This is a genomic window from Pseudomonas sp. FA117, from assembly GCF_057370475.1.
Genome location: NZ_CM170675.1, coordinates 791,233 through 847,464, shown reverse-complemented (window position 1 = coordinate 847,464; position 56,232 = coordinate 791,233). Strand labels below are relative to the sequence as shown.

At 63.3% G+C, this 56,232-nt stretch carries 51 protein-coding genes and 1 other RNA gene; 26 read left to right on the top strand and 26 right to left on the bottom strand.

The window, feature by feature from the left end:
- Positions 1–120 precede the first annotated feature (120 nt).
- The 3 genes from AC1TXO_RS04000 to AC1TXO_RS03990 all read left to right on the top strand — a co-directional run bounded on the left by AC1TXO_RS04000 (position 121) and on the right by AC1TXO_RS03990 (position 1,998).
- Positions 121–1,089, top strand: coding sequence for a polyprenyl synthetase family protein (locus tag AC1TXO_RS04000; RefSeq protein WP_486405133.1), 969 nt, complete (start codon positions 121–123; stop codon positions 1,087–1,089).
- A gap of 173 nt (positions 1,090–1,262) precedes the next feature.
- Complete coding sequence (locus tag AC1TXO_RS03995; RefSeq protein WP_065864076.1) at positions 1,263–1,604, top strand: zinc ribbon domain-containing protein YjdM; 342 nt, start codon at positions 1,263–1,265, stop codon at positions 1,602–1,604.
- Between the two features lie 148 nt (positions 1,605–1,752).
- Entirely contained in the window at positions 1,753–1,998 is a 246-nt protein-coding gene (locus AC1TXO_RS03990) for a PA4570 family protein (protein ID WP_054894068.1), read from the top strand.
- A 99-nt stretch (positions 1,999–2,097) separates the two neighbouring features.
- Here AC1TXO_RS03990 and bamJ read toward each other — a convergent pair whose 3' ends face one another.
- The 5 genes from bamJ to AC1TXO_RS03965 all read right to left on the bottom strand — a co-directional run bounded on the left by bamJ (position 2,098) and on the right by AC1TXO_RS03965 (position 6,763).
- Positions 2,098–2,715 (bottom strand): BamJ family beta-barrel-assembly machinery protein, encoded by a 618-nt coding sequence (gene bamJ, locus AC1TXO_RS03985; RefSeq protein WP_486405132.1) that lies wholly within the window; start codon positions 2,713–2,715, stop codon positions 2,098–2,100.
- Between the two features lie 86 nt (positions 2,716–2,801).
- A complete protein-coding gene (locus AC1TXO_RS03980) occupies positions 2,802–3,107 on the bottom strand; it encodes a DUF6482 family protein (RefSeq protein WP_486405131.1) in 306 nt (101 codons plus the stop codon).
- Positions 3,108–3,236: 129 nt separating this feature from the next.
- The gene (locus AC1TXO_RS03975) at positions 3,237–3,725 is read right to left on the bottom strand and encodes a TIGR00645 family protein (RefSeq protein ID WP_003247486.1); all 489 of its coding nucleotides are present in this window, start codon (positions 3,723–3,725) and stop codon (positions 3,237–3,239) included.
- A gap of 99 nt (positions 3,726–3,824) precedes the next feature.
- Positions 3,825–4,163: a PA4575 family protein gene (locus AC1TXO_RS03970; RefSeq protein ID WP_486405130.1), complete on the bottom strand. Its 339-nt coding sequence runs from the start codon at positions 4,161–4,163 to the stop codon at positions 3,825–3,827.
- A gap of 161 nt (positions 4,164–4,324) precedes the next feature.
- Entirely contained in the window at positions 4,325–6,763 is a 2,439-nt protein-coding gene (locus tag AC1TXO_RS03965; protein WP_486405129.1) for a Lon protease family protein, read from the bottom strand.
- Between the two features lie 253 nt (positions 6,764–7,016).
- On the opposite strand from AC1TXO_RS03965, the gene AC1TXO_RS03960 reads away from it, so the two are divergent.
- The 4 genes from AC1TXO_RS03960 to AC1TXO_RS03945 all read left to right on the top strand — a co-directional run bounded on the left by AC1TXO_RS03960 (position 7,017) and on the right by AC1TXO_RS03945 (position 10,480).
- Positions 7,017–7,505 (top strand): DUF3015 domain-containing protein, encoded by a 489-nt coding sequence (locus AC1TXO_RS03960; protein WP_486405128.1) that lies wholly within the window; start codon positions 7,017–7,019, stop codon positions 7,503–7,505.
- Positions 7,506–7,583: 78 nt separating this feature from the next.
- Positions 7,584–9,437, top strand: coding sequence for an Lnb N-terminal periplasmic domain-containing protein (locus AC1TXO_RS03955; RefSeq protein ID WP_486405127.1), 1,854 nt, complete (start codon positions 7,584–7,586; stop codon positions 9,435–9,437).
- A gap of 120 nt (positions 9,438–9,557) precedes the next feature.
- Positions 9,558–9,914, top strand: coding sequence for a hypothetical protein (locus AC1TXO_RS03950; RefSeq protein WP_486405126.1), 357 nt, complete (start codon positions 9,558–9,560; stop codon positions 9,912–9,914).
- A gap of 68 nt (positions 9,915–9,982) precedes the next feature.
- The gene (locus AC1TXO_RS03945) at positions 9,983–10,480 is read left to right on the top strand and encodes a GreA/GreB family elongation factor (protein ID WP_486405125.1); all 498 of its coding nucleotides are present in this window, start codon (positions 9,983–9,985) and stop codon (positions 10,478–10,480) included.
- A gap of 31 nt (positions 10,481–10,511) precedes the next feature.
- Here the strand turns inward: AC1TXO_RS03945 and gdhA are convergent, their stop codons facing one another.
- From gdhA to AC1TXO_RS03930, 3 genes are all read right to left on the bottom strand, one after another.
- Complete coding sequence (gdhA, locus tag AC1TXO_RS03940; RefSeq protein ID WP_486405124.1) at positions 10,512–11,852, bottom strand: NADP-specific glutamate dehydrogenase; 1,341 nt, start codon at positions 11,850–11,852, stop codon at positions 10,512–10,514.
- A 299-nt stretch (positions 11,853–12,151) separates the two neighbouring features.
- Complete coding sequence (gene ettA, locus AC1TXO_RS03935; protein WP_486405123.1) at positions 12,152–13,819, bottom strand: energy-dependent translational throttle protein EttA; 1,668 nt, start codon at positions 13,817–13,819, stop codon at positions 12,152–12,154.
- Positions 13,820–14,098: 279 nt separating this feature from the next.
- Complete coding sequence (locus tag AC1TXO_RS03930) at positions 14,099–14,503, bottom strand: hypothetical protein (RefSeq protein WP_486405122.1); 405 nt, start codon at positions 14,501–14,503, stop codon at positions 14,099–14,101.
- Positions 14,504–14,731: 228 nt separating this feature from the next.
- On the opposite strand from AC1TXO_RS03930, the gene AC1TXO_RS03925 reads away from it, so the two are divergent.
- The 3 genes from AC1TXO_RS03925 (at position 14,732) to AC1TXO_RS03915 (ending at position 20,869) form a co-directional block, all read left to right on the top strand.
- A complete protein-coding gene (locus AC1TXO_RS03925) occupies positions 14,732–18,553 on the top strand; it encodes an EAL domain-containing protein (protein ID WP_486405121.1) in 3,822 nt (1,273 codons plus the stop codon).
- A 344-nt stretch (positions 18,554–18,897) separates the two neighbouring features.
- Positions 18,898–20,151 carry a serine hydroxymethyltransferase gene (glyA, locus tag AC1TXO_RS03920; RefSeq protein WP_486405120.1) on the top strand — a complete coding sequence of 418 codons (1,254 nt, stop codon included), beginning with the start codon at positions 18,898–18,900 and terminating at the stop codon, positions 20,149–20,151.
- Positions 20,152–20,281: 130 nt separating this feature from the next.
- A complete protein-coding gene (locus AC1TXO_RS03915) occupies positions 20,282–20,869 on the top strand; it encodes a hypothetical protein (protein WP_486405119.1) in 588 nt (195 codons plus the stop codon).
- Between the two features lie 47 nt (positions 20,870–20,916).
- Here the strand turns inward: AC1TXO_RS03915 and yjiA are convergent, their stop codons facing one another.
- From yjiA to AC1TXO_RS03900, 3 genes are all read right to left on the bottom strand, one after another.
- Complete coding sequence (gene yjiA / locus AC1TXO_RS03910; protein ID WP_486405118.1) at positions 20,917–21,891, bottom strand: GTPase; 975 nt, start codon at positions 21,889–21,891, stop codon at positions 20,917–20,919.
- 80 nt (positions 21,892–21,971) lie between these two features.
- On the bottom strand, positions 21,972–22,169 hold the full coding sequence (locus AC1TXO_RS03905; RefSeq protein WP_486405117.1) for a YbdD/YjiX family protein: 198 nt from the start codon (positions 22,167–22,169) through the stop codon (positions 21,972–21,974).
- 13 nt (positions 22,170–22,182) lie between these two features.
- A complete protein-coding gene (locus tag AC1TXO_RS03900) occupies positions 22,183–24,249 on the bottom strand; it encodes a carbon starvation CstA family protein (RefSeq protein WP_486405116.1) in 2,067 nt (688 codons plus the stop codon).
- Positions 24,250–24,457: 208 nt separating this feature from the next.
- On the opposite strand from AC1TXO_RS03900, the gene AC1TXO_RS03895 reads away from it, so the two are divergent.
- The 3 genes from AC1TXO_RS03895 to AC1TXO_RS03885 all read left to right on the top strand — a co-directional run bounded on the left by AC1TXO_RS03895 (position 24,458) and on the right by AC1TXO_RS03885 (position 27,538).
- Positions 24,458–25,318: a lytic polysaccharide monooxygenase gene (locus AC1TXO_RS03895; protein WP_486405115.1), complete on the top strand. Its 861-nt coding sequence runs from the start codon at positions 24,458–24,460 to the stop codon at positions 25,316–25,318.
- A 72-nt stretch (positions 25,319–25,390) separates the two neighbouring features.
- The gene (locus AC1TXO_RS03890; RefSeq protein WP_486405114.1) at positions 25,391–25,759 is read left to right on the top strand and encodes a PilZ domain-containing protein; all 369 of its coding nucleotides are present in this window, start codon (positions 25,391–25,393) and stop codon (positions 25,757–25,759) included.
- A gap of 261 nt (positions 25,760–26,020) precedes the next feature.
- On the top strand, positions 26,021–27,538 hold the full coding sequence (locus tag AC1TXO_RS03885; RefSeq protein ID WP_486405113.1) for a nucleobase:cation symporter-2 family protein: 1,518 nt from the start codon (positions 26,021–26,023) through the stop codon (positions 27,536–27,538).
- 63 nt (positions 27,539–27,601) lie between these two features.
- On the opposite strand, the gene AC1TXO_RS03880 is transcribed toward AC1TXO_RS03885, so the two are convergent.
- The 8 genes from AC1TXO_RS03880 to radA form a co-directional block, all read right to left on the bottom strand.
- Positions 27,602–28,930 carry a TolC family outer membrane protein gene (locus tag AC1TXO_RS03880; RefSeq protein ID WP_486405112.1) on the bottom strand — a complete coding sequence of 443 codons (1,329 nt, stop codon included), beginning with the start codon at positions 28,928–28,930 and terminating at the stop codon, positions 27,602–27,604.
- Between the two features lie 4 nt (positions 28,931–28,934).
- Entirely contained in the window at positions 28,935–30,281 is a 1,347-nt protein-coding gene (locus tag AC1TXO_RS03875) for an HlyD family type I secretion periplasmic adaptor subunit (RefSeq protein ID WP_486405111.1), read from the bottom strand.
- A 2-nt stretch (positions 30,282–30,283) separates the two neighbouring features.
- Complete coding sequence (locus tag AC1TXO_RS03870; RefSeq protein WP_486405110.1) at positions 30,284–32,047, bottom strand: type I secretion system permease/ATPase; 1,764 nt, start codon at positions 32,045–32,047, stop codon at positions 30,284–30,286.
- A 162-nt stretch (positions 32,048–32,209) separates the two neighbouring features.
- Positions 32,210–32,827, bottom strand: coding sequence for a heme acquisition protein HasA (locus AC1TXO_RS03865; RefSeq protein ID WP_486405109.1), 618 nt, complete (start codon positions 32,825–32,827; stop codon positions 32,210–32,212).
- Positions 32,828–32,905: 78 nt separating this feature from the next.
- Positions 32,906–35,569: a TonB-dependent receptor gene (locus AC1TXO_RS03860; protein WP_486406784.1), complete on the bottom strand. Its 2,664-nt coding sequence runs from the start codon at positions 35,567–35,569 to the stop codon at positions 32,906–32,908.
- A 412-nt stretch (positions 35,570–35,981) separates the two neighbouring features.
- Positions 35,982–36,971: a FecR family protein gene (locus AC1TXO_RS03855; RefSeq protein WP_486405108.1), complete on the bottom strand. Its 990-nt coding sequence runs from the start codon at positions 36,969–36,971 to the stop codon at positions 35,982–35,984.
- A 68-nt stretch (positions 36,972–37,039) separates the two neighbouring features.
- On the bottom strand, positions 37,040–37,546 hold the full coding sequence (locus AC1TXO_RS03850) for an RNA polymerase sigma factor (RefSeq protein WP_486405107.1): 507 nt from the start codon (positions 37,544–37,546) through the stop codon (positions 37,040–37,042).
- A gap of 72 nt (positions 37,547–37,618) precedes the next feature.
- Positions 37,619–38,986 (bottom strand): DNA repair protein RadA, encoded by a 1,368-nt coding sequence (gene radA, locus AC1TXO_RS03845; RefSeq protein WP_486405106.1) that lies wholly within the window; start codon positions 38,984–38,986, stop codon positions 37,619–37,621.
- A 178-nt stretch (positions 38,987–39,164) separates the two neighbouring features.
- Between radA and mscL the strand changes: the two genes are divergently transcribed.
- Positions 39,165–39,578, top strand: coding sequence for a large-conductance mechanosensitive channel protein MscL (gene mscL, locus AC1TXO_RS03840; protein WP_054894040.1), 414 nt, complete (start codon positions 39,165–39,167; stop codon positions 39,576–39,578).
- A 57-nt stretch (positions 39,579–39,635) separates the two neighbouring features.
- Here mscL and AC1TXO_RS03835 read toward each other — a convergent pair whose 3' ends face one another.
- Entirely contained in the window at positions 39,636–40,412 is a 777-nt protein-coding gene (locus AC1TXO_RS03835; RefSeq protein ID WP_486405105.1) for a ferredoxin--NADP reductase, read from the bottom strand.
- A 200-nt stretch (positions 40,413–40,612) separates the two neighbouring features.
- Between AC1TXO_RS03835 and AC1TXO_RS03830 the strand changes: the two genes are divergently transcribed.
- The 3 genes from AC1TXO_RS03830 to AC1TXO_RS03820 all read left to right on the top strand — a co-directional run bounded on the left by AC1TXO_RS03830 (position 40,613) and on the right by AC1TXO_RS03820 (position 43,230).
- A complete protein-coding gene (locus tag AC1TXO_RS03830) occupies positions 40,613–41,326 on the top strand; it encodes a LuxR family transcriptional regulator (RefSeq protein WP_486405104.1) in 714 nt (237 codons plus the stop codon).
- 91 nt (positions 41,327–41,417) lie between these two features.
- A complete protein-coding gene (locus tag AC1TXO_RS03825; protein ID WP_486405103.1) occupies positions 41,418–42,542 on the top strand; it encodes a methyltransferase in 1,125 nt (374 codons plus the stop codon).
- Between the two features lie 442 nt (positions 42,543–42,984).
- A complete protein-coding gene (locus AC1TXO_RS03820) occupies positions 42,985–43,230 on the top strand; it encodes a DUF3077 domain-containing protein (protein WP_486405102.1) in 246 nt (81 codons plus the stop codon).
- Between the two features lie 124 nt (positions 43,231–43,354).
- Here the strand turns inward: AC1TXO_RS03820 and AC1TXO_RS03815 are convergent, their stop codons facing one another.
- Genes AC1TXO_RS03815 through AC1TXO_RS03805 form a run of 3 tightly spaced genes read right to left on the bottom strand, consistent with a single transcriptional unit; the run spans position 43,355 to position 45,955 of the window.
- Entirely contained in the window at positions 43,355–43,495 is a 141-nt protein-coding gene (locus AC1TXO_RS03815; RefSeq protein WP_486405101.1) for a DUF2474 domain-containing protein, read from the bottom strand.
- Between the two features lie 12 nt (positions 43,496–43,507).
- The gene (gene cydB, locus AC1TXO_RS03810) at positions 43,508–44,515 is read right to left on the bottom strand and encodes a cytochrome d ubiquinol oxidase subunit II (RefSeq protein ID WP_486405100.1); all 1,008 of its coding nucleotides are present in this window, start codon (positions 44,513–44,515) and stop codon (positions 43,508–43,510) included.
- Positions 44,516–44,518: 3 nt separating this feature from the next.
- Positions 44,519–45,955 (bottom strand): cytochrome ubiquinol oxidase subunit I, encoded by a 1,437-nt coding sequence (locus AC1TXO_RS03805; RefSeq protein ID WP_486405099.1) that lies wholly within the window; start codon positions 45,953–45,955, stop codon positions 44,519–44,521.
- Positions 45,956–46,307: 352 nt separating this feature from the next.
- Between AC1TXO_RS03805 and AC1TXO_RS03800 the strand changes: the two genes are divergently transcribed.
- From AC1TXO_RS03800 to AC1TXO_RS03790, 3 genes are all read left to right on the top strand, one after another.
- Positions 46,308–46,601, top strand: a complete 294-nt coding sequence (locus AC1TXO_RS03800) for a hypothetical protein (protein ID WP_486405098.1) — start codon at positions 46,308–46,310, stop codon at positions 46,599–46,601.
- Positions 46,602–46,706: 105 nt separating this feature from the next.
- Positions 46,707–47,098, top strand: a transfer-messenger RNA (tmRNA) gene (gene ssrA, locus AC1TXO_RS03795).
- A gap of 184 nt (positions 47,099–47,282) precedes the next feature.
- A complete protein-coding gene (locus AC1TXO_RS03790; RefSeq protein WP_486405097.1) occupies positions 47,283–48,539 on the top strand; it encodes an integrase domain-containing protein in 1,257 nt (418 codons plus the stop codon).
- Positions 48,540–48,677: 138 nt separating this feature from the next.
- Here AC1TXO_RS03790 and AC1TXO_RS03785 read toward each other — a convergent pair whose 3' ends face one another.
- From AC1TXO_RS03785 to AC1TXO_RS03775, 3 genes are read right to left on the bottom strand one after another with little or no spacing between them, the layout of a single operon-like run.
- On the bottom strand, positions 48,678–49,358 hold the full coding sequence (locus AC1TXO_RS03785; RefSeq protein ID WP_085633568.1) for a hypothetical protein: 681 nt from the start codon (positions 49,356–49,358) through the stop codon (positions 48,678–48,680).
- Positions 49,355–50,482, bottom strand: a complete 1,128-nt coding sequence (locus AC1TXO_RS03780) for a hypothetical protein (RefSeq protein ID WP_085633570.1) — start codon at positions 50,480–50,482, stop codon at positions 49,355–49,357. Before AC1TXO_RS03780 ends, AC1TXO_RS03785 begins: the two co-directional genes overlap by 4 nt.
- Entirely contained in the window at positions 50,479–51,456 is a 978-nt protein-coding gene (locus AC1TXO_RS03775; RefSeq protein WP_486405096.1) for a PD-(D/E)XK nuclease domain-containing protein, read from the bottom strand. The genes AC1TXO_RS03780 and AC1TXO_RS03775 overlap by 4 nt, the downstream gene beginning before the upstream one ends.
- A gap of 415 nt (positions 51,457–51,871) precedes the next feature.
- On the opposite strand from AC1TXO_RS03775, the gene AC1TXO_RS03770 reads away from it, so the two are divergent.
- From AC1TXO_RS03770 to AC1TXO_RS03745, 6 genes are all read left to right on the top strand, one after another.
- Positions 51,872–52,201, top strand: a complete 330-nt coding sequence (locus AC1TXO_RS03770) for a hypothetical protein (protein WP_085633574.1) — start codon at positions 51,872–51,874, stop codon at positions 52,199–52,201.
- 93 nt (positions 52,202–52,294) lie between these two features.
- On the top strand, positions 52,295–53,263 hold the full coding sequence (locus tag AC1TXO_RS03765) for a DUF932 domain-containing protein (protein WP_085633576.1): 969 nt from the start codon (positions 52,295–52,297) through the stop codon (positions 53,261–53,263).
- A 75-nt stretch (positions 53,264–53,338) separates the two neighbouring features.
- Positions 53,339–54,343, top strand: coding sequence for a YqaJ viral recombinase family nuclease (locus tag AC1TXO_RS03760; RefSeq protein WP_085633578.1), 1,005 nt, complete (start codon positions 53,339–53,341; stop codon positions 54,341–54,343).
- 90 nt (positions 54,344–54,433) lie between these two features.
- Positions 54,434–55,384, top strand: a complete 951-nt coding sequence (locus tag AC1TXO_RS03755) for a recombination directionality factor (protein ID WP_085633580.1) — start codon at positions 54,434–54,436, stop codon at positions 55,382–55,384.
- Positions 55,356–55,853 (top strand): RadC family protein, encoded by a 498-nt coding sequence (gene radC, locus AC1TXO_RS03750; protein ID WP_486405095.1) that lies wholly within the window; start codon positions 55,356–55,358, stop codon positions 55,851–55,853. The genes AC1TXO_RS03755 and radC overlap by 29 nt, the downstream gene beginning before the upstream one ends.
- A gap of 13 nt (positions 55,854–55,866) precedes the next feature.
- The gene (locus tag AC1TXO_RS03745; protein ID WP_486405094.1) at positions 55,867–56,076 is read left to right on the top strand and encodes a hypothetical protein; all 210 of its coding nucleotides are present in this window, start codon (positions 55,867–55,869) and stop codon (positions 56,074–56,076) included.
- Positions 56,077–56,232 lie beyond the last annotated feature (156 nt).

Below are 56,232 nucleotides of genomic sequence, written 5' to 3'. Positions count from 1 at the left end.
TGCGCGATTGTACGCAACCCGACAAAGCCTTGCAAGTACCGGCCTGAGGGCGCAGGCAGCGCGCCTTGACACACCGGGACCCGCGACCTAGCATGCCGCGCAACCTCAATGGAGCAGCCGATGCAACCCCAATCCTTCTACCGCGCGGTAGCTGACGATTTCAGCGCCGTCGACGAGATCATCAAGAAGCAGCTGACCTCGCGCGTGCCGCTGGTATCGAAGATCGGCGACTATATCACATCCGCCGGTGGCAAGCGCCTGCGCCCGCTGCTGGTGCTGCTCTGCGGCAAGGCCTTGGGCCGTGAAGGCGACGACCTGCGCCTGCTGGCCGCGACCATCGAATTCCTGCATACCGCCACCCTGCTGCACGACGACGTGGTCGACATGTCCGGCATGCGCCGCGGCCGCTCCACCGCCAACGCCCTGTGGGGCAACGCCCCGAGCGTGCTGGTCGGCGACTTCCTCTATTCGCGCTCGTTCGAGATGATGGTCGAGCTGGGCTCGATGCCGGTCATGCAGATCCTCTCCAAGGCCACCCGGGTGATCGCCGAGGGCGAAGTGCTGCAGCTGTCGCGGGTGCGCGATGCCAGCACCACCGAAGAGGTGTACATGGAGGTCATCCGCGGCAAGACCGCCATGCTCTTCGAAGCCTCCACCCACAGCGCCGCGGCCCTGGCCGGTGCCAGCGACGAACAGCGCGAGGCCCTGCGTACCTTCGGCGACCACCTGGGCGTGGCTTTCCAGCTGGTCGACGACCTGCTCGACTACAAGGGCGATTCCGAAACCCTGGGCAAGAACGTCGGCGACGACCTGGCCGAAGGCAAGCCCACCCTGCCGCTGATCTACACCATGCGCGAAGGCACGCCCGAGCAGGCCGCGCTGGTGCGCCAGGCCATCCAGAAGGGCGGCCTGGAAGACCTCGAGCAGATCCGCATCGCCGTCGAAACCTCCGGCGCGCTGGCCTACACCGCACAGATGGCCCGCGACTACGTCGCCCGCGCCATCGCCTGCCTGGAAGTGCTGCCGGCGAGCGAGTATCGCGATGCGCTGGTCGAGCTGAGCGAGTTCGCGGTCGCGCGTACGCACTGATAGATCGCGTCGTCTTCATTCGCGGGCAAGCCCGCTCCCACAAAAGACCTGATGTACTCGGGTCCTGTGGGAGCGGGCTTGCCCGCGAATGCTTTTGTGCAGGCAAAAAACACTTCCCAGGCAAAACCTTATACAATGTGCGCCTTTAACCCTCTGTACACCAAGGAACCGAAGTGAGCACTCTGCCGCCCTGCCCCGCCTGCAACTCCGAATACACCTACGAGGATGGCACCCAACTGATCTGCCCCGAATGCGCCCACGAGTGGTCGGCCAGCGGCGACGCCGAGGCGGCCAGCGATGACGTGGTGAAAAAGGATTCGGTCGGCAACGTCCTGCAGGACGGCGACACCGTCACCGTGATCAAGGACCTCAAGGTCAAGGGCTCGTCGCTGGTGGTCAAGGTCGGCACCAAGGTCAAGAACATCCGCCTGTGCGACGGCGATCACGACATCGACTGCAAGATCGACGGTATCGGTGCGATGAAGCTCAAGTCCGAGTTCGTGCGCAAGGTCTGATGCCATTTGCAGGGCTGCCCTGCGGGTGGCCCTGACAGATCCTGCAACAGGATCACCTGCACCATCTGGCAGAATTCATCCAATAGACACTTGCTATTCTGATAATAAGAATTATTCTCATTGGAACCGCTATCCAAGGAGAATAGCCATGACCTACCTGATCGACGCCTGGCTCGACCGCCCCCACCCTTACCTGCGCATCCTGCATCGCGAGACCGGCGAAGTCTGTGCCGTGCTCGAGGAAGAAGCACTCGACGAACTGCGTGACCAGGGCGACCTGGACCTCAACGGCCTGAACTCGAGCGAGCCTGGGGTGCTGAAGGAACTGGTGAGGAATCTGTTTCTGTTCTGCTATGCACGGGCGTTGCGCCCAGGGGGAACGGATTGGAATTGACACCGGCATTACCGGCCTGTTCGCGGGCAAGCCCGCTCCTACAAAGGCTGTGGAGCACCTGTGGGAGCGGGCTGGTCCCGCGATGAAAACGACGCAGTCTTACAGAACGTCGAGCAGCTCGACGTCGAACACCAGCACGCTGTGCGGCGGGATGCTGCCGACGCCCTGGGCGCCATAGGCCAGCTCGCTCGGCACGTACAGGCGCCATTTGGAGCCCGCGTTCATCAGTTGCAGCGCCTCGGTCCAGCCAGCGATCACGCCACCTACCGGGAATTCGGCAGGCTGGCCGCGCTCGTAGGAGCTGTCGAACACGGTGCCGTCGATCAGGGTGCCGTGGTAGTGGGTACGCACGTTGTCTTCGCGGCTCGGCTTGGCGCCGCTGCCAGCGGTCAGCACTTCGAACTGCAGGCCCGAGGCCAGGGTGGTGATACCGTCGCGCTTGGCGTTCTCGACCAGGAACTCCTTGCCGGCGGCGGCAGCGGCTTCGGCCTTGGCGGCAGCTTCGGCCTGCATCACTTCACGGATCACCTTGAAGCTGGCAGACAGGTCGGCTTCGCTGACGCGGCTGTCGGCACCGTTGAAGGCGTCGGTCAGGCCAGCGAGGATGGCTTCCAGGTTCACGCCCGGTGGCGGGTTGTCACGCAGCTGGCCGCCCAGCTGGCGGCCGATGCCGTAGCTGACGCGGGATTCGTCGGTGGACAGGTTGAGTTCGGACATTGGCTTGCTCCGCTTGAGGGCGCACTGCATCCGCGCCCTTGGTCAAAAGGGCGAGCAGCCTAGCACACTGGGGCTGCGCGAAGCAGCTACCAGGCCGAACGCTGGGACAACGGGACCTTGAGGTCTTCTTCCGGGTGGCTGCCCATGCCGCACATCTCGTCCTGCACGGACCAGTGCACCAGGTTCATCGACAGCAACGGCAGGGCTTGCAGAAGCAGGCGCGCATCCTCGACCGAGTGCACCCGCAGGCGCTCGCCACGGGGATCGTTCAGCGGATGGGCATGGCCCTTGATCCGGGCCTCGAGCAGGTAGTCGCCACCTTCGATGGCGATCAGGTTGAGTTCATCGACGTGGCCGGCCCTGGCCTCGGTGTTGAGCTGATGCAGGTTCATGGATGCACCTCGCTGTGGGAACCCCACATGAGTGCTCATTTTCTGAACAGAAAAAGGGATTAGACAAGGGGCCGCTCGTCAGTCGGGGCCGATGCGCCCCGACTTGCCGGCGAAGAGGCCCGCACCGGCTCAATGCTTGGTCAGCTTGTCCAGGTAGCCCATGCAGAAGGCCGAGACGACGAAGGTCATGTGGATGATCACGTACCACATCAGGTAGTCGGTGGAGATGTTCTGCGCATCCATGAACACGCGCAGCAGGTGAATCGAGGAAATCGCCACGATCGACGCGGCTACCTTCATCTTCAGCGAAGAAGAGTCCATCTTGCCCAGCCAGTTGAGCTTTTCCTTGCTCTCGTCGATGTCCAGTTGCGAGACGAAGTTCTCGTAACCGGAGATCATCACCATCACCAGCAGGCCGCCGACCAGCGACATGTCGATCAGCGACAGGATCACCAGGATCAGGTCCGCTTCGCTCAGGGCGAACACATTAGGCAGGACGTGGACCACCTCCTGGAAGAACTTCAGCGCCAGCGCCAGCAAGCCCAGGGACAGGCCGAAATAGATCGGTGCGAGCAGCCAGCGCGAGGCATACATCGCATTTTCGAGAATACGTTCCATGGAGGATAGGGACTCATCAGGTGACTGGAAAAACGTGCGCGAGTATAGCCAGCCATCAATGACAGCAAAAGGCTGCGGCGCGATGCCGCAGCGTCGCGTTCAGCTATCCGGGCGGAACTGATAGTCCCCGAGGTTGCGGCAGCGCTCGCCATTGATGCGGCGTAACTGCGCCTGCAGGTGCAGGCACCAGATCTGCGGATCCTCGGCCACCTGGTAGCCGTGCAGGGTGAGGCTGTCGACCACGGCGTTCATCACCGACTCGGCCACCATCGGACCATGGAACGGCCCTTGCGCCTTGATCGCCGAGGGTTGTTCACCGGCCATGCCGGCGGCGAACAGCAAGGTCCACATGCCATTGTCGCCGGCCAACGGACGAATGCTGCACTCGATGCGGGTCACCAGGCCAAGGCACTGGCGGGTGAGGCTGAGGTTGCGCATGGCGGCGTCCCCTCTGAGATGCGCTGTTCAGCCTGAAGCGACAGGCTGTTTCCATCCTGAACCCTGACAACTCCCTAAGTTCCAGCATAGATGATGGATGGGAATTGCTGGAAAACCGGCGCTGAACGGTAGCACATGGCCGCCAGCGCCGGTTTATTGACTCAGGCAGGCTTGGCCTGGGCCACCATCTCCTCGAGGCGCTCCTTCTCGGCGTCCTTGATGTCTTCCTCGCTGATCATTTCGGCGATGACCCGCAGGCGCTCGACCACGCGCGCATTGACGCTGCCTTCGGGGAACTCGCCTTTCTCGTCCGGCGCACCGGCCTCCTCGCCGACCAGCAGGCTCAGTGCCTCATCGGCCTGGCTCACCGCATAGACGTGGAAGCGCCCGGCCTCCACCGCCTGCAGCACACGCTCGTCGAGCATCAGCGTGGCGACGTTGGCACGCGGGATGATCACCCCCTGCTCGCCCGTCAGGCCGCGCGCTTCGCACAGGCGGAAGAAGCCTTCGATCTTCTCGTTGACCCCACCGACAGCCTGTACTTCACCGAACTGGTTGATCGAGCCGGTGATGGCGAAGCACTGCTTGAGCGGAGTGCGCGACAACGCCGAGATCAGCGTGCAGGCCTCGCCCAGCGAGGCACTGTCGCCATCCACATAGCCGTAGGACTGCTCCAGGGCGATGCTCGCCGAGATCGCCAGGGGGAATTCCTGGGCGTAGCGGCTGCCCAGGTAACCGGTGAGGATCATCACGCCCTTGGAGTGGATCGGCTGGCCGAGGTTGACCTCGCGTTCGATGTCGACGATGCCGCTGCCGCCCGGGTAGACCGTGGCCGAGATGCGCGCAGGCATGCCGAACGCCGAGTCGCCCACTTCCAGCACGGTCAGGCCGTTGCACTTGCCGATGGCCGCGCCTTCGCTGTCGATCAGGATGATGCCGGCGAGCATGTCATCGAGCACCCGCTGCGACACCCGCCCGGTCCGCGTGGCCTTGGCCTTGAGCGCACGCTCGATGTGCCCGGCGTCGGTCATCTCGTCGTTGGCCAGCTGGCGGATGAAATCGGCCTCGCTGACCAGCTGGAACAGATCACCGATACGCGCCGACAGCCGCGACTGGTTCTCGGCCAGGCGCGCGCTGAAGGTGGCCAGGCGCGCCACCGCATCGCTGGTCAGCGGCGCCATGCCTTCCTCGTTGGTGCGGGTACGCAGCAACTGGGCGAACTGTTCGAGGTTCTCGTCGACCATCGGCATGTCTTCGTCGAAGTCGACCAGTACGCGGAACATCTCCTGGAAGTCCGAGTCGTGGTCCTGCAGCGCGTAGTAGAGCTGGCGCGAACCGATGATCACCAGCTTGACGTTGAGCGGGATCATCTGCGGCGTCAGGGTGACGGTGGCGATGCGGCCCAGCTCGCCCAACGGCGATTCCATCTTCAGCTTGCGCGATTGCAGGGCGCGCTTGAGCGCATCCCAGACGAACGGCTCACCGAGCATCTTCTCCGCTTCCAGGATCAGGAAGCCGCCGTTGGCGCGGTGCAGCGCCCCGGGGCGCAACTGGCGGTAGGAGGTGGAAAGCGCGCCCTGGTCGGTGCTGTACTCGATGCGGCCGAACAGGTTGTCGTAGGTCGGGTGCGGCTCGAACACCACCGGCGCGCCGCCATTGACCGGATGCCCCACCACCAGGCTCGGCGCGTACTGCTCCTCAAGCATCTTGCGCGCCACGGCATCGGTCTTGGCATCGTCGACCAGTTGCTCGACCACGGTGCGCAGCAGGTTCAACTGCACCGACTGCAGGTAGGCGCACACCGCAGCGTTCTCGGCGTACTTCTCCGACAACGGCGCCAGCAGCGGCTGCAGGGCCAGGGTGATGGTCTCTTCGTTGAGCTCGCGCAACTGGTTGTTCGACTCGCGCTTCCACTGCGGCAGGCTGGACAGCTCCTCGTTGAGACGCTCCTCCAGCTCGGCGATGTCTTCGTGGAACTGCTCGCGGACGTCCTCGGGCAACTGGGCGAACTCGGCCTCATCCAGCGCCTTGCCCTCGGCCATGGGGGTGAAGGCGACGTTGCTGGCGTCGCGGTACAGGGCCACGTCCTTTTCCAGCGACGCCCGCTCGATCACATCGAGGGCGCGGTCGTAGCGCTGGTTGAAGGCGCGATCGATGGCGCCTTTCTTCTGCTGGTAGGCCGGGTGCTCGAACACCGCCGGGAAAGTCGCCAGCAGGTTGCCGATCAGCCCGTTCATGTCGGCGATGAATTCACCGGCGGTGCCGGCCGGCAGTTCCAGCGCACGCGGCTCGCGCGGGTCCTCGAAGTTGTTGACGTAGACCCGGTCGGCCGGGGTCTGCTGGCGCTTGCCCTCGGCCTTGAGGTAGCGCTTGACGAAGGAGAAGCGGCCGGTGCCCGGCTCGCCCATCACATAGACGTTGTAGCCAGGGCGTGGCATGGCCACGCCGAACTGCAGGGCCTCGACGGCACGCTCCTGGCCCAGTACTCCGCGAAACGGCTCCAGATCATCGGTGTTGGTGAAGGCGAACTGCTCGGGGGAAAAACGCCGGGTCAGGGCTTCGGGCGCGAGACGCAGGCGCGCGGCAACAGGATCGGGCATTGGGTTTCCTTACTTCGGCGGGGCGGATACGCAGCATTCTGGCGCCGGGTGCGCGCGCCTTGCAAGGTGCTGCAGGACTTTATGTCGCAGGCGCAAAAAAGGTTTGTCCAAGATTTTTTCGCAATCAACTACGCAACTATTGGATCGTGCCTAAACTCCAAACTGCGCGGGTGGGTAAAACGCTTTCCCGTCCTGGCAAAGAACTGCCAGACAACCCTGATCATTGATACGTATCGAAAAAGAGAATAACGCTATGAAACGGATTCTTCTGGGTACCTTGTTCGCCGCGGTTTCGATCAATGCCATGGCCGAAGCGCCAGGTGGCCCGAACTGCGGTTGGGGCAACCTGCTGTTCGAAGGCCAGCGCGGCACTCCGGCGCACTTCCTGGCCTCCACCACCAACGGCACCTCCGGTAACGCCACCTTCGGCATGACCTCCGGCACCAACGGCTGCTCCACCAAGGCAGCGCTCACCTACGGCGGCAAATCGTGGCTGGCCATGAATGGCACCATGAACGAGCTGTCCGAAGACATGGCCCAGGGCCAGGGCGAAGCCCTGACCACCTACGCCGTGGTACTGGGCGTCAAACCAGAAGACCGCGCGCACTTCGCGTCGGTCACCCACGACCACTTCCAGCAGATCTTCAGCAGCGCCAACGTCACTGCCGAAGATGTCCACAGCAACACCATCGCGGTCCTGAAAAACGACCCGCAACTGGCGAAGTACGCTACCGAGGCGTAAGTTCGACCCTGCCCGCCCCGCTTGCGGGGCGGGTTTCGCCCGCCTTCCTTCGGCATCATTCAGAAGTAGTTGCCCGATATGCTCAAACGTTTCGCCTACCTGACGTTATGCGCCTGCGCCCCTGCCTACGCGACACCTTCGCTGGACGAGGCGCGCGTGCAGCAGTTGGCCGCCGACCGCTACTGGATCGCACTGGGTCACTACGAAACCGCCAAGCTGGGCGGTTGGCGCAGTTATGTGGACGATGACAAATTCTTTCTCGCCGAGGACGGCGCCCATCATCCGGACCGTGAACTGCGGGCCACGGTCGATGCGCTGTATGCCCCGGCCAACCTGGGCGACAAGCACGCCCAATGCGTCTTCCCGGCGCGCACCCGCTGGCTGCGCGAGCAGTTGCAACTGACCGACCTGCCCAGCCCCGACTGCCAGGAATACAGCCGCTGGTACGCCGACGTCGCCCCGCACAGCGCGGTGCTGATCTTCCCGGCGGCCTATCTGAACAGCCCGTCCTCGATGTTCGGCCACACCCTGCTGCGCATCGACAAGGCCGACACCCGCAGCAACGACACCACGCTGCTCAGCTACGCGATCAACTTCGGCGCCTACATCGAAGGCAGCGACAACAGCATTCTCTACGCCTGGAAAGGCCTGATGGGCGGCTACCCCGGGCTGTTCGCGATGATGCCGTACCAGGAAAAACTTTCCGAATACCGCAGCCTGGAGAACCGCGACCTGTGGGAGTACCAGCTGGACCTGACGCCGGAAGAGACCGGGCGCATGGTCGAGCACGTCTGGGAACTCAAGCAGATGCAGTTCGACTACTTCTTCTTCGACGAGAACTGCTCCTACCGCCTGCTGGAGCTGCTGCAGGTGGCACGCCCCGGGCTGGACCTGACCTCGCAGTTCCCGCTCACCGCCATCCCCACCGACACGGTCAAGGCGGTCAAGCAGTCGGGCCTGGTGTCCGATGTACGCTACCGGCCATCGCGCGAGCGCGAGCTGCTGGCCCGCGCCGAGCCGCTGGAACACCACGAAAAGCAGCAGGTGCTGGCGGTCAGCGCCGACACCGCGCAGTTGCAGAGCCCGGAATTCAACGCCCTGCCGCGCGAGCGCCAGGCGCTGGTGCAGGACGCCGCGTACCGCCTTGAACGCTACCGCGCCACCGGCCAGGAACGCGACCCCGAGCAGGCCAGGCGCAGCTTCGAGCTGCTGCGGGCGATCAACCGCAATCCACCGCCACCGCTGCAGATCGAACGCCCCGGCCTGCCCGAGGACGGTCACCAGTCGCGTACCTGGCAGTTGGGTGTCGGTACCCGCGAAGACCGCGCCTTCGCCGAATACGGCCTGCGCATGGCCTACCACGACCTCAACGACAACGCCTACGGCTTCCCCCTCGGTGCGCAGATCGAGATCCTCCAGCTCAAGCTGCGCCAGTACGAAGGCAACGACTGGCAGGTGCAGCGCCTGGACCTGGCCACCATCCGTTCCCTGACCCCGCGCAACGAGCTGCTCAAGCCGTGGTCGTGGCAAGTGGCTGGCGGCCTCGAGCGGGTGCCGGGCAAGCATGACGACGAGGTGCTGGTCAGCCACGTCAACGGTGGCGGTGGCGGCACCTGGCAGCTCGCCGACGGCCTGTTGGGCTTCGCCCTCGGTACGGTACGGGTCGAACATCACAACGACTTCTCGGAATTCATCTCTCCGGCGGCCGGTTTCAATGGTGGTCTGCTGTGGCGCAACGGGCTGGGCAACATGACCTTGGAAGCCAAAGGCGATTACTTCACCAATGGCGAAGTACGCCGCAGCCTGAGCCTGAACCAGCAATGGGAAATCTCGCAGAACCTGGGCCTGAGGTTGAGTGCCAAGCGCGAGTTCAGCCACCTGGCCACTGCGCAGAACGAGGTGATGCTCGAGTTGAAGTGGTATCAGTACTGATACCACTGCCTGCACAGCACCTGTGGATTGGCCATGACGTGCAATCCTTCGACGGCGTTTTGACATCGCCGCGACAATTCCCGACCTAGACTTCCCCTGTCACCCGGAGGTCCAGCGTCTATGTTGCGGTACGGTTTCGCCCTGTGGATAACCCTGTTGCTGGCCGGCTGCCAGTCCACCCACGAGCAGATGCTCGATCAGGGCTACCCGCCCGCCTATGCCGACGGTTTCCAGGACGGCTGCAGCAGCGGTCGTCAGGCGGCGGGGCTGATGGTCGGTGATTTTCGCAAGGACGTACCGCGCTATCTGCACGACAGGCGCTACGAAAGCGGTTGGGACGATGGTTTTCGCCAGTGCCACGCCATGCAGAACAGCGAAGATACGCGTCAGTATCGAGAGCGCTACTGGGACGAGCGTGACCGCGACTGGCAGCAGGAAAAAGACCGCGGTGCAGCGCGCGCCTATCGTCACAATTAGGTCGCAGCCAGACATCCGGGGAAACCCGGCAGGCTTCACCATGGTCTCCAGATACAAGGAGGCCATTCATGAGCCGAGCATTCGTCAACGAAGACCAGGCCGCCGCCCAGGCCAGCCAGCCGGTGGAGCGCCGGGTCAGCGACCAGCCAAACTACGTCACCGCCAGCGGGCTCGTGCAGTTGCAGCAGCGCGTGGCTGCGCTCATGGCCACGCACAGCGACCTGCAAGCCCAGGGCGAGCGCGCCGACAAGCAGCGCCTGGCCGATACCGAACGCGACCTGCGCTACTTCCGTGCGCGGGTGCAGAGCGCTCAGGTGGTGCCTGCTGCCACGTCGGTGGAAAAAGTACAGATCGGCAGCCGGGTGCGGTTCGTCGATGAGCAGGATAAGGAACACGCGGTGCAACTGGTCGGGGAAGACCAGGCCGATGCGGCACGAGGCTTGATCAACTGGGGCTCGCCACTGGGGCGGGCGCTGCTTGGCGCGAGGCCTGGGGATGAGGTGGTGTGGCGGCGGCCAGCAGGGGATCTGTCAATCGAGGTGGTCGAGATCCTTGCTGAGGGTTAGGGGCTGCCGTGCAGCCCCCGGCGATCTCGAATCAGACCACGCCCTGCGCCAGCATGGCATCGGCAACTTTCACGAAGCCGGCGATGTTCGCGCCCTTGACGTAGTTGACCGACCCGTCGGCCTCCTGACCATAGTGCACGCAGGCATGGTGGATCGACTGCATGATCGCATGCAGCTTGCTGTCCACCTCACCCGCCGTCCACAGCAGGCGCATGGCGTTCTGCGACATCTCCAGGCCCGACACCGCAACACCACCGGCGTTGGACGCCTTGCCCGGAGCGAACAGGGTGCCCGCCTCGATGAACACGTCCACCGCCTCGAGCGTGGTCGGCATGTTGGCGCCTTCGGCCACGCAGATGCAGCCGTTGGCCAGCAGGGTGCGGGCGTCTTCGGCGTTCAGCTCGTTCTGCGTGGCGCACGGAAGGGCGATCTCGCACGGCAGGCTCCACGGCGTCTGGCCCTTGCGGAACTCGAGACCGAAGCGCTCGGCCAGTTCGCTGATGCGACCGCGCTTGACGTTCTTGAGCTCCAGCAGCGCATCCCACTGCTCGTCGTTCAGGCCGGCTTCGCAGAACAGCGTACCTTCGGAATCGGATAGCGAGATCACCTTGCCTCCCAGATCCATCACCTTGCGCGCCGCATACTGGGCGACGTTGCCGGAACCGGAGATCGCCACCCGGCGACCGTCGATGCGCAGGTCCTTGCGCTTGAGCATTTCCTCGGCGAAGTACACGCAGCCGTAGCCGGTGGCCTCCGGACGAATCAGGCTGCCACCGTAGGTCATGCCCTTGCCGGTCAGCACCGAGGTGAACTGGTTGGCCAGGCGCTTGTATTGGCCAAACATGAAGCCGATCTCGCGGGCACCCACACCGATGTCACCGGCGGGCACGTCGAGGTCGGCGCCGATATGGCGGTACAGCTCGCTCATGAACGCCTGGCAGAAACGCATGACTTCAGCATCGCTCTTGCCCTTGGGGTCGAAGTCCGAACCGCCCTTGCCGCCGCCCATGGGCAGCGAGGTCAGCGAGTTCTTGAACACCTGCTCGAAGGCCAGGAACTTGAGCACGCCCAGGTTCACCGACGGGTGGAAGCGCAGGCCGCCCTTGTACGGGCCGATGGCGCTGCTCATCTGGATGCGGTAGCCACGGTTGACCTGGACCTTGCCCTGGTCATCGACCCACGACACACGGAACAGCACCGCACGCTCCGGCTCGACCATGCGCTCGAGGATGCCGGCCTGCAGGTAGTGGGGGTTGGCTTCGAGGAACGGCCAAAGGGTACGCAGCACCTCTTCCACCGCCTGGTGGAATTCGGGCTGGCCGGGATCACGCTGCTTCAGGCGCGCGAGGAAGTGGTCGACGGATTCGATCATGGTAGACATCTCACCAAGAGGATTGGACTTATTGATTTTTTCTGGACTCTATCAAGAAGCAATCGCACTGGAACAGGGCAAAATGTCGTTTTTCTGAATTTTTTTGGTGCGTTTTATATAAATGTATACAAATTGATACCTGGGTGCTGCCTTCGCGGGCAATCCCGCTCCCACAAGGGTTTGGAACTGCAAGCGTCCCTGTGGGAGCGGGCTTGCCCGCGAATGAGGCCACCGCAGCCTCCAGCCAGGCACAAAAATGGGGCCTGCGAAGGCCCCATCCTTGTGCAACTCAAGCCAGCTTACTGGGCCAGCTTCTTGTGCCGTACCCGGTGCGGCTGGGCAGCGGCATCGCCCAGGCGCTTCTTGCGATCGGCTTCGTACTCGGTGTAGTTGCCTTCGAAGAACACCACGTTCGAGTCGTCCTCGTAGGCCAGGATGTGGGTCGCCACGCGGTCCAGGAACCAACGGTCGTGGGAAATCACGATGGCGGCGCCCGGGAAGTCCAGCAGGGCTTCCTCCAGCGAACGCAGGGTCTCGACGTCCAGGTCGTTGGACGGTTCGTCGAGCAGCAGGACGTTGCCGCCCTCTTTCAGCGTAAGGGCCAGGTGCAGACGGCCACGCTCACCACCGGAGAGGTCCTTGACGAACTTCTGCTGGTCGCCGCCCTTGAAGTTGAAGCGGCCGACGTAGGTACGCGACGGGATCTCGTAGTTGCCGATGCGGATCTGGTCGGAGCCGTCGGAAACCTGCTGGAACACGGTCTTGCTGCCGTCCAGGTCCTCGCGGCTCTGGTCGACGCAGGCCAGCTGCACGGTTTCACCGATCTCGATGCTGCCCGAGTCCGGCTGCTCCTTGCCCATCAGCATGCGGAACAGGGTCGACTTACCGGCACCGTTACCGCCGATGACGCCGACGATGGCGCCCTTGGGCATGGAGAACGACAGGTTGTCGATCAGCACGCGATCGCCGTAGCCCTTGGAGACGTTCTTGAACTCGATGACCTTGTCGCCCAGGCGTGGACCGGCCGGGATATAGATCTCGTTGGTCTCGCTGCGCTTCTGGAACTCCTGCGACTGCATTTCTTCGAAGCGCTGCAGACGGGCCTTGGACTTGGACTGGCGGGCCTTGGCGCCTTTGCGCACCCACTCCAGTTCCTCTTTCATGGCCTTCTCGTGGGCGCTCTGCTGCTTGGATTCCTGCGCCAGACGGTCCGACTTGGCTTCCAGCCAGCCCGAGTAGTTGCCTTCGTACGGGATGCCCGCGCCGCGGTCCAGTTCGAGGATCCAGCCTGCGACGTTGTCGAGGAAGTAACGGTCGTGGGTGATGGCCACCACAGTGCCGGGGAAGTCGTGCAGGAAGCGCTCCAGCCAGGCCACCGAGTCGGCGTCCAGGTGGTTGGTCGGTTCGTCCAGCAGCAGCATGTCGGGGGCCGACAGCAGCAGGCGGCACAGCGCCACGCGGCGCTTCTCGCCACCGGACAGGTGCTCGATCTTCGCGTCCCAGGCCGGCAGGCGCAGGGCGTCGGCGGCGACGTCCAGCTGGCGCTCCAGGTTGTGGCCGTCGGCGGCCTGCAGGATGGCTTCGAGCTTGGCCTGCTCGGCGGCCAGCTTGTCGAAGTCGGCATCCGGGTCGGCGTAGGCGGCGTAGACCTCGTCCAGGCGCGCCTGGGCGTCCTTGATCACGCTGACCGCCTCCTCGACCACTTCACGCACGGTCTTGCTCGGGTCCAGCTGCGGCTCCTGGGGCAGGTAGCCGACATTGATGTCGGGCATCGGACGGGCTTCGCCGTCGAATTCCTTGTCGACGCCAGCCATGATCCGCAGCAGCGTGGACTTGCCGGCGCCGTTCAGGCCCAGTACGCCGATCTTGGCGCCGGGGAAGAACGACAGGGAGATGTTCTTGAGAATTTCCCGCTTCGGCGGCACGACCTTGCTCAGCCGATGCATGGTGTAGACGTATTGAGCCAAAACCAAGCCCTCTATATGGATAGGTAAAGACATCGACGAGCGCCCTGAGCGAGTCAGGGCGATCTGTATTCGAGGTGTCGTTGAACAAAGATGGCCATTCTACGCCAAGTCTTTGTGAATGACTGCCATGCAAGGGCAGCGCACTTTCAGGTCCTGTTGGGCGGCCCCCTGAAAGCGGGGCACAGATCCACCCCTTGCGGGGCTGTCTACTGCTGTGGGAGCCGGCTCGCCCCGCGATCACCGGCACAGCCGGTGCCAGGCAACGCGGGGCCTGTTTCGTCAGACGTGACGCTGCTTGCCCTTGCCCCGCGGCAGGCGCGACTGCCCGCTCTCTTCGGCCAGGCGTGCGGCCCAGGCGGCCTTGACGCTGAAACCACCGGTGCGGGCCGGGGTCTCGACGGCCTTGCCGGCCGGCCTGCTCACCGGATTGCTCACAACCTTCGCTGCAGGTTTCACCTCGGCGGCAACGACCGCGACCTTGGCCGGCTCGACTGCCGCCTTGGCCGACTTGCGCAGCTCGGCCAGCGACGGCGTCTTGCGCACGGCAGACGCCGCGTCGGGCTTGGCGAACGAGCGCTGGCAGGACTTGCAGGATACGTCGTCGGCCACGGCAGTGCTGACCAAAGTCTGACTGCTGCGCCCACAGGCGGAATCGAGGCCATTGGTGGAATAGTGGGTAACCAAACCGTGCTTCTCCGATGCATTGACTATGAAACGGCCGGCATTCTCGCACAGGATGCAAGGGCTTGCCGAACGCCCGTCAGCACAGGGCCGCCGACACAGGGACTGGCACTTTGCCATAATCCAAGGCATGCTAGCCGCTTTCGTGCGTCCGGCCTTATAGTGCGCCACGGCGGCATGCCGCGTGCATGATCCCCCCTGCCTTCGCCAGCCCAATCGCAGGACCAACGCTTGACCAACTTCATCCGACCGCCCATCCAGCGCCCAGCGCCGACCGCTTCGTTGCGAGGCTCGCTCAAGGGTGCACTCGCCCTGCTGGCCCTGGTCCTGCTGGGTCTGTTGTTCTGGCAGCTGTTCTCGCAGTTTCGCCACACACAGGCCGACCTGCGCGAGCAGAGCGTGGCGACGAGTGCGGAACTGGCCGACCACCTGAGCCTGAACATGGCGCTCAAGGCCCAGCAGGCGATGAACCTGGTCCAGCCCTACGTCAAGGCACCGTCGCCGACTGCGCTGCCGGCGTTGCTGCAGACCCTGCGCGGGCGCCTGCCGGCACTGCGCGAACTGGCCTGGCTGGACAGCAACGGGCAGATTCGCGCCGACAGCCTGCAAGACAGCCCCGACCGTCAAGCGATCGACGCGCTGCTGCGCCTGAACCAGGGCAATGCCTACTTCTACGGCAACTCGACCGACAATCGGCTGATCTACCTGCTGCTGCGTCAATCCGCCGAACAGGATCGCGGCTACTGGCTGCTGCGCCTGTCGGCGGACTACTACCAGGAACTGACCCGCAAGCTCAACGCCCCGATCCACCCCTTGTGGCTGCTGGAAAACAGCCGTGACGGCGCGGTGATCGACCGCAGCGGTGTCGCCCACAGCGACCCGCTGGCGCTGCACAGTGTGCTGCTGGCCTTCATCGACAACAGCAATTGGCAAGTCCGCGGCCTGTACGACCCGGCCCTGGCCCGCGAGAAACTGCTCCCGGCCCTGCTGGGCAAGAGCCTGCTGGTGCTGTTCTGCGCCTTGTTGCCAGGCCTGGCGCTGATCAACATGCGCCGTCGCCAGCGCGCCCTGCAGGAAGACCGCCGCCGCTACCAGGATATCTTCGACAGCACCGGGGTGGCCCTGTGCGTGCTCGACCTGTCGAGCCTGCCCGGCCAGCTCGACCGCTATCACCTGCGCAACCTGGCTGCGCTCAAGCAGAGCCTGGCACTGGAGCCGAACCTGCGCCGCACCCTGCTGCAGGAACTGAAGATCACCGAAATCAACCAGGTGGCCCGCCAACTGCTCAACGTGACGAGCAACGAGGGCGCCTGGCAGCGGCTGATCGAGGGCAGCGGAGATGGCCGTGAAAGCATCGGCATGCAACTGCTCGATGCGCTGATCGAGCAGCGTCCGCAGTTCGAGCTGGAGGTGCGCCTGCCGGCCCCGCTCGGAGGCGAGCTGCACCTGTGGCTGATGGCCCGCCTGCCCCAGCAGCGCCGCGACTACCAGGCAGTGATCCTGAGCATCAGTGACATCACCAGCCGCAAGCAGGTCGAGCTGTCGCTGCTCGAGCGGGAAAGCTTCTGGTCGGACGTGGTGCGCACGGTGCCCGACCAGCTCTACGTCCAGGACGTGCACAACCGGCGCATGATCTTCAGCAACCGCCACCTGGGCCAGACACTGGGCTACGACCGCTCGGAACTGGCGCAGATGGGCGATCACTTCTGGGAACTGCTGCTGCACCCGGAAGACGCCGAGCACTACCGCAGCTTGCGCCAGCAGCAGCGCGACAGCGGCCACAGCCAGTCGCTGCACTGCCAGCTGCGCTTCCGCCACCGCGACGGCGGCTGGCGCTGCTACGACATCCGCGAGCAGGTCCTGGCGCGCGACAGCGAGGGCCAGGTCACGCGGATCATCGGCGTGGGCAAGGATGTCACGGTGCAGATCGAGGCCAGCCAGTCGCTGCGCGACAGCGAACAGCGCTACCGGATGCTCGCCGAAAGCATCAGCGACGTGATCTTCTCCACCGACAACCAGCTGCAGCTCAACTACGTCAGCCCTTCGGTACAGACCGTGCTGGGCTACCCGGTGGATTACATCTTCAAGCACGGCTGGCCCTCGGTGATCGCCAACCCGTCCCAGCTCAGCGGCATCCAGGCATTGATGGAGCGCGTCAGCCAGGCCCTGGGCGACAGCGAACAACTGCACCGCCTGCGCAGCCAACTGCCGACCCAGGTGTTCCTGTTCGACTGCCTGCGCGCAGACGGGCGCAAGATCCCCATCGAACTGCGCCTGGTACTGGTGTGGGACGACCACGAGCGCTTCGAGGGCGTGCTTGGCGTGGGCCGCGACATCAGCCAGCAACGCCGCGCCGAAAAAGACCTGCGCATGGCGGCGACGGTGTTCGAGCACTCGACCTCGGCGATCCTCATCACCGACCCGGCCGGGTATATCGTCCAGGTCAACGAAGCCTTCAGCCGCGTCAGCGGCTACGCGCCCGACGAAGTGCTCGACCAGCGCCCGAACATGCTCACCGTCGAGGGCCAGCAGGACGCGCACCTGGGCTACGTGCTCAAGCAACTGAACCAGCGCGGTACCTGGGAGGGCGAAGTGTGGCTCAGGCGCCGCAGCGGCGAGCACTATCCGGCCTGGGTCGGCATCACCGCGGTACTCGACGACGAGCGCGACCTGGCCAGCTACGTGTGCTTCTTCACCGACATCAGCGAGCGCAAGGCCAGCGAGCAGCGCATCCACCGCCTGGCCTACTACGACGCCCTCACCCACCTGCCCAACCGCACGCTGTTCCAGGACCGCCTGCACACCGCCTTGCAGCAGGCCGAGCGGCACAAGTCGTGGGTGGTGCTGATGTTCCTCGACCTGGACCGCTTCAAGCCGATCAACGACTCCCTCGGCCATGCCGCTGGCGACCGCATGCTCAAGGACATGGCCGAGCGCCTGCTGGCCTGCGTCGATGAAGACGACACCGTGGCGCGCATGGGCGGCGACGAATTCACCCTGCTGCTGCAGTCGCGCACCAGCCGCGAGATGGCACTGAACCGCGCCATTCACGTGGCCGAGAACATCCTGGCCAGCCTGGTGCGGCCGTTCGTGCTGGAAAACCGCGAGTTCTTCGTCACCGCCAGCATCGGCATCGCCCTCAGCCCCCAGGACGGCAACGAGCTGAGCCAGCTGATGAAGAACGCCGACACCGCGATGTACCACGCCAAGGAGCGCGGCAAGAACAACTTCCAGTTCTACCAGGCCGACATGAACGCCAGCGCCCTGGAGCGCCTGGAGCTGGAAAGCGACCTGCGTCATGCCCTGGAGCAGAACGAATTCATCCTGTACTACCAGCCGCAGTTCAGCGGCGACGGCAAGCGCCTGACCGGCGCCGAGGCCCTGCTGCGCTGGCGCCATCCACGTCGCGGCCTGGTGCCGCCGGGCGACTTCATCCCGGTGATCGAGGAGCTTGGGCTGGTGGTCGATGTCGGCGACTGGGTGTTGCGCGAGGCCAGTCGCCAGCTCAGGGCCTGGCACAAGGCCAAGGTGCGGGTGCCGAAGGTGTCGGTGAACATCTCGGCGCGGCAGTTCTCCGACGGCCAGCTGGGCACGCGGATCGCCACCATCCTGGAGGAGACCCGCCTGCCACCGGCATGCCTGGAGCTGGAACTGACCGAAAGCATCCTGATGCGCGAGGTCAACGAGGCGATGCAGATCCTCGACAGCCTGAAGAACCTGGGCCTGAGCATCGCGGTCGATGATTTCGGCACCGGCTACTCGTCGCTCAACTACCTCAAGCAGTTCCCGATCGATGTGCTGAAGATCGACCGCACCTTCGTCGACGGCCTGCCAGAGGGCGAGCAGGATGCGCAGATCGCCCGGGCGATCATCGCCATGGCCCACAGCCTCAACCTGGCGGTGATCGCCGAAGGCGTGGAGACCCACGAGCAGCTCGAGTTCCTGCGCGAGCACGGCTGCGACGAAGTGCAGGGCTACCTGTTCGGCCGGCCCATGCCGGCGAACCAGTTCGAGGCGCAGTTCAGCAACGAAACCTTGTTCATGTTCCAGTGATCGTGCTGCGACGCCGTCCCTGGACTGCCCCCCAAGGGTTGGATTTGTGTCCAACTTCTTGGGGGCAGTCCATCCCTGTGGGAGCGGGCTGGCCTCTAGATTTTGAGCAAGACAGTTGCTCCCACAGGGTGGACTGCCCTCAAGAAGTTGGGCACCAATCCAGCCTCCACCCGGCGTCGAGAAAACGGACCTCAGGGTCAACTAGCGCCCCATCTCAGCCCAGTCAACACGCGGGTTGCAACATGAGGCCCACTGGTCCGCGACTTGATGCCACTTCATATGCCAGGCCCGACCCAATCGGTTAGAATGCCATCCCAATTCAGCCCCGATCCTTGAGGACCGCCATGTTCAGCCGTGATTTGACCATTGCCAAGTACGACGCCGAGCTCTTCGAAGCCATGCAGCAAGAAGCCCTGCGCCAGGAAGAGCATATCGAGCTGATCGCTTCGGAAAACTACACCAGCCCAGCGGTCATGGAAGCCCAGGGTTCGGTTCTGACCAACAAGTACGCCGAAGGCTACCCGGGCAAGCGCTACTACGGCGGTTGCGAGTACGTCGACGTCGTCGAGCAGCTGGCCATCGACCGCGCCAAGGAACTGTTCGGCGCCGACTACGCCAACGTCCAGCCGCACGCCGGTTCCCAGGCCAACGCCGCCGTCTACCTGGCGCTGCTGTCGGCCGGTGACACCATCCTGGGCATGAGCCTGGCCCACGGCGGTCACCTGACCCACGGCGCCAGCGTCAGCTCCTCGGGCAAGCTGTACAACGCCATCCAGTACGGCATCGACGGCAACGGCCTGATCGACTACGACGAAGTCGAGCGCCTGGCGGTCGAGCACAAGCCGAAGATGATCGTCGCCGGCTTCTCCGCCTACTCGCAGGTCCTGGACTTTGCCCGCTTCCGCGAAATCGCCGACAAGGTCGGTGCCTACCTGTTCGTCGACATGGCCCACGTCGCTGGCCTGGTCGCCGCTGGCGTCTACCCCAACCCGGTTCCATTCGCCGACGTGGTCACCACAACCACCCACAAGACCCTGCGTGGTCCACGTGGCGGCCTGATCCTGGCCCGTGCCAACGCCGACATCGAGAAGAAGCTCAACTCCGCCGTCTTCCCAGGCGCCCAGGGTGGCCCGCTGGAGCACGTCATCGCCGCCAAGGCGATCTGCTTCAAGGAAGCACTGCAGCCTGAGTTCAAGACCTACCAGCAGCAAGTGGTGAAGAACGCCCAGGCCATGGCCGGCGTATTCATCGAGCGTGGTTTCGACGTCGTTTCCGGCGGCACCGAGAACCACCTGTTCCTGCTGTCGCTGATCAAGCAGGAAATCTCCGGCAAGGACGCTGACGCCGCGCTGGGCAAAGCCTTCATCACCGTCAACAAGAACTCGGTGCCGAACGACCCGCGCTCGCCGTTCGTCACCTCGGGCCTGCGTTTCGGCACCCCTGCCGTGACCACCCGCGGTTTCAAGGAAGCGGAGTGCCGCGAGCTGGCCGGCTGGATCTGCGACATCCTCGCCGACCTGAACAACGAAGCGGTGATCGACGCCGTTCGCGAGAAGGTCAAGGCCATCTGCAAGAAGCTGCCGGTGTACGGCAACTGATTGGCAGACGCCTGATGTGAAGAAGCCCGGCCGTGTGCCGGGCTTTTTCATGCCTGTCCGGAATCCGTTCCGCCTGCCGGGTGCAGGCGTCGGCCCCTAACCTGCAGCTCTCAATCAAGGAGAGCAGCGCATGTCGAAACAGCATTCATTCATCGCCACCCTGTCGGCCGATGGTCATGAGATCAATTGCCTGGGCCTGTCCACTGAAGGACAGGTCATCCTGGAGGTGCCTGGTGGCGCTCCAGGCAAGACCGTCAAAGGTCACAAGGCCTTGGGGTTTCTGCACGGTACTGACGAAGACTTCGCTCAAGGTCAGGAGATGGGCACGATCAGCTTCAGCAAAGCCAGGCACTCACAACCTCTGCACCTGTACTTCCGCTACAGCGACAAGGGCTACAGGCTCTACGTTCGCGGTGGCACCTATTACGGAAAGGGTGTTTTCCTCAGTCCCGCAGGGCTGCTGGAGCTGCAGCAGATAGGGAGCGTCGATCCCACCTTCTGGACAATCTGCAAGCCCCAGAGCCATGCCTTGCTCAACATCACCCAGGATGATCAGGACCAGCTCGATGTCACGCTGAGCAATGCAGGCGGTCACCCTGTCTACAACCAGGGAATCTGGCCGGTAGGGGGTTACCTGGCCTCTGTTCCGGGTGCCAGCCACCATACCTACCAGCTCAACATCCTGCAGCGCGGGGTTGATTGGGCGAGCGCCGGATAACCCTGGGGCTCAGGCGGTTGCAGGTGCCTGCAGGACCTGCAACCGAACTAGTGGCCCAACTCGGCAAAACCCTGGCGAATCGCCTCTTGCGGCAGTTCATCGCCAATGAACACCATCACGCTCTCGCGCGTCTCGTCCTCCTTCCACTCGGCATCCCAGTCGAAGCCATACAGCTTGAGCACGCCCTGGAACACCAGACGGCGGTCCTCTCCGGCAATGTTCAGCACCCCCTTGTAGCGCAGCAGCTGTTTGCCGTGGTCCTCCAGAAGCCGGTTCATGAAGTCACTGAGACGATCGATGTCCAGTGCAGCTTCGGTGCGCAGCACCAGCGTGGCGATACGGTCCGGGGTGGCGGGCTTGAGCACCGGACGCAGGGTCGGTTTCAGGCTCAGGCCCAAGTCCGGGTTGAGGTTGAAGCCGCGCACATCGAGCAGCTCGGCCAGATCGATGCGGCCATGCTCGACCACGCGAATCTGCGCGCGGCCATTGATGCGCGCAAGACGCTCACGCAGCGCCTCGACCACTTGCGGTTCGACCAGGTCGGTCTTGCTCAGCAGCAGCCGGTCGGCGAAACCGACCTGGGCCTGGGCGATGGCCTGGGTCAGGTGGAATTCGGCATGCTTGGCATCCACCAGGGTGATGACACCGTCGAGCAGGTAGCGCTCACGCAGTTCCTCGTCGATGAAGAAGGTCTGCGCCACCGGCGCCGGATCGGCCAGCCCGGTGCATTCGATCACCAGGCGGTCGAAGGCGATTTCGCCGGCGTCCAGGCGTTCGAGCAGCAGGTACAGGGCACGGGTGAGGTCACCATGGATGCTGCAGCAGACGCAGCCGTTGGCCAGGGTCATGACCTGCACCGGCTCATCGCCCAGCAACTGGCTGTCGATGCCGGCATCGCTGAACTCGTTCTCGATCACGGCGATCTTCAGGCCGTGCTCGGCCTTGAGCATGTGCTTGAGCAGGGTGGTCTTGCCGGCACCGAGAAAGCCGGTGAGCACGGTGACGGGAATCGGGGTGTGCACGCGTTTGCCTCCATTGAAGCCGAAAATGACTGTGGGAGCCCGATTGCGCGGGCTCCCACAGGTTCAGGCAGGGTACAGGTTCAACAGCACTTGGGGCCGGCCTTGCCACCGTAACGGGCTTCCTGGCGCTCCTTGAAGAAGTCCTCGTAGCTCATTACCGGCTTGTCCGGGTGCTTGTTCTGCATGTGCTCGACATAGTTGTCGTAGTCGGGCATGCCGACCATCAGCCGGGCGGCCTGCCCAAGGTACTTGCCCAGTCGACCCAGGTCGTTGAACATCACTGCAATCCTCTCAAGCGTCAGGCAGGGCCTGGAACGGGGTTTCCTTGTCGCTGCGCTCCTTGCGACCCAAGGCGGCGATGCCGACCTTGATGGCGAAGAACAGTACGCTGAACACCACCACCAGGAACAGCACGGTGAGCCCCGCGTTGGTGTAGGCGTTGAAGATCACGTGCTGCATCTGCCCGATATCCTTGGCCGGAGCCAGGACCTGGCCGGCGTCCAGCGCGGCGCTGTACTTCTTGGCCAGGGCCAGGAAACCGACCGCCGGGTTCGGGTCGAACAGCTTGATCAGGCCCGCGGTGGTGGTGCAGATCAGCAGCCACAGCGCCGGCAGCAGGGTGACCCAGATATAGCGCTCGCGCTTCATCTTGATCAATACCACGGTGCCGAGCATCAGCGCGATACCGGCCAGCATCTGGTTGGAGATACCGAACAGCGGCCACAGGGTGTTGATACCGCCCAGCGGATCGATCACGCCCTGGTACAGCAGGTAGCCCCACAGGGCTACGCAGCCGGCGGTACCGATCAGGTTGGCCGTCCACGATTCGGTGCGCTTGAGCGCCGGCACGAAGCTGCCCAGCAGGTCCTGCAGCATGAAGCGTCCGGCACGCGTCCCCGCGTCGACTGCGGTGAGGATGAACAGCGCCTCGAACAGGATCGCGAAGTGGTACCAGAACGCCATGGTGTTCTCACCCGGCAGTACCTGGTGGAGGATCTGCGCGATGCCCACCGCCAGCGTCGGAGCGCCACCGGCCCGGGCGAGGATGGTGTGCTCGCCGATGTCACGGGCCGTGGCCTCGAGCTGCTCGGGGGTGATGGTGAAGCCCCAGCTGCTGACGGTCTGCGCCACTGTCACCACATCGCCACCGACCACAGCGGCCGGGCTGTTCATGGCGAAGTACACGCCTGGCTCGATGACCGAGGCGGCGACCATGGCCATGATGGCGACGAACGACTCCATCAGCATGCCGCCGTAGCCGATGTAGCGGGCGTTGGTTTCGTTGTCCAGCAGCTTGGGCGTGGTCCCCGAGCTGATCAGGGCATGGAAGCCGGACACCGCGCCGCAGGCAATGGTGATGAACAGGAACGGGAACAAGGTGCCCTTCCACACCGGGCCAGTACCGTCGGTGAACTGGGTCAGGGCCGGCATCTTCAGCTCCGGCGCGATGATCAGGATGCCGATGGCCAGGCCGATGATGGTGCCGATCTTGAGGAAGGTCGACAGGTAGTCACGCGGTGCCAGTACCAGCCACACCGGCAGCACGGCGGCGACGAAGCCATAGCCGACCAGCATCCAGGTGATCTGCACGCCGGTGAAGGTGAATGCCGGCCCCCATACCGGATCCGCCGCGATCACACCGCCCAGCCAGATCGAGGCCAGCAGCAGCACCACGCCGATCAGCGAGATTTCGCCGATGCGGCCCGGACGGATGAAGCGCATGTAGATGCCCATGAACATGGCGATCGGAATGGTCGCCATCACCGTGAACATGCCCCATGGGCTCTCGGCCAGGGCCTTGACCACGATCAGCGCCAGCACCGCGAGGATGATGATCATGATCAGGAAGCAGCCGAACAGGGCGATGGTGCCCGGGATGCGGCCCATTTCCTCGCGCACCATGTCGCCCAGCGAGCGGCCGTTGCGGCGGGTGGACAGGAACAGCACCATGAAGTCCTGCACGGCGCCTGCCAGGACCACGCCGGCGATCAGCCAGAGCGTACCGGGCAGGTAGCCCATCTGCGCAGCGAGTACCGGGCCGACCAGCGGGCCAGCACCGGCGATGGCGGCAAAGTGGTGACCGAAAAGAATGTGCTTGTTGGTCGGGACGTAGTCCAGGCCATCGTTGTTGAGTACTGCCGGGGTGGCACGGCGTGGATCGAGTTGCATCACCTTGGTGGCGATGAACAAACCGTAGTAGCGGTAGGCGACCAGGTAGATGGCCACTGCCGCAACGACGATCCACAAGGCGTTGATGGCTTCACCGCGACGCAGGGCGACCACACCCAGCGCGCAGGCTCCCAGGACTGCCAGCGCCAGCCACGGAATGTGACGTAGCAGGCTGTTATTGTTATTCATGGCATGCTTCCAGCTAAGTGGTTGGAATGGACAGCGTCTTGAGTCTAGGACCTGGCTGCCCGCTTTACCATATTCAATTGCGCCCTCTGCTGGTGGGTGGACGGCGCGTTAGAGCGGCGCAGGTGGCTACCTGGCATTTCTGTCAGTTGCGCATGCCCGACACAACGCCCGAACATGCCGTCACCCCCAACGACGCAAGGACGGCGTTATGAATCATCGAGCCACTCTCGTGCGAATCGGCTTGCTGGTCTTGCTGATCGCCGCAGGCCTGGGTGCGCTGCTGGCGCGCAAGACCCCGCTGGTCACACCCCGGCTCCAGCCCCAGCCTCAGACGACGAACACGCCACAGCATGGCGCCATGGAGATGCCCATCGCCCGTCAGTTCATGTGCTACAGGGCCGGGGGATACTACTGGCCCTATGATGGAAGCGGGATCAGTGATGCCGGCTGCCGGGCGGCGTACCAGCACGTCTACGGCAAGTTCCAGGACGATGCCCAGCAGGCTGCCTACCAGTTCGAGCAATGGCACGAGGTCTCGGCCAATGTGCTGGACTACAACAACCCTGACGCGGTGAAGGCGGCCATCCCCGATGGCACGCTGTGCTCGGCTGGCAACGTGGTGGATAGCCAGGCGATTCCCGGAGTGCGCCAGCGTATCAGCGAATTCGTCAATGAACTGCACGGTCGCAACGTGGGCATTTCGGTAAGGGTCAACGACAAGAGTGGGCTGGACAGGCCCGCCCCCTGGCCGACCCAGACATTGACAAAGAACCGTGAAAACAAGATCACCATGATCTACAGGGTCGCCGTACCTCATTCGCCGTCGTTCTGGGAAATCTACATTTCCCGGCCCGGCTACGACCCGACGCGCGAGCCGCTGACCTGGGCCGACCTGGAAGCGCCGCAGCGCCTGGAAGAGGTGCCTGCGGTGGACGGCAAGTACGAGTTGCAGGTCGATCTCGGCCAGCACAGCGGACGCCGACTCATCTACAGCCGCTGGCAACGTGTGGATCCGGCCGGTGAAGGCTTCTACAACTGCAGCGACGTGAACATCGTCGCGGGGCCCTGACGCTCATCGGTCGAGTCGCGCGAACCTGCGCCATGGCTGGTCTATAGTCATTGCAAATGACGAGGGCCCGCCATGACCGACACCCCAAATGAACGCCGGCGCTTCCAGCGCATCGATTTCGACGCCCCCACCGAACTGCGCCAGGGTAAACAACGCTGGTCGGTGAAACTGCTCGACCTCTCTCTCAAGGGCTTGCTGGTCGAACGCCCGCAGCCGTGGGAGGCCGACCTGACCCAGGATTTCGATGCGACCATTCATCTGGATGCGGACACCCACGTCAGCATGCAGGTGGAGTTGCGCCACGAAGAACCCGACCGCCTGGGTTTCATCTGCCTCTATATAGATGTCGATTCAATGAGCCACCTGCACCGTCTTGTGGAACTGAACCTGGCCGACAGCACCGAAATGATGCGCGAGCTGCGGCAATTGATCGAAGATTGAAATCTTTTAGCCTGCTAACAAAATCTCTCCCCAGCATTTCCTGCCCATTCAGACAGCTTTTCACGGGCTGATCACCTTTTTGTACACACCCCTCTAGCACCGCCTCTGTCGACCTGGAACGGTACCTGCATTGAGTTCAGGACCACCGCCATGCCGCCTGTGCAGCTGCCCAGATCAAAATATTGTATACAATTTATCTGGCAATACTTTGTAAGAGCTGTCTACAGTATCGGCACAACAATAAACAGAGAGCCTGCTCCAATGACCACGTCCACCAGCACGTCTCCCGCCAAGCGCCCCGAGGACGAAAACCTCGGGCTTGGTGCCAACCTGGCTTACGGCCTGCAGCATGTCCTGACCATGTACGGAGGGATCGTCGCCGTCCCGCTGATCCTCGGTCAGGCGGCCGGCCTGGCCCCGGCGGAGATCGGCCTGCTGATTGCCGCGTCGCTGTTCGCTGGCGGGCTGGCCACGCTGTTGCAGACCCTGGGCCTGCCGTTCTTCGGCTGCCAGTTGCCACTGGTGCAGGGCGTGTCGTTCGCCGGCGTCGCCACCATGGGCGCGATCCTCGGCAGCCAGAGCGGCGGTGGCATGCCGGCAGTGCTGGGGGCGGTGATGGCCGCGTCGTTGATCGGCTTTCTCATCACCCCGGTGTTCTCGCGCATCACCAAGTTCTTCCCGCCGCTGGTGACCGGCATCGTCATCACCACCATCGGCCTGACCCTGATGCCGGTGGCCGCACGCTGGGTGATGGGCGGCAACAGCGCCTCGCCGGAGTTCGGCAGCATGGCCAACATCGGCCTGGCGGGGCTGACCTTCGCCATCGTCCTGTTGCTGAGCAAGCTGGGCAGCGCCAGCATCTCGCGCCTGTCGATCCTGCTGGCGATGGTCGCCGGTACCCTGATCGCCTGGGCACTGGGCATGACCGACTTCAGCAAGGTCACCGAAGGCCCGGTGTTCGCCTTCCCCACACCCTTCCACTTCGGCATGCCGACCTTCCACATCGCCGCCATCCTGTCGATGTGCATCGTGATCATGGTGACCCTGGTGGAGACCTCGGCCGACATTCTCGCGGTGGGCGAGATCATCGACACCAAGGTCGATTCCAGGCGCCTGGGCGACGGCCTGCGCGCCGACATGGCCTCGAGCATCCTGGCGCCGATCTTCGGTTCGTTCACCCAGAGCGCGTTCGCCCAGAACGTCGGGCTGGTGGCAGTGACCGGGGTGAGGAGCCGCTATGTGGTGGCCACCGGCGGGGTAATTCTGGTGGTGCTTGGCCTGCTGCCGATCATGGGCCGGGTGATCGCCGCGGTACCCACCCCGGTGCTCGGCGGTGCAGGCATCGTGCTGTTCGGTACGGTGGCGGCCAGCGGCATCCGCACCCTGTCGAAGGTGAACTACAAGAACAACGTCAACCTGATCATCGTCGCCGCCTCGCTGGGCTTCGGCATGATCCCGATCGCCGCGCCGAACTTCTACCACCAGTTCCCCAGCTGGTTCGAGACCATCTTCCACTCGGGCATCAGCTCGGCGGCGATCATGGCGATCCTGCTGAACCTGATCTTCAACCACTTCAAGGCCGGCAATTCGGACCAGCAGTCGGTGTTCGCCGCCGGGTACGAGCGCACCATCCAGTATTCGGACATCTCGGTGCTGCGTGACGGGGATTACTTCAAGGACGGCAAGCTGTTCGACGCCGAGGGCCATGAGGTGCCGGTGATGGAAATGGATGAGCACGGTGAACAGGTGCTGCGACGCAAGGCGGTGGCCGAGCACTGACCTGCCGTTCCTGGCAGGCTGTGCACAAACGCCGGACTCGTGGGTTCGGCGCCACGGCAGACCTCAGCCGCGCGCCACGAAGTAGCCGTTGAGCACCTCCACATCCCTGGCATCGAGCACCCCGGCCAGGTAACGCAACTGCACCCAGGCGCGCAGGTACTCATGCCGTGCCTGGGCCAGGTCGCGGCGGGCACCGTAGAGCTGCTGCTCGGCATCGAGCACATCGAGGTTGACCCGCTCGCCGCCCTGCACACTGCGCCGGGTCGCCTCGACCAACGCGGCGGCAGCCTTCACCGCCATGGCGTAGGCGCGGATCTTCGCCGTACCGCTGGCACACAGGTTGAACTGGCGGCGCAGCTGATTGAGCGTGTCGCTGACCTGCGCATCCACCTGGTACTGCAAGCCATCACGCTCGGCACGGGCCTGGCGCACCCGCGCCGACACCCCACCGCCGGCGAACAACGGCACGCTCAACTGGATGCCGACACTGTCGGTGTCGTAGCGCTGGTTGTAGGTGCTCTCCGAGCTGGAACTGGAAATCCCCTTGCTGACATAGGCACTCAGGCTCGGCAGGTGCCCGGCACGTTGACGCTCCACCCCTTGCTCTGCAACGTCCAGCGCATGCCGCTGGCTGGCCAGCTCGGCATTGTGCGCCACGGCCAGGTCACGCCAGGGCTCGAAGCGTGCCGGCAGCAGCGGCTGCACCGAGAACGCCGGCAGCATCGGCGCCAGGTCTTCGGCGCTCATCGGCTCGCCGGTGATCGCCTGCAGGCTGCGCAAGGCCGCGTCGAGGTTGTCGCCTGCCTCGATTTCCTGGGCCTGGGCCAGCTCGTAGCGGGCGCGGGTCTCCAGCAGGTCGGTACGGGTGCCTTCGCCATTCTTGAGCAGCCGCTGGTTGAGCTGCAGTTGCTCGGCATAGGTGCGTCGCTGGGCCTGGGCCAGGGCGATCTGTTCGTCGGCGAACAGCGCCTCGCTGTAGGCGGAGAACACCCGCACCATCAGCTCCTGGCCGCGACCGCGCAAGCGCTCGTCGGCCATCGCCGCCTGCGCTACACCCCGGCGGTAGTCGCTCCAGACCGCGTAGTCGAACAACGGCTGCTGCAGGGTCAGGGTCGAGGTGTAGCTGCGGTAGTCGCGCTGGCTGGTGACGTCCCCGAACTGACTGCGCTGGGTCACCTCCGAGTCGTTGCGCGCACGGTTGTAGCGGTACGAGAGATTCGGCAGCAGTCCGGCACGGCCAATGGCCAGGTTCTCGACACCGGCATCGCGCTCGGCGATGGCCGCGTGCAGGGTCGGGTCGTTGCGCAGGGCCAAGGCGTAGGCATCGCTCAGGTCCAGGGCATGCACCGGCAAAGCCAGGCCCGACAACAGAATGGGCAACAACAGACGCATCGACTCACTCCTCGCTCAGGGCGATATGCACCCGGTCGGCCAGAGGCTTGAACAGGTAGCTGAGCAGTGATCGCTCGCCGCTGCGCACGAACGCCTCCACCGGCATGCCGGGCCGGATATCCAGCCCGGCAAGCTGCCGCGCGCCCTCGTCGCTGACCTTGATGCGCACCTGGTAGTACGGTTGCTGGGTCTTGTCGTCGAGCAGGCGGTCGGCCGACACCAGGCTCACCTCCCCCGCCACCCGTGGCGTGGTGCTCTGGTTGAAGGCGACGAACAGCAACTCCACCGGCAGGCCCGGGCGCAACCGGTCGACCAGTTCCACCGGCGCACGGGCATCGACCAGCAACGGCGCGTCGCTGGGGACGATTTCCATCAGTTGCTGGCCACGGGCGATCACCCCGCCGTTGGTGAACACGCTCAAGCCCACCACGGTACCGGCCACCGGCGCGCGCACCTGGGTGTGGGCCAGCTCGAACTCGGCACTGCGCAGCCGGTTGCCCAGGTCTTCGGCGCTGGCCTGGGATTCGCTCAACTGCTGGCGCACCTCGTTCTGGAATTCCTGGCGGCGCTGGCTGGCGCGCAGCTTCAGCTCCTGGACCTGGCGGCGGGTGCGGCCGATATTGCCGAGGTCTTCGGCGATCGAACCGTTGACCTGGGCCAGAAGGCGCTCGCTGTCGAGCAGGCGGTTGCGCGGGATGTAGCCGTCACGCGCCAGCTCGCGCAGGCCACGCAACTGTTCATCGAGGGCCTCGCGCTGGGCCTGCTTGCTGCTCAGCGAACCCTGCAGGCCGCTGAGCGAGGCCTGGGCTCCGGCGATGCCTTCAGCCAGGCCTGCCAACTCCAGCTCCAGCGCCTGGCCACGGCTGCTGCGCAGTTGCCGCTGAGTCTCGAGCGCCGTCGCCACCCACGGGGTAGCGGCTACATCGAGCAGGTCGACCGGAAAGCTCACGCCCGGCGTGCCATCGCGCTCGGCCAGCAAACGCGCCGCCATGGCCCGGGCATTCACGTACTGCACGCGCAGCGACCCCTGCTGGGCCTGGGCCTGGGTCGGGTCCAGGCTCAGCAGAACCTGCCCCGCCTGCACCTGGTCGCCATCGCGCACCTGCAGTTGGCCGATCACCCCACCCGTGGGGTGCTGCACCGCTTGCCGGCTTCCCGCCACCACCACGTTGCCACTGACCGGCACGCCCTTGTCCAGCGGCGCCAGCGCCGCCCACAGCAGGAAGCCGCCGAAGCCTGCCAGTACCAGCCAGCGCCCGGCCTTCGCCGGGCCTCGGGCATCGTCGCGCAGGACGTGAACCTTGTCCGTCGCAGCGTCAGCGGTGGGGGTAAACAACGGATGCACACTCATGTTCAAGATCTCTGGCCGCCCTGGTTGAAGCTGTAGCTCACGTTGGCGCGCGCGGCCGGGGGCGGCGGCGTGCCGGGGGCTGCTGGCCGGGCGGCGGCCTGCAGCACCCGCGCAGTCGGCCCGAACTGCTGGACCACGCCGCCGTGCAGCACCAGCAGCTTGTCCAGCCCCAGCAGCAGGCTCGACTTGTGGCTGATCATCACCAGCGTGCGCCCCTGCGCCTTGAGTTCGGCGAGCGCCGCCAGCAAGGCACGCTCGCCGGCTTCGTCGAGGTTGGCATTGGGCTCGTCGAGCACCACCAGCGCCGGCAGCCGATACAACGCCCGGGCCAGCCCGATGCGCTGGCGCTGGCCACCGGACAGGCCCGCACCGCCCTCGCCCAGTTGCGTGTCATAGCCTTGCGGCAGTTGCAGGATCAGCTCGTGCACCCCGGCCAGTTGCGCCGCGGCGACCACCTGCGTGGCGTCCACGCTGCCAAGCCGGGCGATGTTGTCGGCAATGCTGCCGGCAAACAGTTGCACGTCCTGGGGCAGGTAGCCGATGTGCTCGCCGAGCGCCTGGCGGTCCCACTGCGCCAGGGCCGCGCCGTCCAGGCAGACCTTGCCCGAGTCCGGGCTCGCAGCCCCCACCAGCAGCCGGGCAAGGGTCGACTTGCCGGAGCCCGAAGCCCCGATCAATCCCAGCGACTCCCCCGCTGCCAGCTCGAAGCCGATGCCGCTCAGGCAAAGGCGCTGCCCACCAGGTGTGCGCGCGTTCAATTGCTCGACCCGCAACTGGCCTTTGGGCGCCGGCAGCGGCATGCCGCTCGCCAGCGGCGGATAGCGGCGCAGCAGCAGGCCCAGGCGCTCGGCGCTCTGGCGCGCCGCGCCCCATTGGCGCCAGACGCCGATCAACTGGTCGATCGGCGCCAGCACCCGCGCCATGAGGATGGAACCGGCGATCATCATCCCCGGGCTGATCAGATGCTCCAGCGCCAGCCACGCCCCCAGCCCCAGCACCAGTGACTGCAAGGCCAGGCGTATGCTCTTGGACACGGCAGTGATTGCCGCACTGCGCTCGCTGCCCAGGTTCTGCCGGGCCAGGAAGCCGTGGTGCAGCAGGCTCCAGCGCTGGCGCACGGCGCCAAGCATGCCCATCGCCGCCACCGCCTCGGCGTTGCCCAGGTTGCCCGACGCCTGCTGCATCGCCTGCTGCGACAGGCGCCCGGCCTCGATGAACTCACCCTGGGTGAGGCGCTCGTTGAGCCAGGCAAGCCCTGCCAGCAGCAAGGCACCGACCACCGCGAGCAGGCCCAGCCACGGGCTGAACAGGAAGATCACCAGCAGGTACAGTGGAAACCATGGGGCATCGAAGAAGGCGAACAGCGCCTGGCCGGTGGCGAACTGACGCAACTGGGTCAGGTCGCCCAAGGCCTGCTGGGCGCTGCCCTTGTGCCCGTCGAGGCTGGCCTGGAAGGCCGCGTCGAACACCCGCGGGTTGAGTTGCAGGTCCATGCGCGTACCCAGGCGGATCACCACCAGGCTGCGCAGCCATTCCAGCACGCCCATGAAGGCGAACAGGCCCAGCACCATCAGGCTGAGCATCAGCAAGGTCATCTCGTTGCCCGACGACAGCACTCGGTCGTAGACCTGCAGCATGTACAGCGCCGGCGCCAGCATCAGCACGTTGGCCACGGCAGTGAACAGGGCGATGTTGCCCAGCCCGCCCCGGCACGACTTGAGGGTCTGCCACAGTTCACCGGCGGCGGCGTTGCGGGGTGTAGTCATCGATGACCTCGAAGGACGAGGCGGCGTCGCCATTGACCCGGCGGCCGCCACCTCGCAGAATTTCGCGGCGCCCTGGCCTGGGCCCGACAAGACACGGGCCAGGGTGCCTGCAACAGGGCCAATGACAGAGCGATCTGCCATTGGCCTTTTTCATGCCAGGCTTCAGGCAGCCAGGGCCAGGTCTTCAGGCAGCGCCTGGACACCGACCGCTTCGGCCGCAGCCACGCTCGAAGCGCCGCCGCCCAGTGCAGCGGCGATGGCATCGAAGGTGCTGTCGGTCGACACGCCGTAGCTGGCCAGCAGGTTGTCCAGCACCCCTTCCAGCGCCGAGGTGTTGCCCTGCATCAGGCCGTAGATCACGCTCTGCACTTCGTTGCCGGCACGGCCGGCGCCCAGGGCGGCATCCAGGTCCAGGCCATTGAAGCTGACCACGTAGTTGCCCAGGTTGAAATCGCTGCCGCTGCCGCCGCCAAGGACTTCGCCCAGGCTGACGTTATCCAGCGAACCCCACAGGTAGTGGTTGAGGTTGTCGCCCGGTGCCTTGGACGGATCGAAGACGTAGTGCAGGCCATTGGCGGTATCGGAGTCGGCGACGAACGCGTAGTCCGAGCCATTGGCGCCATGGGTGGCGTACTGGTCACCGTCGAAGGTGCCGTTGCTGAAGCCGCCGGTGTTGCTGTAGCCATGGCCGGCGGTGACGAAACCTGCGCTCCAGAAGGCCAGGTAGTCGTCGACGGTGGCGCTGCCGAAGGCTGGATCGTAGGTGACGGAAATAGTCATGACGGTTCCTCTGTGCTGCGTGGTTGAAACGAAGGCGTCTTGCCCTCGCGTTGCCCGAAGTGGGCGAACTCAGGTGTCTCAGAAGCGGTATTCGAGCATCCCGCTCAAGGTCCGGCCGCGGGCCAGGGACAGGTTGTTGACGTCGCCCATGGCCACGAAATAGGCCTCGTCGGTGGCGTTCTCCAGCGACAGCGCCAGGTTCAGGCTGGGGGTCATCCAGTAGCTGGCGTAGAGGTCGTAGACCTTGTACTTGGGCCACATGGCCTGGTCGATCTGGCTGTAGCCATGGGTGTCGAGGTTCTTGCCGTTGCCTTCGCTGTAGCGCAGGCGCATGCCGACATCCAGGGTCTTGTCGAGAAAGCGCATGCCCAGGGTCAGCGAGCCACGGTCGGCCGGCATGTAGGAGGCGTTGCCCATGATGTCGCCGCAGCTGACGCGGTTGTTTTCCGTGGCATTGGCCTCGGCGCGCGAGACCCGTACCGGCAGCATGATGATGCGGCTGCCGACCTGGACCGGGCGCAGCACGGTGCCGGCGCTGACCAGTTGCTGGGCGCCGCCCAGGTAGAACTGGTTGGAGCAGAAGTCGTTGCTGCCGATCATGTGGGTGTAGCTGAGCTGGCCGTAGTAGTCGCCGGCGTCATAGTCGAGGCTGTATTCCACGCCGCGAAACTGGGTGGTCTCCAGGTTGTTCTGGTACACCGAGCGGCCCAGGGCGATACCCGAGACGCTGGAGCCGGGCAGGCTGGCGTTGGTGTCGAGGAACGAGAAGTTGTCGATGCGCGTGTCGAAGTAGGCGACCTTGGCGGCCAGGCGGTCGCCACTGCGCAGCAGCGACTCCTTGAAGATGTTCAGCCCCAACTCCCAGTTGTGCGATTCCTCGGGCTTGAGGAAGGGGTTGGGATAGACCATCTCGTTGCCACCGCCGTGCGGGCGGCCGCTCATGTACGCCTCGGTCACCGCCGGCGGCCGCCAGCCACGGCCCCAGCGGGTGTAGACCTGCAGCCAGTCCAGGCCCGGCTTCACGGCGATGCCGAAGGTCGGCGAGAAGCGGCCCTCCTCGCGGTCTTCCTCGAACAGCAGGTCGGTGCGCTGGCGGCGCAGGTTGGTCTCGGTCACGCCCTCGGGGTACATCCAGGTGGTGACCCCGGTCTTACCGGTCAGGCGGTAGCGGTCGTAGCGCAGGCCGGCATCGACCACCAGCCAGTCGTCATGCTCGTAGCTGAGGTTGCCGAACAGGCTGGCCATGACCCGCTTGCCCTTGGGGTTGGCGCCTTGCACGTAGGGCAGCGACTCGGTCTCGTTGGCGGCGGCGACGCGGTTGGTGCTCGGGCGGAAGGTGTCCTGGAACGCCTCGCTGCCATAGTTGAAGGTCAGGCTGTCGGCCTTGAACAACTGCCAGCGCGAGGTGTTCTGCAGCTGCAGGCCCCAGGTGTCGGTCTGGTAGCGGTCGGTGTAGTCCTCGACGCGGTTGCCGCTGTTCTGCGACGCATCGTTGTTGGCGTTCCAGCGGTCCTGACGGGTGGTGACGTAGTACAGCTTGGCCTTGAAATCGATCAGGTCGTTGGGGTTGAAGCTGTAGTCGACGGCCGCGTTCCTGGCATTGATATCGTTGGTGCCGGTGACGCGGTAATAGTAATGGTTGGTCCCGGAATCCTTGACGGTCCAGGCATCCTTGCTGTCGGTGTCGGTCTCGAAGTAGCTGAACTGCAGGCGCTGGTCTTCGGCCAGGTTCAGGCCGAGCTTGAAGATCTGCGAGCGGGTCACGCTGTCCATGGCGCCGACCTCGCCGTTGAGCCAGCTCTTCCAGGCCGTACGGTCCTCAAGCTTGCCGCGCATCTGGGTGCCGAGGTTGCCGGCGTTCTGCGTGCCGCTGCGGTAGTCGCCGAAATGCCGCTCGCTGTGGCCGACGAGGATATCGCCCACTTCGTTGCCCACCGCGAACAGCGCACTGCCGTTGAAGTAGGTGCCGTTGCCCAGCTCGCCGATGCCGTGTCCGGCGCGCAGGCGGCCACCGATTTCCTTGCCGGGGCCGAGCAGGTCGCGGGCGTCGATGGTGTTGAAGCTGGCGATCCCGCCGATGACACCCGCGCCGCCCATGCCGGCGGAGGTGCCCTTGTCGATCTCGACGTTCTGCACGAACTCGGGGTCGATGAACATCACGCCGTTGCGCTGCTGGTGGCCGTTGACGCTGAAGTTCTGGCGCATGCCGTCGATGTTCATGTTGACCCGGCCGTAGTCCTGCACGCCACGGATGTTCACCGACAGCCCGGGGTCGCGCTGGTTGACCGCGGTGTACACGCCAGCGGTCTGCTCGAGCATGTCGGCGGCGTGGCGTGGCGGGCGCTGGTCGATCTGCTGGCGGGTGACGACGCTGACCGAACGTGGGGTCATGTACACCCAGTCGCCGTCACGGGTCGACTCGACGTGGGTGGCGCCCAGCTCCAGCGCCTGGTCGCCCGACTCCACCCGCTCTAGCCCCACCTGACCGGCCGCACTGAAGCGATAGCGCACCGGCGTACCCTGCAGCAGCTGACGCAGGCCGTCCTCGGCGCCATGCGCACCGTGCAGCCCGACGCTGCTGAGCCCGGCCAGCTTGCGGCTGTCGAAGAACACCTGCACACCCGACTGCTCGGCATACGCCAGCACGGCGCTGTCGAGGGCCTGGGCCGGGATGTCGAACTGGATCAGCTGGCGGCTGGCGGAATTGCTCGGCGGCGCGGCGTGCGCCATGCCGATCCCCATCGGCAGGGCACAGGTGCCCAGCAGCAGGCTGCTGGCCAGGGCGAGGCGACCAAAGGGTCGAAGAGTCTGTTGTCGTGGCGTGGTCACTGCGAAGGCTCGTCTGTTGTTGGCGTTTTCTAGTAATGAAAATCAATCTCAACAATCAGACGTGCGGGGGTGGAAAAGTCAGTAAGGGAAAATGAAAAAAGATTTGGCGGGGGCTGGAAGGGCGCGCGATCACCGGCATGGCCGGTGCCATGCACGGCGGTGTTCTTTTCGCGGGCAAGCCCGCTCCCACAGGTACTCCACTGATTTCGGAAGCAGTGGAGTACCCGGACTGCCTCCAAAAAGTTGGACACAAATCCAACTCTTGGGGGCAGTCCATACCTGTGGGAGCGGGCTTGCCCGCGAAAAGGCCACCACCGGGCAAAGGTCAGTAGATCAAGGTCAACCCAGGTAGCTCGAGCCGCTGCGCCTGCAGCTCATCGCTCAGCACCCCGCCCACCGCCGCCAGCTGGTCAAGGCGAAACACACCGCTCACCTCACGCTGCGCGAGCTGCGAATCCACCACCATCAACCGCCCCGGGCGATAGCGATTGAGCCGCGCCACCACCTCGGCCAGCGGCTGGCGCTCGAACACCAGCACCCCGCGCTCCCAATCGGTAGCGCGCTGCAGGTTCTGCTCAGGCCAGGGCCGCACCCCCTCGGTCTGGTCATAGCGCACGCTCTGCCCCTGCTCGACCACCTGACCGGCGCGACCTCGCCCCGGCGGCTCCAGCAGGTCGACGGCCACCCGGTGCTCAAGCATCCCGACCCATCCCCCCTCGCCCGCCTGGCCGACCACGAAGCGCGTACCCAGCGCGCGCGTGGTTGCACCGGCGTACTCGACCACGAAAGGCCTGCGCTCCTGCGCCGACACCGGCGCGGCGCTGAACACCGCCTCGCCTGTCAGCAGGCGCACGCGCCGCTCGTTCTGGTCGAAGGCCAGGGCAATGGCGCTGCGGCTGTCCAGCTCGACCTGGCTGCCATCAGGCAGCGTCACCCGCCGCACTTCCCCGGCCCCGGTGATGTAGTCGGCGCGCCAGTCCAGCAGCAACTGCGGTGCCTGCGCGGCGCCCAGCGCCACCATCAACAGAGCGGCCACACCGGTCAACGCGCGGCGCAGGCGTGAACGTCGGCGCACGGGCCGGGCAACCGTGGTACTCGCGGCACGGCGTGCAGGCGACATGGCCTGCCCCAGAGAGCCCAGGTCGGCCCAGGTCGCCCGGGCGAAATCATAGGCTTGGGCATGCCGCGAATCGGCCGCGCACCACTGCGCCAGCGCCTGCTGCTGCGCATCGCTCAGGGGGCCGGCACTCTCGCGCACCGCCCACTCGGCGGCCTGCTCGCGAATCGCTTGCTCGGGCTGGTTCTCGCTGCTCACACGGTTCTCTCGCGATCTGGTTATGTCTGGGCTGACGTCTGAGGGGGCAATTGTCAGTAAACCGCTGGTCATCCGCCGTCCTGCAGGCACTGCATCACATAGGCCAGGGCCTTGGCCAGATGCTTCTGCACGGAACTGTCGGAGATCCCCAGGTGGCGGGCGACCTCGGCGTGGGTCATGCCCTCCAGGCGGTTGAGCCGAAAGACCTGGCGGGTGCGCTCGGGAAGCGCTTCGATCATGCCCTGCAGGCGCTGCAGATGCTGCTCGCGCGCGGCCTGTTCGTCGAGCCCGGGCCGTTCCTCGACGATACCCTCGAGGGCCTCGTGGGGCACCAGGTCGGTCTTGCGTCGCTGCTGCTGGCGCAAGTGGTCGATCATCAGGTTGTGCGCCGTGCGGTACAGGTAGCCCGGCGTGTTGTCGATGGTTTCCTGGCGTTGCTGCTGTTCGGCCAGGCGCAGGAAGCTCTCCTGCACCAGGTCGGCAGCCAGCTGCGGGTCGCGCACCTTGCGCGCCAGCAGCCCCTGCAGGGTTTTCGCATGCTTGATGAACAAGCGCTTGAGATCGGACTCCGCCACACGCACTCCAGCTGGTGGTCGCAAGGTGGCGGAATGCTACTCGCTACTGAGAATCACTTGCAAGAAGTGCGATCACTCGAACAGCGCATCGAGGGCCTGTTCCAGACGCGTCACGGCGATCACCTGCAGGCCGGTCGGGGCTTCCTTCGGCGCGTTGCCCTTGGGCACGATCGCGCGCTTGAAGCCATGCTTGGCTGCTTCCTTCAGGCGCTCCTGGCCACTGGGCACCGGGCGCACCTCGCCGGAAAGGCCGATCTCGCCGAACACCAGAAGCCCGTGGGCCAAGGGGCGGTTGCGCAGGCTCGACATCACCGCCGCCAGCAGCGCCAGGTCGGAGGCGGTCTCCAGCACCTTGACCCCGCCGACCACGTTGAGGAACACGTCCTGGTCGTGGGTGGGAATGCCGCCATGGCGGTGCAGCACCGCCAGCAGCATCGCCAGGCGGTTCTGGTCCAGGCCCAGGGTGACCCGCCGCGGGTTGGCCAGGTGGCTATCGTCGACCAGCGCCTGCACCTCGACCAGCATCGGCCGGGTACCCTCCCAGGTGGCCATCACCACGCTACCCGGGACCTCTTCCTGGGTACGGTTGAGGAAGATCGCCGAAGGGTTGGAGACCTCCTTCAGGCCCCGGTCGGTCATGCCGAACACACCCAGCTCGTTGACCGCGCCGAAGCGGTTCTTCACCGCCCGCAAAAGACGCAGGCGCCCGTCCGATTCGCCTTCGAAATACAGCACGGTGTCGACCATGTGCTCCAGCACCCGGGGGCCTGCCAGCGAGCCTTCCTTGGTGACGTGGCCGACCAGGAAGATCGCCGTGCCGCTCTGCTTGGCGTAGCGCACCAGCAACGCCGTACTCTCGCGCACCTGGGCCACACCGCCGGGGGCCGACTGCAGTTGTTCGGTGAAGATGGTCTGGATCGAGTCGATCACCATCACCCGCGGCTTTTCCACGCGCGCCGTGGCGATGATGGTTTCGATGCAGGTCTCGGTCATCACCTTGAGCTGGTCCTGGGGCAGGCCCAGGCGCCGTGAGCGCATGGCCACCTGCTGCTGCGACTCTTCGCCGGTGACATACAGCGCGGGCATCTGCGTGGCGATGTTGCACAGGGTCTGCAACAGGATGGTCGACTTGCCGATGCCGGGGTCGCCGCCGATCAGCACCACCGAGCCATCGACCAGGCCGCCGCCGAGCACGCGGTCAAGCTCGGTGCTGCTGGTGGTGAAACGGGGGATTTCCTCGACACTGACCTCGGCCAGGGTCTTGATCTGCGCCTGCTGCCCGGTCCAACCCGCACGCCCGGACGGTGCCGCAGCGCCGGCGCTTTCGATCATGGTTTCGACCAAGGTGTTCCAGGCCCCGCATTCGCCGCACTGGCCTGCCCATTTGGGGAAGGTCGCGCCGCACTCGGTGCAGCCATACAAGCGCTTGGCCTTGGCCATCGGGTCAGTCTCCTGGGCAAAACCGCCATGATAGCCCAAGCCCGATGTGCCTCGGGCGCTGCTGCATGCGACAAAACTATTCGTTCTAATGGCAGTCTGTAGCCCTGAATGCAGCGCATGAAGCGTTTTAGTGGCTTACACTGCGTTTACCTCACCACTTGTTACAAAGGAATAAAACATGGGCGTGCTCAGCGAGTTCAAGGCCTTCGCGGTCAAGGGAAATGTCGTCGACATGGCGGTTGGTATCATCATCGGCGCGGCCTTCGGCAAGATCGTCTCGTCCTTCGTGGGCGACGTGATCATGCCGCCACTGGGCCTGCTGATCGGCGGCGTGGATTTCAGTGACCTGGCGATCACGCTCAAGGCTGCAGAAGGCGATATCCCGGCAGTGGTGCTGGCCTACGGCAAGTTCATCCAGACCGTAATCGACTTCGTCATCGTGGCCTTCGCCATCTTCATGGGCGTAAAGGCGATCAACCGCCTCAAGCGCGAAGAAGCCGTGGCCCCTACCACCCCGCCGGTGCCCACGCCTCAGGAAACCCTGCTGACCGAGATCCGCGACCTGCTCAAGGCGCAGAACCGCCAGCCCTGACCGAAATGCCCGGGGCCGCATTGCGCGGCCCCGGATCGCGTCGACCGTAACCTGCCTTTACCAGTACGTCTCCACCGCCACCTGCCCCGGCCGCTTGCTCAGGCTCAATTGCAGGTCGCGCGCCTTCAGCACCTTGCGGGTCTCGTCGATCATCTCGGGGTTGCCGCACAGCATGATCCGCGAATGCTCCGGCGAAAACTCAAGCCCCGCCGCCCGCTCCAGCTCGCCGCTCTCGATCAGCGTGGTGATCCGCGCATTCAACGCGCCAGGGTGCTGCTCCCGAGTGACCACCGGGATGAACTGCAGCTTGCCGGCGAACTCGGCCAGGTAGTCGCGCTGCTCCAGCCCGGCGATCAAGTCCAGGTACGCCAGCTCCTTCGCCTCGCGCACCGAATACACCAGCTTGATCGTGTCGAAGCGCTCCCAGGCTTCGAAGTCCTGGAGGATCGACACGAACGGCGCAATGCCGGTGCCGGTGGCCAGCAGCCACAGGTCGCGGCCGCCGACGAAGCGGTCCAGGGTCAGGAAGCCGAAGGCCTGGCGGTCGATCAGCAGGGTGTCACCCTCGCCCAGCCGGCTCAGTTCGCTGGTGAACTCGCCGCCCGGCACCACGATGGAAAAGAAGTCGAGGAATTCATCGTGGGGCGCACTGACCATCGAATAGGCCCGCCACGCCACACTGCCATCGGCCTTGGTCACGCCCAGGCGCGCGAATTGCCCGGCCCTGAAGCGAAACCCCGCATCGCGCGTCACGCGCAGGCTGAACAGGTTCGGCGTGAGGGTCTGGACATCGAGCAGGGTCTGGGAAGTGAACTTGTCGGCGCTGGCGGTCATGGTGGTCTCCTGTGGATGGCACAAGTGTCGCGCAAAGTGGCGCTCAAGAACACCGCACAGCTGTAGGGTCTCGTACAGATCCTGTACAGGAAGATCGGCATTTCGCACTCAGCTATAGCGAAAAATTTCCACCGATTTAGTCAACTTTTCCTACACTCACTCGGGCGAAAGGGAATTTTGGATCCACATGGAGTGACACCATGCCGCACTGGAAGCAGGAAAAACTCGAGCTACTGCTGGGTGAAAAACATCCCGAGCGCATGTTCGACCAGGCGATTTTACTCGTTAAGGAATTGGGTCTTGTCTATGTGGGGCTTGCACTGCGCTTGCGCAGCCCTGCGCAACACCCCCAGATTTACCTGTACAACAATTTCCCAAAGGAATGGAACGACCATTACCGAAAGGATCTCGCCTTCATCGACCAGGACCCGATCAGGACCAAGTGCCAGCAGTCCACAGTGCCGGTGCTTTGGACAGACGACTGCTACAGGGAAGCCCCGGACTACCGCGTCCTGGCCTGTAAATACGGCCTGCGTCACGGATGGACACAGTCGGTCTACGACAGGTACCACCACGACAGCCAGCTCAGCGTGGCCCGTCCCCGTGACAGGATCTCGCAAGCGGAATTCCTCGCCAAGGGCGCGCAGCTGATGTGGATGCACAACGTTGTGCACGAACTGCTCAGCGACCATCACCGCGGGGCCACGGACAAGTCTGCGGACCTGACCGACCGCGAGCTGGAAGTCACCAAGTGGACGGCCGATGGCAAGACTGCATCCGACATCGCCTGCATCCTTTCGCTCTCGCCCAGTACCGTGAACTTCCACATTCGCAGCGTCATCACCAAGCTCGGCGTGACCAACAAGACCGCCGCAGCTGCCGTGGCCGCCGCGCGGGGATTGATCTGGAAGTAACTGCCCCACACCGGCAAAGCCCTGTAGAATCGAGCACTTTGAAGCACGCGGTCGTTCACCGCGGGCAAAGCCGCATCGAGTCTGTTCCCCCATGCCCCTGCTGACCAGCCCCTTCGCCGAACTCGACCTGATCCGCCAGCCGGAACAGAACAACGACCCTCTGCAAGCCTTCGACGCCGCCGACGAGTACCTGCTGGCCCACCTGGCCGCGCAGAACCCTCACACCGACTGCCGCGTGCTGATCCTCAATGACAGCTTCGGTGCCCTGGCCGCAAGCCTTGCAGGCCGGGTGCAGGTCACCAGCAGCGGCGACTCCCACCTCGGCCACCTGGCCCTGGAAAAGAATCTCGCACGCAATGGCAAAGCCTACGACAGCGTGCCGTTCGTGCCCGCGAGCGAACCCTGGCAAGGCCCGTTCGACCGCGTGCTGGTGCGGGTTCCCAAGACCCTGGCGCTGCTCGAGGAGCAGCTGATCCGCCTGCAGGGCAAGCTGGCGCCCGGTGCCGAGGTGATTGCCGGGGCGATGATCAAGCACCTGCCGCGCGCCGCTGGCGATCTGCTGGAAACCTACATCGGCCCGGTACAGGCCTCGCTCGCGCAGAAAAAGGCGCGCCTGCTCTGCGCAACGGTCGGCGAGCGCCCTGCCGCCCGCTCGCCCTACCCCACCCGCTATCGCCTGGACAGCCCGGCGCTGGAACTGCTCAACCACGCCAACGTGTTCTGCCGCGAAGGGCTGGACATCGGCACCCGCGCCTTCCTCCCGCATTTGCCGCGCAATCTCGGCAGCGCACGGGTCGCCGACCTTGGCTGCGGCAATGGCGTGCTGGCCATCGCCAGCGCGCTGGTCAATCCAGATGCGCACTACACGCTGGTGGACGAGTCGTACATGGCCGTGCAATCGGCGCGGGAGAACTGGCAGACGGCACTGGGCGAGCGCGTGGCAGACATCCGCGCGGACGACGGCCTGGCCGGGCAGGAGAAACAGTCGCTGGACGTGGTGCTGTGCAATCCGCCGTTCCACCAGCAGCAAGTGGTCGGGGATTTTCTCGCCTGGCGCATGTTCCAGCAGGCCCGCGAGGCGCTGGTGGTCGGCGGCGCGCTGTACATCGTCGGCAACCGCCACCTGGGTTACCACAGCAAGCTGGCGCGGTTGTTCCGCGGCGTGGAGCAGGTGGCGGCGACGCCGAAATTCGTGGTGCTCAAGGCACGCAAGTGATCGTGGAAGCAACTGTCCTGTTCAACATCTAAAGGCCAGCCCAAAAAATGCAGCCGCTGGATAGGATATTTCTGAATCCGCAGCCCGCCAGCTTCAAGCAAATCCTCTTGGGAACTATCCTACGCACTTTGCGGAAGCGTCTTGATTGTCGGGGAAATGTCTCAGGGATACCGTCGCTGGGTCGTCGAGTTGGCGACCGGGCGTGAGAAACCCGAACGATATTGACCCAGGCTTCCAGTCATGGCGGCCGTGTATGGGCAGACTTCGGTCTGGCCGGGTTCCAGTGTCCTCGGTTTTCTCACCCCATACGCGGCTGCCACCCTCATCTGGTGAGAAGGATGAACGGCGGTTTCATCTATCGATACTGGATATTCGCCATGAAAAAGATCGTCCCCGACCCACCCCGCTTCACACCCAGCCCCGCTGATGCGAGGGCTCGACCATGAGTGATCGCCCCAACGACTACACCACCGCAGGCGTCGCAAGCTTCCTGGACATGTTCCGCGTGCCACCCGGCCTGTCGCCGGAGCGGGTGCTGGAGGAAGTTTCGGTATTGCTGGGCTGTATCCGCGACCTGAGCGACCAGGAACAGGCTGCTCCGGCTGCCATCACTGCGCTGCACTACCTCAGCGCGCTGGCCAAAGGGCTGCTGAACGACCTGGAAATCGCCCGCAACAGCGTCCACTGACGCGGGCGCCATCCCTGTAGGAGCGGGTTTACCCGCGAACCCCGGCGTAGCCGGGGCCAGACACCGCAGTGTCCTTTTCGCGGGCAAGCCCGCTCCTACCAGGACAACAAAGCCCCTGCCTGGCTCAGTGCGTGCTCAACCCTGCCGCACTCATGAACATGCGCATGCCATAGGCCACGATCCCCAGCGCCGCGACACTCAGCGCCCAGATCAGCACCAGCCAGCCCAGGCGCTGCAGCAACGGTTTCTTCTCTTCGGCATCCATCACCCGTCCCCCCTAGTGATAGCCATCATCATGGGTCACCTTGCCGCGGAACACGTAGTAGCTCCAGAAGGTGTACCCCAGGATGAACGGCAGGATGAACAGCGTCCCCACCAGCATGAAGCCCTGGCTCTGCGGCGGCGCGGCAGCATCCCAGATCGAGATCGACGGCGGGATGATGTTAGGCCACAGGCTGATGCCCAGCCCGCTGTAGCCCAGGAAGATCAGCACCAGCGTGAGCAGGAACGGCGTGTAGTTGGCGTTGCGCGCCACCGCCTTGAGCAACCCGTAGAAAGTCACCAGCACCAGGATCGGCACCGGCATGAACCAGATCAGGTTGGGCATGCTGAACCAGCGCTCGGCGATCTGTGGATAAGCCAGCGGCGTCCACAGGCTGACGATACCGATTACCACCAGCAGCACCAGCGCCAACGGCCGCGCCAGGTCGTGCATCTGCTTCTGCAGCGGCCCTTCGGTCTTCATGATCAGCCAGGTGCAGCCCAGCAGCGTGTACGCCACGATCAGGCCCAGGCCACTGTAGATGCTGAACGGTGTCAACCAGTCCAGCGTGCCCCCGGCGTAGTGGCGGTCGACCACCTTGAAGCCCTCGATGAACGCCCCCAGCGCCACGCCCTGGAAGAAAGTCGCCACCAGCGAACCCCAGATGAACGCCTTGTCCCACAGATGACGCTTGTCGTCCTTGGCCTTGAAGCGGAACTCGAAGGCCACGCCACGGAAGATCAGCCCCACCAGCATCAGGATCAGCGGCAGGTACAACGCCTCGAGCACCACCGAATAGGCCATCGGGAAGGCCCCGAACAGCCCCGCACCGCCCAGCACCAGCCAGGTCTCGTTGCCGTCCCACACCGGGGCGACGGTGTTCATCATCACATCACGGTCACGCTCGCCCTTGACGAAGGGGAAGAGCATGCCGATACCCAGGTCGAAGCCATCCATGACCACGTACATCATCACCCCGAAGATGATGATCACGGCCCAGATCAGCGGAAGATCGATACCCATGGCTCAGTTCCCCTTGTTCAGGCTGGCGGCGTCGTGTTCCGTGCCGTCGTCGGCAGCCGACAACGGCCGCGCTGGCGTACGTTTCTGCCCCGGACCACCCGGTGGCTGCGTATCGCCCTCGCCGGTGTGCGGCCCTTTGCGCACCAGGCGCATCATGTAGCCGATGCCGGTGCCGAACAGCGCGAAGTACACCACCACGAACATCACCAGGGTGAAGCCGAGCTGCCCATAACTGTGGTTCGACACCCCATCCGCGGTGCGCATCAGCCCGTACACCACCCACGGCTGACGGCCGATCTCGGTGGTGAACCAGCCCGCAAGAATCGCGATCAGCCCCGAAGGCCCCATCCACAGCGTGAGGTAGAGGAACGGCCGCGAGCTGTACAGCGTGCCGCGCTTGCGCAGCCACAGGCTCCACAGGCCGACGAAGATCATCAGCATGCCCAGCCCGACCATGACCCGGAACGACCAGAACACGATGGTGGAATTGGGCCGGTCTTCAGGCGCGAACTCCTTCATCGCCGGCACCTGCTTGTCCAGGCTGTGGGTCAGGATCAGGCTGCCCAACGCCGGGATCTCCACCTTGAAGCGCGTGGTCTCGGCCTTCATGTCCGGGATGCCGAACAAAATCAGCGGCGTCGGCTCACCGGGCTTGTTCTCCCAGTGGCCCTCGATCGCAGCGATCTTCACCGGTTGATGCTTGAGCGTGTTCAGCCCGTGGAAGTCGCCGATCACCGCCTGCACCGGCGCCACGATCAGCGCCATCCACATGGCCATCGACAGCATCTTGCGCACCGCCGGGTTGTCCCGCCCGCGCAGCAGGTGCCAGGCCGCCGAGGCACCGACGAAGAACGCCGTGGCAACGAACGCCGCCGTGGCCATGTGCATCAGGCGGTAGGGGAACGAAGGGTTGAAGATGACCATCAGCCAGTCGACCGGCACCACCCGGCCATCGATGATCTCGTGGCCCTGGGGCGTCTGCATCCAGCTGTTGGAGGCGAGGATCCAGAAGGTCGACACCAGCGTGCCGAGCGCCACCATCAGCGTCGAGAAAAAGTGCAGCCCGCGCCCCACGCGGTTCCAGCCGAACAGCATGACGCCGAGGAAACCCGCCTCGAGGAAGAAGGCAGTGAGCACTTCGTAGGTCAGCAAAGGCCCGGTGACGGCACCGGCAAAGTCGGAGAAACGGCTCCAGTTGGTGCCGAACTGGTAAGCCATGACCAGGCCCGACACCACGCCCATGCCGAAGTTGACGGCGAAGATCTTCGACCAGAAATGGTAAAGGTCGCGGTAGACGTTGTCGTGGGTCTTCAGCCAAAGGCCTTCGAGAACCGCCAGGTAGCTCGCCAGGCCAATGGTGATGGCCGGGAACAGGATGTGGAAGGATACGGTAAACGCAAACTGGATTCGGGCGAGCTCCAAGGCCTCTAAACCGAACATAGTGCTTCCTCTTCAGGTAATCCGGCGTCCGGGCTCGTGACCCTCGCGCTCACTGCCCCCACGGAGATCGAGTGCGCTGTTGTCGATTTGTTCTGTTCGATCGCAGGGATTCTGGCCAGCTGGCCAAGTCGTTTCATCTGGAACGATTGATCCAGATCAACGGCTGTTGGGAAGCATAGTCCCGAATGCCAGCGCGAGCCGTGTGGTTGTTTGCCGCGTGACCGGTTGCCTCACCCTCTTTACTCGCGACGGGTTTGGTGGATCGCCCGGTCAACCCCGATGGAACCCTTGGCCAATGGCCACAGTCCACCTTTCAGGCCCACCTTCCAGAGGCCTTCACCAGGAGACACCCATGAAAGGTACAGCGCTTTCCGCCCTCTTCGCGGCCGCCACCCTGCTGGCCTCGCCTGTGTTCGCTGCCGATGACCTGTGCGCGATCAACCTGCAGAAGATCAACGACAGCATGGCCACCGCCGGCGCCACGTCCGAAGGCCTGGACAAGACCCTCACCGAGCACGTCGACAAAGCCAAGGCCGCCCAGGCCAGCGGCGACACCAAGGAGTGCATCGCCATCACCAGCAAGGTGCTGGAGCGCCTGGAAAAGACCGAGAAAGGCAGCGGCTCGGCCGGCGGCAGCGGCGCCTGAGCCGCTCTGTTGCAACGGGCGGCGGCACCAGCTGTCGACGCCGCCCATGCAAAGGCGTATACTAGGCGGCACGTGTCGAGAGATACGTCAGCTAGAGCTGAGTGTGGGGCCGATCAGGATTCGACGCCGGTAGCGAAACTCTAGGTGCATGCCGAGTTGGTAACAGAACTCGTAAATCCACTGTTGCAACTTTCTATAGTTGCCAATGACGAAAACTACGAGGGTTACGCTCTCGCTGCGTAAGCAGCTGAGCCCGCTCTCCTGGTAGCTTCGGCTCCAGCAATCATCAGGGGATGCCTGTAAACCCGAAGTGATTGTCATACAGAACAGGATCGTCGTGTAGCACGTTGGGGGCAAAGCGACTAAAACTTACCCAACTCGTCCAAAGCACCCTGCCCGTCGGGCGGCTGCGGATTAACTCAGTAGACACGGCTAAGCATGTAGTACCGACAGCGGAGTACTGGCGGACGGGGGTTCAAATCCCCCCGGCTCCACCAAATAATCATCTAAAGACGTCCACGGACGTCTTTTTTTGTGTCTGAAACCCAGTAAACACGGGGCTTTCAGCGCCACGATGATCCAATAGCGTCCAGCAGCATCTATGTTTTCGTGTATTCCACGTAGTATTCCAAGCACTCAGCTGGTATTTTTTGGAATACACAACTAGCTCTGGAATACATCATGGGTGCCCAAGCTACGCGCCTCTCAGACCTCAAAGTCAAAGCCGCCAAGCCTAGTGAAAAGGACTACACGCTAACTGATGGCAACGGGCTTCAGATGCGAGTGAGAAGTAATGGCTCTAAGCTGTGGAATTTTAACTATATCCATCCCGTAACGAAGAAACGGATAAACATGGGTCTAGGTGCTTTCCCTGAAGTGAGCCTGGCTCTGGCGCGTAAGCGAACCGTCGAGGCTAGAGAGCTTGTTGCCCAAGGGGTCGACCCGAAGGAACAGCGCAACGCTGATCGTCTGGCGAAAAAAGCGGCGACCGAACACACCTTTCAGAACATCGCGACGGCTTGGTATGAGCTGAAAAAGGACTCGGTAACCCAGGCCTACGCTGAGGACATCTGGCGCTCCCTCACGCTACACATCTTCCCTGATTTGGGTACCACTCCGATCTCAGCCATCAATGCCCCTCAGGTTATCAACTTGCTCCGACCACTCGAAACCAAGGGTAGTCTTGAAACCGTGAAGCGGCTGACGCAGCGGCTCAACGAGATTATGACGTACGGGGTCAACTCGGGGCTTGTTCACGCGAACCCGCTTAGCGGCATCCGCTCCGTCTTCAAGAAACCGAAAAAGAAAAACATGCCCGCACTACCCCCCGATGAGCTGAAAGAGCTCATGGTGGCAATAGCTAATGCCAGCATAAAAAGAACAACCCGCTGCCTGATCGAGTGGCAGCTCCACACCATGACTCGGCCAGTCGAGGCCGCAACCACCCGCTGGGCAGATATCGACATCGAGAAGAGGATCTGGACGATTCCCGCTGAGCGGATGAAGAAACGCCGTGCACACATCGTACCGCTAACAGACCAGGCACTAGCTCTGCTTGAAGCAATAAAGCCCTACAGCGGTCACCGGGAGTACGTGTTCCCTGCGGATCGTAATCCACGAACCCACTGCAACAGCCAGACCGCTAACATGGCACTGAAACGCATGGGCTTTGAGGGGCGTCTGGTTAGCCACGGCATGCGCTCCATGGCAAGTACCATTCTAAACGAACACGCTTGGGATCCGGAGCTGGTCGAAGTAGCGCTTGCCCACGTCGACAAGGACGAGGTCCGCAGTGCCTACAACCGGGCGGATTATATCGAACGCAGACGCCCTATGATGGACTGGTGGAGCGAGCACATTCAGGGAGCAGCCACTGGGAGCCTGTCAGTGTCAGCGCTTAGTCAGAGCCAAGATCGAAAAGTCGTCTCAACACGCTAACTAAGCAGCCTCAACCACTTATAAGCAATCATTCGACTATGACCGCCGACCGCCTAGACTGCACATCGGGCTCACCCTCAGGCTCTCGGTGTATATAACAAGCAGTTGATACATCGAGAGCGACCTAGAGGAACTGTTTCAACTGACGCAGCGAGGAAAGGATACTCGCAAATGACGAAGAATGTCGTCCGGTAGCACTGCGGGGATCTTCGCAGTGCCGTTATTTGAGAGCTGGATGGCGACGGTCTTGTTGAGACCGGCAAATTTCACTTGGACCTTTTCCAGCACATGTTTACGGCCTGCGAGCAGGATATCAGTGGCTTCGCGCACATCTTTTACCCCCTTGAGCAAGATTTTTCCCGTCACCCCTTCGTCTATTTCGACGCCCGAGACCTGGAGCGAGTCGACAGTGATGTCCTGATCCACGGCAACCTGCAGAGCCGAGACCCACTCAATTAGGTTAACAGTAGGAGGCGTTACTACTAGGTTGAAACTGCAAGCTTCAAGCAGGCGACTGATCAATTCCTTGATACTGCGCTGGTAGTCTCTTAGTTCGATGTGGGGCGGCGAATCAAAAAGGGTGAACTCTGTCGTCCGATACCCAATCCGATCGAACACCTCTTCACTACCAAAAGGAGTGGAGATCACCTCTTGGTAATTGTACTTTTCAATATAACGTCCCTCGATGAAGTCATCCCGGATTCGCTCTATGGCGAAGCCATCCATTCTTTCATCCGTGAATGGCATCTCGATGAGCCTTTTCCCAACCGCTCGAATAGACGACGGCCATTGAGCATTCAGCCATCTCACCCTATTCATGTCGGTTCTCCTTTCGCCTCAGCCCCCGCTTTAGCTTGCGCTCTGAGCTCCCTGATAACCTTCGCAGCGGTTTCTTCGATGATGCCCAGATAGGTTTCTTTGTCTTCGGCGCTGACCGGACGGATCGTCTTGGTGTACTGAAGCTCGACGATCCGATAGGCGCCTCGCACAAAGTATTTGAAGCCTTTCCCTTGTACCGGCTCCTCAAAGGCGGCTTCAAACTCTACCATCGGTTGAGGTGCCTTGTTCAGCACCGAGCGCCAGATAATCGACGTGATGAAGAAGCCCTTCCGGGTCAGACTCTGGTACTCCTCAGACGCCAGAAGCGTCTCGCCTTTCAATGCGACGTTCTTGACCAGAGCCAAGGCCTCCTCTTTAGCCACCTCAGCTTCCTGGTCATCGTCCAAGTCGAGCTCGTCTTCCTCAGGCTCCTGTGGCAAGCGCTCAACCTTCACGCTAGTGACGTTCTTCAGCGAGAACCCCGCGAGCTCTCTGATCAAGGACGTAAAGAATTCTGTACGAAGGGCAGAGGACTGAAACTCACCGAGCTCAATACGGATGGTAGGAATCTCAACCTTGGCCTTGTTATCCAGCTTGACCTTGAGTTTCGAGTAGATGGTCTTCACACGGTCGTTGGCAGGCATCCGAATGACTGTCTTATCCGCCGAGACGTGGAACTCGATCGAGGCTTCTTTGGGGGTCCGTTGGACGAGTCGCGTCTTGCCGTAGTCGACGTCGGAGTATTTAATGTTGGCGACCACTTGGTTACCGTCCCTGGTCTGCTGGGTGACTTTCTCGTCCTCTGGAGATTCCTCAATGTATTCCCGAAGGACCTCCCGGATTCCTTCCACAGTCAGCGCAGTTGGCAGCGTCACCGAGGTGAGCTTTTCCTGTCGGCCGGAATGCTCCCGCTGTTCTAGCAGGGTGTTCAAATCATGATAGTCGTGTGGAAGGAGCGAGATGGCACTGACCAGGTCATCCCGGCTGTCTTTGGCGGAATAGAAGATCCCTCTGTCCTTCGCGAGTTCAAGCAGAACCTTTTCGTTGATTTTCTGCTTAGCCGACATCAAGGCGTCATAGATTTCCTTGTCCGTAGCACAGTACTGAAGCGCGTTTTTGCTCATTGCCGAGACAGCTCCAGTTCACAGAAGGTGGTGCGTACGTGCTCAAGTTTGCCGAAATCAATGGCGTCCAGGATCTGCCTAAGGTCGCCCCCGCCCTGATAGTCAGCGATGTACTGGTCTTTTGCTTTGGCGAAATTGGCCGAAGCATTCTGATGCGGGTCGACCATGCGGATCGTGACCTCCGTTTCGGCTTTTATTACCTGGTAGTGCATCAGATACTCGATGAGGTACAGAAACTCATCGGTCGTGAATCCCCGCTTACGCATGAAGGTCACGAAGCCTTGCTTGCTCCCATTCCTGGGGTTCACATAGGACAAGATGATCCAAGGCGCGGTCAGCATATCCAACGTCGCAGCCTTAGCGTGTTCCAGTTGGACATTTTTCCTGCGAACCAGATGGGGATAGTAGAATTTGCAGTAGTCCCGCTCCGGCAATAAACCCGCACCTCCGCGCAGGTGGATGATCTCGTGGTGAACGTTGTTCAGCCAGTAGATATCCTCTGGCCCCATCACAACGATCTTAGAGCCCTTCGGGATGTCTAAGTCGTCGCACTTCACCTTTTCAAGGATCTTGGCGAAGTCCTTGTCATACTCGTTATCGTGGTTGTAGACGAAAAGCAGCCCCTGGATATTCGCCGACACATCAGGATGGATATAGGTGTCACTAAACTCCTGGCTGATCTCGGCGCATCGCAGGCTCTTGGCCAGACTCTCGATCGCCTCGCGGATGGCCTGTGTTTTGATAGTGCCTTTCGCGTAGCTCTTGAGATCACAGTTCACATAGGTGCGGGACTGAGAGTAGGGCTCGTTGTACCAAAAGACGACATCGGAGGGATGGGTCTTGACCTCATGTGCCTCCTGGCTCTCGCACGGCCAATTGATGTTGGTGTGCTCCATGCGCCCCCAGAGGAACTCGTTGAAAATCCCCTTTGACAGCTTCTCCGCCATCTTCGCGATGTTTATCGTCTCGGCCATGATTCCCTAGGCTCTTAATAATGTTGGTCAAAGCGGCGCCAGCACCATGATGGCACTAATACTGGCCAAGTAAACACGATGGTCGCGTCAGCTTCAAGGTGATCACCTGTTTGACATCGGCACTGAGCCTTCGCGCGGAAGCATCGCAAGAACGAAGTGGTTTGAACATGGATGCGACTGCTTGAGCGAAATGAGCCACGCTTAGAGGCCCCGGACATCGCAAACAGCCGTCGAATGTCAGTCCGCAAGTGGGTCTGATTAAGCCCTGTCTTCCTAAATCGCTGATGAGCTCCTGCGTAGACTCGACTGAAGCCTGTCGCACGCCTGGGCGAGCTGCTAGCAACAGAGACTTTCAATTCAAAAAAACCTCAGCCCTACATGATCGCATTGACATCACCACCAAGGAGGTTCTCCCATGTCATTGCAGTGCCCTCGCTGTAACTCCCCCAAACTCGTTTCCTTCCACCACGCCATGAAAGTCGGGGCCGCCATCGGCACCGTGGGCGGCGTTGCGCGTGGCGTCAGCGCTGCCATGGCAGGTGGTCAGGCCGGCGCAGCTATCGGTACGCTCGCCGGGCCAGTCGGCATCACCCTAGGTTCCGTGTCGGGCGCCATCCTCGGCGGTCTGGCCGGAGGCGTGGGCGGCTGTGCACTCGGCGCTCAACTGGGCGAGTCGCTCGACCGCCACGTCCTGGCCCACAACCTCTGTCTGCTCTGCGGTCACCGCTTCAATCTGCCGACCTGATCGGCATACCCACCATTCTCATTTCTATCGTTCGGTCGGTGCTGCGCTGCGCGTGGCGCTTTATGCCGGCTGGTACCCAAAGGAATCGTTCACATGGCACATCTCGTCGAAACCATGGCCTACGCTGGCGCTACTCCGTGGCATGGTCTGGGCAATCAGCTCACTCAGAAACAGCCCATCGAAGTCTGGCAGCGTGAAGCCGGGATGGACTGGCAGATCCTGGAAAGCCCCGTGCATTTCAAATCAGATGCCGTCGGCCCCCTGGGCGCCATCCATTCCTTCCCCGAGCAGAAGGTGCTCTTCCGTTCGGACACCAAGGCACCACTGTCGGTGGTGTCCAACCGTTACCACACCGTGCAGCCACGTGAAGTGTTGGAATTCTACCGCGACCTCACAGAAGTCTCTGGCTACGAGCTGGAAACGGCTGGTGTGCTCAAGGGCGGACGCAAATTCTGGGCGCTGGCGCGTACTGGGCAAGGCGCAGCGCTCAAGGGCAACGATCAGGTCAACGGGTATCTGCTGTTAGCCACGTCCTGCGACGGCACCCTGGCCACCACGGCAACCCCAACCACTGTGCGCGTGGTGTGCAACAACACCCTGACCATCGCTCTCGACGGCACCAGCCGAGCGATCAAGGTGCCGCACAACACCCGCTTCGATCCGAAGGCGGTGAAGAAGCAACTCGGCATCGCCGTCTCGCAGTGGGACGACTTCATGTATCGCATGCGCGCTCTGGCCGAACGCAAAGTGCAGTGGCATGAGGCTTTGGGATTCTTCATGTCCGTGCTGTGCGAAACCAGCCCAGCCGGTGCAATGCCAGAGGTATTACCGAACGAGCGGGCCCTGCGCAAAGTTCAGGAGCTGTACGAAGGTCGTGGTCGCGGCAGCCAGCTCGACTCGGCACGCGGCACCGCCTGGGGCCTGCTCAACGCCGTGACCGAGTACGTCGACCACGAGCGTCGTGCGCGTAGCAACGAGTATCGCATGGACTCAGCCTGGTTCGGCCAGGGGGCGCAGATCAAACAACGCGCCCTGGATACCGCGCTGCAGCTCGTCGCTTAACCAGAACTAACACCCATCCTCGCGCCCGGTCAGCCTTGTGCTGGTCGGGCGTTTTTATGTCTGCAGGTGAACACCATGAAAGCAACGTCATTGAACGGCAGCACCAGCAAGAAACGCCCTGCCCTGCGTCTGGTCAGCACCAAGGAGCTTCCGCGCGAGGACTGGCTGCAGATCCGCAAGCAAGGCATCGGCAGTTCGGATGCCGCCGCTGCGGTGGGGCTGAATCCATACAAGTCGCAGCTGGAGCTGTGGCTGGAGAAGACCGGTCGCGATGCCGGGCTGCCGAAGGCCGATCCCCAGGATGAGGAAAGTCCGATGTACTGGGGCAACGTCCTGGAGCCCATCGTGGCCTGGCATTACAGCAAGCGCACCAAACACAAGGTCCGTCGCATCAACGCCGTGCTGCAGCAGCCCGATCCGGAATTGCCCTGGATGCTGGCCAACATCGACCGCGAGGTGATCGGGGCCGACGATGTGCAGATCCTCGAATGTAAGACAGCCGGCATAAACGGGGCACACCTCTGGAAAGAGGGCGTCCCCGAGTATGTTCAGCTTCAAGTGATGCACCAACTCGCCGTCACCGGTAAACAGGCTGCAGACGTAGCGGTGCTGCTCGGCGGTCAGACGCTGGAGATCCACCGTATAGAGCGTGACGAGCAGATGATAGCTCGCCTGATCGAGCTGGAACGCAAGTTCTGGCAGCACGTGGAAACCGACACACCTCCGCCGGCGGATGGTACCGCTTCTGCCGAAGCAGCCCTGCGCTGCCTTTATCCGGAAGACAATGGCCAGGCCGTCGACTTCAGCAGTCATGCTGGGCTGACGGCGACCTACGTCGAGCTCAAGGCCGTCCGCCAGTCGATTGCTGACAAGGAAAAGCGCGAGGCCGAGCTCAAGCAGATGCTACAGCAGGCCATGGGCGATGCCAGCCGGGCGAAGTTCACCAGCGGCTACGTCAGCTGGCGCAAAGCCAAGGACAGCATCAGTCTCGATGTCGCTCAACTGCTCAAGGACAAACCGTACCTGCAAGCCAAGTACCCACTGCTGAAGACCGGTGCACGGCGCTTCTTGGTCGGCTGATTTTCACTTCCCTCACTCCCTTCACCTCTTGGCCAGTCCATGCAGTTCGCGCTGCGTGGCTGGCCTTTTTTCATTTCCAGGAGAACCACCATGCTGAAAGGCTTAGCCCTGACGCCCCCAGTGCTCGGGCGCATCTCCATCGGTAAGGTCACCGAGAAAAACGGCAAGCGTCTGCCGGAGAAAGATGACCAGTTCACCATCACCTCCCAGGTACAAGGCAAGAATGGCTGGCTGTTGCACCCGCTCAACGACGGGCTGCGCCAGGGCAAGGACGACAAGCTACGCAGCATTCCGGTACGCCTGCTGTTCAACGAGCCGGAGTTGAACTTCCGTGCCGACTACACCCTGTTTGATCGGCAGTCTGGACGACCGCTGTGCGTGGGCAACGGTGAGACCTGCAAGCGCGTCACCCTGGAGGGTATGCAGTCCCTACCCTGCCCTTCGCCAGATGCCTGCCCGTTGGCCAAGGGTAATGCCTGCAGGCCCTATGGACGGCTGAACGTGGTCATTGGCGATGATGATCCGCTCGGTAGCTTCATGTTTCGCACCACCGGCTTCAACAGCATCCGCACCCTCGCCGCCCGGCTGCATTACTTCCAAGCCATCTCCGGCAACCGCCTGGCGTGCCTGCCGCTGGAACTGCGCCTGCGTGGCAAGTCGACACGACAGAGCCACGGGACGCCGATCTTCTACGTCGACCTGACAGTACGCAGCGGCATGGAAATGGCCGAGGCGCTGCAGGCCGCCAGTGAGCTCGATGCGCAGCGGCAAGCAACAGGCTTCGATCAAGCCGCGCTGGATGAAGCGGCGCAGCGTGGCTTCGCCAATGGTGCGTTCGAGGACAGCGAGGAAGACACTGGCACCATCGTCGAGGAGTTCTATCCCGTCGAAGAAAGCCACTCTCCTCCCATCAACACTCCCCTGCGATCCGCGAAAAACAGCCTGGCCGAGAAGCTGGAGGCGCAAGCCCAGCGCCATACCCCACCAACTGACTACCACCAAGGCCCCCAGTATGCGCCTGCACAAGCTGAAGGCCAGTGACTCGACTGGCACCTACCTGGTCGAGTCGCCGGTCACCGAAACCGACATCCTGCTGATGGCCCGTCAGTTGGCGAACCTGCGTCTGCGCCGTGGGCGGGCACTGACCTCACCGAAGGAAGTGTTTAGCCACTTGCAGGCACTGCTGAGCGATTACGAGCATGAAGTCTTTGCCCTTCTCCACCTTGATAGCCGCCATCGAGTCATCGCCTTTCAAGAACTGTTCAGAGGCACGCTCGATGGCGCCAGCGTCTATCCACGCGAGGTCGTCAAGGCAGCCCTGGAGCACAATGCAGCCGCCATAGTCCTAGTTCACAACCATCCCTCTGGGGATCCTGAACCCAGCCAAGCAGACCGCAACCTGACCCACAAACTGAAGGAGGCACTGAGCCTGGTTGGGGTGCGGACACTGGATCACATCATCGTAGGTCGCGAAGGTTGCCTATCGCTGGCAGAACAAGGTTATCTGTGAGGAGAACACGATAATGATGCTACTACGGATCTTGGCTGCCGTGTTTATGTTCGTTGGCATTTTCGCCGGCTGCCTGGCGCTCCTGCTTTTGGTGATCCTACTGGTGCGCTTTCCGCCACTGCTGATCGCCGTGCTGCTGGCGTGCTGGATTCTCTGCCGACTGCTGAAAGTGTTCCGGACGTCAGCAGAAGCACCGACAAAGCCTCCCTCCACCTTGCAGTGATCATCCCCTATAAGCAACCGGACAAGCTCCGGTTGTCTCTGTCCCTCCCCCAGGAAACATGAAGATGAACAGACAATGTTTGATCTGCGAGTCAAGGGCCGTACTGCCCCGTGGCGCCGCCAAAGGCCTTGCACTGTTGGTCAGGCTGGTCGAGGG

Bases quoted from the DNA above. Each gene is read 5' to 3' on its own strand.
- AC1TXO_RS03820 (WP_486405102.1), top strand. From the start codon at position 42,985: ATGAGTGATCGCCCCAACGACTACACCACCGCAGGCGTCGCAAGCTTC.
- AC1TXO_RS03770 (WP_085633574.1), top strand. From the start codon at position 51,872: ATGTCATTGCAGTGCCCTCGCTGTAACTCCCCCAAACTCGTTTCCTTC.
- AC1TXO_RS03780 (WP_085633570.1), bottom strand. From the start codon at position 50,482: ATGAGCAAAAACGCGCTTCAGTACTGTGCTACGGACAAGGAAATCTAT.
- mscL (WP_054894040.1), top strand. From the start codon at position 39,165: ATGGGCGTGCTCAGCGAGTTCAAGGCCTTCGCGGTCAAGGGAAATGTC.
- AC1TXO_RS03815 (WP_486405101.1), bottom strand. From the start codon at position 43,495: ATGGATGCCGAAGAGAAGAAACCGTTGCTGCAGCGCCTGGGCTGGCTG.
- AC1TXO_RS03790 (WP_486405097.1), top strand. From the start codon at position 47,283: ATGGGTGCCCAAGCTACGCGCCTCTCAGACCTCAAAGTCAAAGCCGCC.
- AC1TXO_RS03955 (WP_486405127.1), top strand. From the start codon at position 7,584: ATGCTCAAACGTTTCGCCTACCTGACGTTATGCGCCTGCGCCCCTGCC.
- gdhA (WP_486405124.1), bottom strand. From the start codon at position 11,852: ATGATCGAATCCGTCGACCACTTCCTCGCGCGCCTGAAGCAGCGTGAT.
- AC1TXO_RS03755 (WP_085633580.1), top strand. From the start codon at position 54,434: ATGCTGAAAGGCTTAGCCCTGACGCCCCCAGTGCTCGGGCGCATCTCC.
- AC1TXO_RS03860 (WP_486406784.1), bottom strand. From the start codon at position 35,569: ATGGGGATCGGCATGGCGCACGCCGCGCCGCCGAGCAATTCCGCCAGC.
- AC1TXO_RS03800 (WP_486405098.1), top strand. From the start codon at position 46,308: ATGAAAGGTACAGCGCTTTCCGCCCTCTTCGCGGCCGCCACCCTGCTG.
- AC1TXO_RS03965 (WP_486405129.1), bottom strand. From the start codon at position 6,763: ATGCCCGATCCTGTTGCCGCGCGCCTGCGTCTCGCGCCCGAAGCCCTG.
- AC1TXO_RS03905 (WP_486405117.1), bottom strand. From the start codon at position 22,169: ATGTTCAACGACCTGGGTCGACTGGGCAAGTACCTTGGGCAGGCCGCC.
- AC1TXO_RS04000 (WP_486405133.1), top strand. From the start codon at position 121: ATGCAACCCCAATCCTTCTACCGCGCGGTAGCTGACGATTTCAGCGCC.
- AC1TXO_RS03980 (WP_486405131.1), bottom strand. From the start codon at position 3,107: ATGAACCTGCATCAGCTCAACACCGAGGCCAGGGCCGGCCACGTCGAT.
- radC (WP_486405095.1), top strand. From the start codon at position 55,356: ATGCGCCTGCACAAGCTGAAGGCCAGTGACTCGACTGGCACCTACCTG.
- AC1TXO_RS03915 (WP_486405119.1), top strand. From the start codon at position 20,282: ATGTCGAAACAGCATTCATTCATCGCCACCCTGTCGGCCGATGGTCAT.
- AC1TXO_RS03975 (WP_003247486.1), bottom strand. From the start codon at position 3,725: ATGGAACGTATTCTCGAAAATGCGATGTATGCCTCGCGCTGGCTGCTC.
- glyA (WP_486405120.1), top strand. From the start codon at position 18,898: ATGTTCAGCCGTGATTTGACCATTGCCAAGTACGACGCCGAGCTCTTC.
- AC1TXO_RS03900 (WP_486405116.1), bottom strand. From the start codon at position 24,249: ATGAATAACAATAACAGCCTGCTACGTCACATTCCGTGGCTGGCGCTG.
- AC1TXO_RS03895 (WP_486405115.1), top strand. From the start codon at position 24,458: ATGAATCATCGAGCCACTCTCGTGCGAATCGGCTTGCTGGTCTTGCTG.
- AC1TXO_RS03765 (WP_085633576.1), top strand. From the start codon at position 52,295: ATGGCACATCTCGTCGAAACCATGGCCTACGCTGGCGCTACTCCGTGG.
- AC1TXO_RS03970 (WP_486405130.1), bottom strand. From the start codon at position 4,163: ATGCGCAACCTCAGCCTCACCCGCCAGTGCCTTGGCCTGGTGACCCGC.
- AC1TXO_RS03865 (WP_486405109.1), bottom strand. From the start codon at position 32,827: ATGACTATTTCCGTCACCTACGATCCAGCCTTCGGCAGCGCCACCGTC.
- AC1TXO_RS03890 (WP_486405114.1), top strand. From the start codon at position 25,391: ATGACCGACACCCCAAATGAACGCCGGCGCTTCCAGCGCATCGATTTC.
- AC1TXO_RS03990 (WP_054894068.1), top strand. From the start codon at position 1,753: ATGACCTACCTGATCGACGCCTGGCTCGACCGCCCCCACCCTTACCTG.
- AC1TXO_RS03785 (WP_085633568.1), bottom strand. From the start codon at position 49,358: ATGAATAGGGTGAGATGGCTGAATGCTCAATGGCCGTCGTCTATTCGA.
- AC1TXO_RS03775 (WP_486405096.1), bottom strand. From the start codon at position 51,456: ATGGCCGAGACGATAAACATCGCGAAGATGGCGGAGAAGCTGTCAAAG.
- AC1TXO_RS03805 (WP_486405099.1), bottom strand. From the start codon at position 45,955: ATGTTCGGTTTAGAGGCCTTGGAGCTCGCCCGAATCCAGTTTGCGTTT.
- AC1TXO_RS03960 (WP_486405128.1), top strand. From the start codon at position 7,017: ATGAAACGGATTCTTCTGGGTACCTTGTTCGCCGCGGTTTCGATCAAT.
- AC1TXO_RS03950 (WP_486405126.1), top strand. From the start codon at position 9,558: ATGTTGCGGTACGGTTTCGCCCTGTGGATAACCCTGTTGCTGGCCGGC.
- AC1TXO_RS03835 (WP_486405105.1), bottom strand. From the start codon at position 40,412: ATGACCGCCAGCGCCGACAAGTTCACTTCCCAGACCCTGCTCGATGTC.
- AC1TXO_RS03825 (WP_486405103.1), top strand. From the start codon at position 41,418: ATGCCCCTGCTGACCAGCCCCTTCGCCGAACTCGACCTGATCCGCCAG.
- AC1TXO_RS03945 (WP_486405125.1), top strand. From the start codon at position 9,983: ATGAGCCGAGCATTCGTCAACGAAGACCAGGCCGCCGCCCAGGCCAGC.
- AC1TXO_RS03745 (WP_486405094.1), top strand. From the start codon at position 55,867: ATGATGCTACTACGGATCTTGGCTGCCGTGTTTATGTTCGTTGGCATT.
- AC1TXO_RS03830 (WP_486405104.1), top strand. From the start codon at position 40,613: ATGCCGCACTGGAAGCAGGAAAAACTCGAGCTACTGCTGGGTGAAAAA.
- AC1TXO_RS03880 (WP_486405112.1), bottom strand. From the start codon at position 28,930: ATGCGTCTGTTGTTGCCCATTCTGTTGTCGGGCCTGGCTTTGCCGGTG.
- bamJ (WP_486405132.1), bottom strand. From the start codon at position 2,715: ATGTCCGAACTCAACCTGTCCACCGACGAATCCCGCGTCAGCTACGGC.
- AC1TXO_RS03875 (WP_486405111.1), bottom strand. From the start codon at position 30,281: ATGAGTGTGCATCCGTTGTTTACCCCCACCGCTGACGCTGCGACGGAC.
- AC1TXO_RS03885 (WP_486405113.1), top strand. From the start codon at position 26,021: ATGACCACGTCCACCAGCACGTCTCCCGCCAAGCGCCCCGAGGACGAA.
- AC1TXO_RS03760 (WP_085633578.1), top strand. From the start codon at position 53,339: ATGAAAGCAACGTCATTGAACGGCAGCACCAGCAAGAAACGCCCTGCC.
- AC1TXO_RS03870 (WP_486405110.1), bottom strand. From the start codon at position 32,047: ATGACTACACCCCGCAACGCCGCCGCCGGTGAACTGTGGCAGACCCTC.
- cydB (WP_486405100.1), bottom strand. From the start codon at position 44,515: ATGGGTATCGATCTTCCGCTGATCTGGGCCGTGATCATCATCTTCGGG.
- radA (WP_486405106.1), bottom strand. From the start codon at position 38,986: ATGGCCAAGGCCAAGCGCTTGTATGGCTGCACCGAGTGCGGCGCGACC.